The sequence below is a fragment of the Rhizobacter sp. P5_C2 genome (assembly GCF_054049715.1).
Map to the genome: position 1 here is coordinate 1 of NZ_JBFULV010000050.1, position 50,393 is coordinate 50,393.

Annotated in this window: 53 protein-coding genes, 1 tRNA gene and 1 pseudogene; 33 read left to right on the forward strand and 22 right to left on the reverse strand. The window is 67.7% G+C overall.

What is annotated here, in order from left to right; translation table 11 throughout:
• On the reverse strand, positions 1-1,497 hold a 1,497-nt coding region (gene atzF / locus ACXJLU_RS18820), incomplete at its 3' end, for an allophanate hydrolase (protein WP_457333546.1).
• Between the two features lie 169 nt (positions 1,498-1,666).
• Here atzF and ACXJLU_RS18825 point away from each other — a divergent pair.
• Both ACXJLU_RS18825 and ACXJLU_RS18830 read left to right on the forward strand, forming a co-directional pair.
• Positions 1,667-2,779: a LacI family DNA-binding transcriptional regulator gene (locus ACXJLU_RS18825; RefSeq protein ID WP_457333548.1), complete on the forward strand. Its 1,113-nt coding sequence runs from the start codon at positions 1,667-1,669 to the stop codon at positions 2,777-2,779.
• A 266-nt stretch (positions 2,780-3,045) separates the two neighbouring features.
• Positions 3,046-5,712 (forward strand): hypothetical protein, encoded by a 2,667-nt coding sequence (locus tag ACXJLU_RS18830; protein ID WP_457333550.1) that lies wholly within the window; start codon positions 3,046-3,048, stop codon positions 5,710-5,712.
• Here ACXJLU_RS18830 and ACXJLU_RS18835 read toward each other — a convergent pair whose 3' ends face one another.
• Complete coding sequence (locus ACXJLU_RS18835) at positions 5,713-6,630, reverse strand: dihydrodipicolinate synthase family protein (RefSeq protein WP_457333552.1); 918 nt, start codon at positions 6,628-6,630, stop codon at positions 5,713-5,715.
• A gap of 87 nt (positions 6,631-6,717) precedes the next feature.
• Between ACXJLU_RS18835 and ACXJLU_RS18840 the strand changes: the two genes are divergently transcribed.
• On the forward strand, positions 6,718-7,872 hold the full coding sequence (locus ACXJLU_RS18840) for a hypothetical protein (protein WP_457333554.1): 1,155 nt from the start codon (positions 6,718-6,720) through the stop codon (positions 7,870-7,872).
• Positions 7,873-7,876: 4 nt separating this feature from the next.
• Here the strand turns inward: ACXJLU_RS18840 and ACXJLU_RS18845 are convergent, their stop codons facing one another.
• Complete coding sequence (locus ACXJLU_RS18845) at positions 7,877-8,899, reverse strand: aldo/keto reductase (RefSeq protein WP_457333555.1); 1,023 nt, start codon at positions 8,897-8,899, stop codon at positions 7,877-7,879.
• Between the two features lie 128 nt (positions 8,900-9,027).
• Positions 9,028-9,651 carry a histidine phosphatase family protein gene (locus tag ACXJLU_RS18850; RefSeq protein ID WP_457333557.1) on the reverse strand — a complete coding sequence of 208 codons (624 nt, stop codon included), beginning with the start codon at positions 9,649-9,651 and terminating at the stop codon, positions 9,028-9,030.
• 141 nt (positions 9,652-9,792) lie between these two features.
• Between ACXJLU_RS18850 and ACXJLU_RS18855 the strand changes: the two genes are divergently transcribed.
• Complete coding sequence (locus ACXJLU_RS18855; RefSeq protein WP_457333559.1) at positions 9,793-10,212, forward strand: hypothetical protein; 420 nt, start codon at positions 9,793-9,795, stop codon at positions 10,210-10,212.
• Between the two features lie 84 nt (positions 10,213-10,296).
• Here the strand turns inward: ACXJLU_RS18855 and ACXJLU_RS18860 are convergent, their stop codons facing one another.
• Complete coding sequence (locus ACXJLU_RS18860) at positions 10,297-11,262, reverse strand: hypothetical protein (protein ID WP_457333561.1); 966 nt, start codon at positions 11,260-11,262, stop codon at positions 10,297-10,299.
• A gap of 300 nt (positions 11,263-11,562) precedes the next feature.
• Between ACXJLU_RS18860 and ACXJLU_RS18865 the strand changes: the two genes are divergently transcribed.
• The 4 genes from ACXJLU_RS18865 to ACXJLU_RS18880 all read left to right on the forward strand — a co-directional run bounded on the left by ACXJLU_RS18865 (position 11,563) and on the right by ACXJLU_RS18880 (position 13,486).
• On the forward strand, positions 11,563-11,868 hold the full coding sequence (locus ACXJLU_RS18865) for a hypothetical protein (protein ID WP_457333563.1): 306 nt from the start codon (positions 11,563-11,565) through the stop codon (positions 11,866-11,868).
• Between the two features lie 221 nt (positions 11,869-12,089).
• The gene (locus tag ACXJLU_RS18870; protein WP_457333565.1) at positions 12,090-12,383 is read left to right on the forward strand and encodes a hypothetical protein; all 294 of its coding nucleotides are present in this window, start codon (positions 12,090-12,092) and stop codon (positions 12,381-12,383) included.
• Complete coding sequence (locus tag ACXJLU_RS18875) at positions 12,380-12,766, forward strand: hypothetical protein (RefSeq protein ID WP_457333567.1); 387 nt, start codon at positions 12,380-12,382, stop codon at positions 12,764-12,766. The genes ACXJLU_RS18870 and ACXJLU_RS18875 overlap by 4 nt, the downstream gene beginning before the upstream one ends.
• A 162-nt stretch (positions 12,767-12,928) precedes the next feature.
• Positions 12,929-13,486, forward strand: coding sequence for a hypothetical protein (locus tag ACXJLU_RS18880; protein ID WP_457333569.1), 558 nt, complete (start codon positions 12,929-12,931; stop codon positions 13,484-13,486).
• 147 nt (positions 13,487-13,633) lie between these two features.
• On the opposite strand, the gene ACXJLU_RS18885 is transcribed toward ACXJLU_RS18880, so the two are convergent.
• The 4 genes from ACXJLU_RS18885 to ACXJLU_RS18900 are packed head-to-tail and all read right to left on the reverse strand — an operon-like array spanning position 13,634 to position 15,963.
• Entirely contained in the window at positions 13,634-13,918 is a 285-nt protein-coding gene (locus tag ACXJLU_RS18885) for a hypothetical protein (RefSeq protein ID WP_457333571.1), read from the reverse strand.
• A gap of 10 nt (positions 13,919-13,928) precedes the next feature.
• Positions 13,929-14,705 (reverse strand): Imm1 family immunity protein, encoded by a 777-nt coding sequence (locus ACXJLU_RS18890; protein ID WP_457333572.1) that lies wholly within the window; start codon positions 14,703-14,705, stop codon positions 13,929-13,931.
• Between the two features lie 41 nt (positions 14,706-14,746).
• Positions 14,747-15,217 carry a group II truncated hemoglobin gene (locus ACXJLU_RS18895; RefSeq protein ID WP_457333574.1) on the reverse strand — a complete coding sequence of 157 codons (471 nt, stop codon included), beginning with the start codon at positions 15,215-15,217 and terminating at the stop codon, positions 14,747-14,749.
• Between the two features lie 2 nt (positions 15,218-15,219).
• Positions 15,220-15,963, reverse strand: a complete 744-nt coding sequence (locus ACXJLU_RS18900; RefSeq protein ID WP_457333576.1) for an AraC family transcriptional regulator — start codon at positions 15,961-15,963, stop codon at positions 15,220-15,222.
• 195 nt (positions 15,964-16,158) lie between these two features.
• Here ACXJLU_RS18900 and ACXJLU_RS18905 point away from each other — a divergent pair, with 195 nt between their 5' ends.
• Together ACXJLU_RS18905 and ACXJLU_RS18910 are read left to right on the forward strand one after the other, a co-directional pair.
• Positions 16,159-16,563 (forward strand): DUF3224 domain-containing protein, encoded by a 405-nt coding sequence (locus tag ACXJLU_RS18905; RefSeq protein WP_457333578.1) that lies wholly within the window; start codon positions 16,159-16,161, stop codon positions 16,561-16,563.
• 76 nt (positions 16,564-16,639) lie between these two features.
• Positions 16,640-16,915, forward strand: coding sequence for a hypothetical protein (locus tag ACXJLU_RS18910; protein WP_457333580.1), 276 nt, complete (start codon positions 16,640-16,642; stop codon positions 16,913-16,915).
• Here ACXJLU_RS18910 and ACXJLU_RS18915 read toward each other — a convergent pair.
• A complete protein-coding gene (locus ACXJLU_RS18915; protein WP_457333582.1) occupies positions 16,912-17,703 on the reverse strand; it encodes an SDR family NAD(P)-dependent oxidoreductase in 792 nt (263 codons plus the stop codon). The genes ACXJLU_RS18910 and ACXJLU_RS18915 overlap by 4 nt on opposite strands.
• A gap of 164 nt (positions 17,704-17,867) precedes the next feature.
• Between ACXJLU_RS18915 and ACXJLU_RS18920 the strand changes: the two genes are divergently transcribed.
• The 7 genes from ACXJLU_RS18920 to ACXJLU_RS18950 all read left to right on the forward strand — a co-directional run bounded on the left by ACXJLU_RS18920 (position 17,868) and on the right by ACXJLU_RS18950 (position 24,234).
• Positions 17,868-18,908, forward strand: a complete 1,041-nt coding sequence (locus ACXJLU_RS18920; RefSeq protein ID WP_457333584.1) for a sigma-70 family RNA polymerase sigma factor — start codon at positions 17,868-17,870, stop codon at positions 18,906-18,908.
• A 101-nt stretch (positions 18,909-19,009) separates the two neighbouring features.
• The gene (locus tag ACXJLU_RS18925; protein WP_457333586.1) at positions 19,010-19,951 is read left to right on the forward strand and encodes a PEP-CTERM sorting domain-containing protein; all 942 of its coding nucleotides are present in this window, start codon (positions 19,010-19,012) and stop codon (positions 19,949-19,951) included.
• Between the two features lie 54 nt (positions 19,952-20,005).
• On the forward strand, positions 20,006-20,431 hold the full coding sequence (locus tag ACXJLU_RS18930; RefSeq protein WP_457333588.1) for a DUF2784 domain-containing protein: 426 nt from the start codon (positions 20,006-20,008) through the stop codon (positions 20,429-20,431).
• Between the two features lie 53 nt (positions 20,432-20,484).
• Positions 20,485-21,228 (forward strand): peptide-methionine (S)-S-oxide reductase MsrA, encoded by a 744-nt coding sequence (msrA, locus tag ACXJLU_RS18935; RefSeq protein ID WP_457333590.1) that lies wholly within the window; start codon positions 20,485-20,487, stop codon positions 21,226-21,228.
• A 238-nt stretch (positions 21,229-21,466) separates the two neighbouring features.
• Positions 21,467-22,060, forward strand: coding sequence for a Spy/CpxP family protein refolding chaperone (locus ACXJLU_RS18940; protein WP_457333591.1), 594 nt, complete (start codon positions 21,467-21,469; stop codon positions 22,058-22,060).
• Positions 22,061-22,170: 110 nt separating this feature from the next.
• Positions 22,171-22,884: a response regulator gene (locus ACXJLU_RS18945; protein WP_056810332.1), complete on the forward strand. Its 714-nt coding sequence runs from the start codon at positions 22,171-22,173 to the stop codon at positions 22,882-22,884.
• 33 nt (positions 22,885-22,917) lie between these two features.
• Positions 22,918-24,234, forward strand: coding sequence for a sensor histidine kinase (locus tag ACXJLU_RS18950; protein ID WP_457333594.1), 1,317 nt, complete (start codon positions 22,918-22,920; stop codon positions 24,232-24,234).
• A gap of 16 nt (positions 24,235-24,250) precedes the next feature.
• Here the strand turns inward: ACXJLU_RS18950 and ACXJLU_RS18955 are convergent, their stop codons facing one another.
• Genes ACXJLU_RS18955 through ACXJLU_RS18965 form a run of 3 tightly spaced genes read right to left on the reverse strand, consistent with a single transcriptional unit; the run spans position 24,251 to position 27,417 of the window.
• Positions 24,251-25,627 carry an MATE family efflux transporter gene (locus ACXJLU_RS18955; protein ID WP_457333596.1) on the reverse strand — a complete coding sequence of 459 codons (1,377 nt, stop codon included), beginning with the start codon at positions 25,625-25,627 and terminating at the stop codon, positions 24,251-24,253.
• The gene (locus ACXJLU_RS18960) at positions 25,624-26,055 is read right to left on the reverse strand and encodes a DUF3717 domain-containing protein (protein ID WP_457333598.1); all 432 of its coding nucleotides are present in this window, start codon (positions 26,053-26,055) and stop codon (positions 25,624-25,626) included. Before ACXJLU_RS18960 ends, ACXJLU_RS18955 begins: the two co-directional genes overlap by 4 nt.
• 57 nt (positions 26,056-26,112) lie before the next feature.
• Positions 26,113-27,417, reverse strand: coding sequence for a tryptophan--tRNA ligase (locus ACXJLU_RS18965; protein ID WP_457333600.1), 1,305 nt, complete (start codon positions 27,415-27,417; stop codon positions 26,113-26,115).
• Positions 27,418-27,471: 54 nt separating this feature from the next.
• On the opposite strand from ACXJLU_RS18965, the gene purN reads away from it, so the two are divergent.
• Positions 27,472-28,095 (forward strand): phosphoribosylglycinamide formyltransferase, encoded by a 624-nt coding sequence (gene purN / locus ACXJLU_RS18970; RefSeq protein WP_457333602.1) that lies wholly within the window; start codon positions 27,472-27,474, stop codon positions 28,093-28,095.
• 17 nt (positions 28,096-28,112) lie between these two features.
• Here purN and ACXJLU_RS18975 read toward each other — a convergent pair whose 3' ends face one another.
• Together ACXJLU_RS18975 and ACXJLU_RS18980 are read right to left on the reverse strand one after the other, a co-directional pair.
• On the reverse strand, positions 28,113-28,772 hold the full coding sequence (locus ACXJLU_RS18975; protein ID WP_457333604.1) for a DUF1345 domain-containing protein: 660 nt from the start codon (positions 28,770-28,772) through the stop codon (positions 28,113-28,115).
• Positions 28,769-29,011: a DUF1653 domain-containing protein gene (locus ACXJLU_RS18980; protein ID WP_457333606.1), complete on the reverse strand. Its 243-nt coding sequence runs from the start codon at positions 29,009-29,011 to the stop codon at positions 28,769-28,771. The genes ACXJLU_RS18975 and ACXJLU_RS18980 overlap by 4 nt, the downstream gene beginning before the upstream one ends.
• A gap of 21 nt (positions 29,012-29,032) precedes the next feature.
• Between ACXJLU_RS18980 and ACXJLU_RS18985 the strand changes: the two genes are divergently transcribed.
• Both ACXJLU_RS18985 and ACXJLU_RS18990 read left to right on the forward strand, forming a co-directional pair.
• Entirely contained in the window at positions 29,033-30,292 is a 1,260-nt protein-coding gene (locus ACXJLU_RS18985; RefSeq protein WP_457333607.1) for an RsmB/NOP family class I SAM-dependent RNA methyltransferase, read from the forward strand.
• Between the two features lie 189 nt (positions 30,293-30,481).
• Complete coding sequence (locus tag ACXJLU_RS18990) at positions 30,482-31,696, forward strand: DesA family fatty acid desaturase (protein ID WP_457333609.1); 1,215 nt, start codon at positions 30,482-30,484, stop codon at positions 31,694-31,696.
• A 150-nt stretch (positions 31,697-31,846) separates the two neighbouring features.
• Here ACXJLU_RS18990 and rpmG read toward each other — a convergent pair whose 3' ends face one another.
• The 3 genes from rpmG to trxB form a co-directional block, all read right to left on the reverse strand.
• A complete protein-coding gene (gene rpmG, locus ACXJLU_RS18995; RefSeq protein ID WP_073467371.1) occupies positions 31,847-32,014 on the reverse strand; it encodes a 50S ribosomal protein L33 in 168 nt (55 codons plus the stop codon).
• A 14-nt stretch (positions 32,015-32,028) separates the two neighbouring features.
• Entirely contained in the window at positions 32,029-32,280 is a 252-nt protein-coding gene (rpmB, locus tag ACXJLU_RS19000) for a 50S ribosomal protein L28 (RefSeq protein WP_073467370.1), read from the reverse strand.
• A gap of 185 nt (positions 32,281-32,465) precedes the next feature.
• A complete protein-coding gene (trxB, locus tag ACXJLU_RS19005; protein WP_457333612.1) occupies positions 32,466-33,425 on the reverse strand; it encodes a thioredoxin-disulfide reductase in 960 nt (319 codons plus the stop codon).
• 200 nt (positions 33,426-33,625) lie between these two features.
• Here trxB and ACXJLU_RS19010 point away from each other — a divergent pair, with 200 nt between their 5' ends.
• From ACXJLU_RS19010 to ACXJLU_RS19050, 9 genes are all read left to right on the forward strand, one after another.
• Positions 33,626-34,294 carry a Crp/Fnr family transcriptional regulator gene (locus ACXJLU_RS19010; RefSeq protein WP_073467368.1) on the forward strand — a complete coding sequence of 223 codons (669 nt, stop codon included), beginning with the start codon at positions 33,626-33,628 and terminating at the stop codon, positions 34,292-34,294.
• Between the two features lie 42 nt (positions 34,295-34,336).
• Entirely contained in the window at positions 34,337-36,727 is a 2,391-nt protein-coding gene (locus ACXJLU_RS19015; protein WP_457333614.1) for a DNA translocase FtsK, read from the forward strand.
• Between the two features lie 25 nt (positions 36,728-36,752).
• Positions 36,753-37,382, forward strand: coding sequence for an outer membrane lipoprotein periplasmic chaperone LolA (gene lolA / locus ACXJLU_RS19020; protein WP_457333616.1), 630 nt, complete (start codon positions 36,753-36,755; stop codon positions 37,380-37,382).
• Between the two features lie 9 nt (positions 37,383-37,391).
• Complete coding sequence (locus ACXJLU_RS19025) at positions 37,392-38,711, forward strand: replication-associated recombination protein A (RefSeq protein WP_457333617.1); 1,320 nt, start codon at positions 37,392-37,394, stop codon at positions 38,709-38,711.
• A 229-nt stretch (positions 38,712-38,940) separates the two neighbouring features.
• Positions 38,941-39,864 (forward strand): branched-chain amino acid ABC transporter permease, encoded by a 924-nt coding sequence (locus ACXJLU_RS19030; protein WP_073467364.1) that lies wholly within the window; start codon positions 38,941-38,943, stop codon positions 39,862-39,864.
• Between the two features lie 19 nt (positions 39,865-39,883).
• Positions 39,884-40,975: a branched-chain amino acid ABC transporter permease gene (locus tag ACXJLU_RS19035; protein ID WP_457333620.1), complete on the forward strand. Its 1,092-nt coding sequence runs from the start codon at positions 39,884-39,886 to the stop codon at positions 40,973-40,975.
• 16 nt (positions 40,976-40,991) lie between these two features.
• Positions 40,992-41,768 (forward strand): ABC transporter ATP-binding protein, encoded by a 777-nt coding sequence (locus ACXJLU_RS19040; RefSeq protein ID WP_073467362.1) that lies wholly within the window; start codon positions 40,992-40,994, stop codon positions 41,766-41,768.
• A 13-nt stretch (positions 41,769-41,781) separates the two neighbouring features.
• The gene (locus tag ACXJLU_RS19045) at positions 41,782-42,495 is read left to right on the forward strand and encodes an ABC transporter ATP-binding protein (protein WP_073467361.1); all 714 of its coding nucleotides are present in this window, start codon (positions 41,782-41,784) and stop codon (positions 42,493-42,495) included.
• A 121-nt stretch (positions 42,496-42,616) separates the two neighbouring features.
• Entirely contained in the window at positions 42,617-43,483 is an 867-nt protein-coding gene (locus ACXJLU_RS19050) for a CsgG/HfaB family protein (RefSeq protein ID WP_073467360.1), read from the forward strand.
• A 17-nt stretch (positions 43,484-43,500) separates the two neighbouring features.
• On the opposite strand, the gene ACXJLU_RS19055 is transcribed toward ACXJLU_RS19050, so the two are convergent.
• Both ACXJLU_RS19055 and ACXJLU_RS19060 read right to left on the reverse strand, forming a co-directional pair.
• Positions 43,501-44,484 (reverse strand): Bug family tripartite tricarboxylate transporter substrate binding protein, encoded by a 984-nt coding sequence (locus ACXJLU_RS19055; protein ID WP_457333623.1) that lies wholly within the window; start codon positions 44,482-44,484, stop codon positions 43,501-43,503.
• 9 nt (positions 44,485-44,493) lie between these two features.
• Positions 44,494-45,531 carry a CDP-6-deoxy-delta-3,4-glucoseen reductase gene (locus ACXJLU_RS19060; protein WP_457333625.1) on the reverse strand — a complete coding sequence of 346 codons (1,038 nt, stop codon included), beginning with the start codon at positions 45,529-45,531 and terminating at the stop codon, positions 44,494-44,496.
• A gap of 42 nt (positions 45,532-45,573) precedes the next feature.
• On the opposite strand from ACXJLU_RS19060, the gene ACXJLU_RS19065 reads away from it, so the two are divergent.
• On the forward strand, positions 45,574-46,476 hold the full coding sequence (locus tag ACXJLU_RS19065; protein ID WP_457333627.1) for an SDR family oxidoreductase: 903 nt from the start codon (positions 45,574-45,576) through the stop codon (positions 46,474-46,476).
• Positions 46,477-46,487: 11 nt separating this feature from the next.
• Here ACXJLU_RS19065 and ACXJLU_RS19070 read toward each other — a convergent pair whose 3' ends face one another.
• Positions 46,488-47,555 (reverse strand): S1C family serine protease, encoded by a 1,068-nt coding sequence (locus ACXJLU_RS19070; protein ID WP_457333629.1) that lies wholly within the window; start codon positions 47,553-47,555, stop codon positions 46,488-46,490.
• An 87-nt stretch (positions 47,556-47,642) separates the two neighbouring features.
• Positions 47,643-48,239, reverse strand: coding sequence for a rhomboid family intramembrane serine protease (locus tag ACXJLU_RS19075; protein ID WP_457333631.1), 597 nt, complete (start codon positions 48,237-48,239; stop codon positions 47,643-47,645).
• A gap of 90 nt (positions 48,240-48,329) precedes the next feature.
• Here ACXJLU_RS19075 and ACXJLU_RS19080 point away from each other — a divergent pair.
• The 3 genes and pseudogenes from ACXJLU_RS19080 to ACXJLU_RS19090 all read left to right on the forward strand — a co-directional run.
• Positions 48,330-48,414, forward strand: a tRNA-Leu gene (locus ACXJLU_RS19080).
• Positions 48,415-49,160: 746 nt separating this feature from the next.
• Positions 49,161-50,069, forward strand: coding sequence for a ribosome biogenesis GTPase YlqF (gene ylqF / locus ACXJLU_RS19085; protein WP_457333633.1), 909 nt, complete (start codon positions 49,161-49,163; stop codon positions 50,067-50,069).
• 125 nt (positions 50,070-50,194) lie between these two features.
• Positions 50,195-50,393: pseudogene (locus ACXJLU_RS19090) on the forward strand (hypothetical protein); the annotation flags it as partial.

Sequence of the window (50,393 nt, forward strand, 5' to 3'; positions counted from 1 at the left end):
GCTGCCAGGCTGCCAGTTCAGCGCCAGCCCGCTCATGTGCGCGCCGACGACGACCAGCCGCAGCGGCTGCGCCGGCGCGCTCGCGGCGAGCACCGGCGCTGCGCCGATCGGCTGGCGCATCACGCCGGCGGTCGGCTCGAACACGCGCGCCAGCGTGGCCGCGAGCCCGGCCAGCGCGAAATCGCTGAACGCCGGCCCGATCAGCGTCACGCCGGCCGGCAGGCCGTCAGCGCGCATCGGGCCGGGCAGCGCATGGGCGGCCATGTCGAGCAGGTTGACGAAGTTGGTGTAGTGGCCGAGGCGCCGGTTCGGCTCGAACGGATCGGCCTGCAGCGCGGCCTGCGTCGGGTGGGTCGGCGCGCTCGGCACCACCAGCACCGCCACCTGCGCCCACATCGCGGCGGCTTGCCGCTGCGCCGCGGCCAGCGTGTACTGCGCGTCGAACAGCTCGTGCGCGGCCGGCGCGCGGCCGCTGCGCACGATCGCGGTGACGGTGGGGTCGGCGCCGGGCGGGTGGCCGTCGAGGAAGGCGCCGACCGCGGCATAGCGCTCGGCCACCCACGGCCCCTGGTACAGCAGCGCGGCAACGCGCGCGAGCGGCTCGAACGGCACCGGCACCAGCTTGCAGCCGCGCTCGCGCAGGCGCTGCAGCGCGGCGTCGAAGGCATCGCGCGCCTGGGTGTCGCCGAAGAACTCCAGCGGGTCGGGCACGCCGACCACCAGGTCCTGCAGCGCATCCAGCCGCAGCTTGGGCGGCAGCGCCGTGCGGCTGAACGGGTCCTGCGGATCGGGCCCGGCGGCCTGGCTCGCGACCGCCCAGGCGTCTTCCGGCGTCAACGCGAACACCGAGATGCAGTCGAGGCTGCGGCAGGCCGGCACCACGCCGGTCGACGGCAGCCAGCCCTTGGTCGGCTTCAGCCCGCTGATGTGGCAGAAACCGGCCGGCACCCGGCCCGAACCCGCAGTGTCGGTGCCGAGCGCGAACGGCACCTGGCCGGTCGCGACCACATAGGCCGAGCCCGAACTGGAACCGCCACTCACATGCGCCGCATCGAACGGGTTCGGCACCGCGCCATAGGGCGAGCGCGTGCCGACCAGGCCGGTCGCAAACTGGTCGAGGTTGGTCTTGCCGACGGGAATGGCGCCGGCATCGACCAGCCGCTGCACCGCGGTCGCATGGCGCGCGGCGGGGCCGCTCGCGAAGCCGGGGCACGCGGCGGTGGTCGGCAGCCCGGCCACGTCGATGTTGTCCTTCACCGCGAACGGCAGGCCGAACAGCGGCAGCCGCTCCCACAGCGCCGCGCCTTCGCCGCGCGCGCGGGCATCGCAGGCATCGGCTTCGGCCAGCAACTCGGCGTCGGTCCGCGCAGCGATCCAGGCCGAGGCCGCGTGCCGTGCACGCTCATGCAGCACGCGCTCCATCAGGCGGCGCACCGTCAGGGTGCCTTCGCGCAGCGCCTGCTGCAGTTCACGCAAGGTCCGTGGCTCGAGGGGCATGGGGTCGGGCTCCTGAATCGTGAATGCGATCTTGTATGCAAGTTGCGAGCCATGGTTTTCCCTCATGTTGCGCGGGTGCCGATACGCTCCTTCGGGGGTGTTTCAAAGCGGCCCGGGATCGATGCACGAACGTACACTTTTCGATTCCCTCACAGCAGCACGGCCACGCATGAAGGCGATCTCCAAGAAGGTCCCCCGCAAGACCACCGCGAAGCTCACGCCGCCCGGCGGCGCCAAGGCAGTGCGCAAGCGCGCGCCGGCCGCGGCGGTCACCGTGACCGACACGTCGGTGACGCTGCAGATGGTGGCCGACCTGGCGGGCGTATCGTCGAGCACGGTCTCGCGCATCCTGAACGGCAGCGCGAAGGTGAGCCCCACCAAGCAGCACGCGGTCGATGCCGCGATCGCCACGCTGGGCTTCATGCCGAACCCGGTGGCGCGCGGGCTGGCCGGCGGGCGCACGCTGAGCATCGGCGTCGTCACGCAGTCGATCGACAGCCCGTACTACGGCGAAGGCCTGCGCGGCATCGAGGCGGTGCTGGGCGCGGCCGGCTACATGCCGCTGTTCGCGAGCGGCCACTGGACGGCCGCCGACGAGAAGAAGTGCGTCGACCTGCTGCTGTCGCGCCGTGTCGACGGCATGATCATGTTCACCGGCCGGCTGCCCGACGAGACGCTGATGCAGGTGGCGCGGCGCGTGCCGACGGTGGTGACCGGGCGCCAGCTGTCGGGCCCCGGCCTGTACAGCCTGAACTTCGCGAACGTCGAGGCCGCGCGCATGGCGACGCGGCACCTGATCGAGCTCGGCCACCGGCGAATCGTGCACATCCTCGGCCCGCGCGAGCATGCCGATGCCCGCGAGCGCAAGGAGGGCTACCGCCGCGCGCTGAAGGAGGCCGGCATCGCGTATGACCCGACGCTGGTGGTGCAGGGCGATTTCAACGAGGCCAGCGGGCTGAAGGCGGTGAGCCACCTGATCGAATCGCGCATCGACTTCAGCGCGATCTTCGCGGCCAACGACCAGACGGCGTATGGCGCGGCGCTCGGGCTGTACCGGCGCAACCTGCGCATCCCGGATGACGTGGCGCTGGTCGGCTTCGACGACCTGCCGGGCTCGCAATATTCGATCCCGCCGTTGACGACGATCCGCCAGCCGATCTACCAGCTCGGAGAGTTGGGCGCGATCGCGGTGCTGGCGATGCTGCGTGGGGAAGCGCCGGAGGGCGAGCTGCCGCCGCCGCTGCTGGTGACGCGCGAGTCGACGCGGCAGTTGAAGCGCTGAACGGAAGAATCCGTTCGCCCTGAGCCTGTCGAAGGGTTGGTGCCGGGGCGGGAGGGGGCTGGTAACGGTTCCACACACCTTCGACAGGGCGCGTCGACGCCATCGCGTCTGCGGATCGGATCCATCGACTTCGCGCAGAGGAAACCTGGCGAAAAACGTCGAGATTCGAACGATGGAACCGGTTTCACCTTGATCGCCGCACGGTGCGTTTCCTGCATGCCTTGTGTCACCGCGCTGGCGCGAACAATTCGACACAGGGGCAGTAGATGGAGAAGCGGTTGATCACGAAGAGCAGGCTCGCGATGCTGGCAGCCTGCGTGGCGCTGGCGGCATGCGGCGGCGCGAAGGACGATGAGGCCGCGCCGGCACCGAACAGCGGTGCCAATCCGCCGGCCCCTGCGCCCGCACCTTCTCCTGCCCCGGCTCCGGCGCCTGCGCCATCTCCCGCACCTTCCCCACCGCCCGCACCGGCACCGGCCCCATCGCCTGCGCCAGCACCCGCCCCCGCGCCATCCGCCGCCGCGCTCGCGCTGCCGATCGAAGTGCTCGGCGCCGGCGCCCCGGACGCCCCGACCATCGTCGCCACCGACCTGACGCTCGACGCCACCGCCGCTGCGCAGGCCACCCGCCTGGCAGTGCAGTGCCACCGCTGCGGCTTCTACAACTCGCCCGAGTACCAGGCCTTGTCGAAGCCGGTGACGAAGATCGCCGGCAGCCTGCGCATCGTCGGCGCCGTCAACGGCAGCGCCGCGCCGTGGATCGACATCAGCGACGCCACCGTCACACTGCCCGACGTCGAGCGCTCGCACGGCGGCGTCAACGGCGGGCTGCTGACGATCCGCTTCAGCGTGCCGCTCGATGCCACCACGCGCGGGCGGCTGGTGGCCTCCGCCGGCAACCGCATCGAGTTCCGCTTCAACGGCACCGATGGCAGCTCCAACGGCTACCGCATCCTCGACCTGCAGTTGCAGGACGACGGCGGCAAGAACCTGCTGGCGATGACCAGGCAGTGGGCCGACATCGGCGCCGAGAAGACGGCCGGCCGCACCGCATCGGCCGACTCGACCGCCGGCCAGGCGCTGTGGAGCGGCACCAACCTGCTGGTGAAGTCGCCGATCGTCAACACGAAGATCCGCGCCGCCTGCTCGTCGTGCCACGCGAGCGATGGCCGCGACCTGCAGTACTTCAACTTCTCGAACAACTCGATCGTGCAGCGCTCGCGCTTCCACGGGCTGAGCGAGACCCAGGGCCGGCAGATCGCCGCCTACCTGCGCGCGGCGCTCTACGACAAGGTGCCGCACGTCGCGCAAGCCACGCCGTGGAACCCGCCGTACCAGCCGGGCCCCGGCCTCGACAGCAAGCCGATCGCCGAGTGGGCGGCGGGCGCCGGCCTCGATGCGGTGCTGCCGGACGCGAAGTCCTTCGTCAACGTGTTCACCGGCAAGGCCGCGAACAGCACCGCCGCGGTGACGCAGGCCGAGCTCGACGCCGCGATGGACCCGACCCCGGGCAAGCTGCTGAACACGCGCGAGATGCCGGTGCCGCTGCAGTTCCCGGACTGGAGCGCGTGGCTGCCGATCGAGAGCCCGCTCGACATCTGGGCGCCCGAGGCCGGGCAGACGCAAGGCCTGTTCGAGACCAAGGGCGACGACGGTTCGAACCCGATCAAGCTCGTCAAGCGCATCAGCGATTTCCTGAAGGCCAACAAGAACCCGAACGGCCAGTACGGCGACTGGAGCCACCTGACGCCTGAGCTGCGCGAGCGTGCGCAGGCCTGGCTGGGCGACGTCGGCGGCAAGACCATCGACTTCGCCGGCGGCGGCCGCGGCTCGCGCGTTTCCGGCGACCCGGCCAACCCGTATGGCGGCGAGATCGGCGGCAAGAAGCTGCAGGCGCTGATGTCGGCACAGACCGCGAGCGCGGCCAACCTGCCGGCGGCCTTCACGAAGGAAGCCTTCATCGAGCGCGCGCTGTTCGGCGTGATCCGCTGGATGGGCGTGAAGCAGTGGGAGCTGGCCCACACCTACGGCCTCGAAGGACCGCAGGACGTGCTGCACGGCTCGCGCAATGCGAGCGGGCAGTGGGTGGGTGTCGGCGAGAAGCGCGGCTGGCCGTTCAGCTGGCCCAGCGTGTTCTACATGGCGCCGCACATCCTGTACGTGCCGGTGAACGGCCGCGAGAACTACTTCTCGTGGGAGCCGCGGCTGGTGTCGTTCTACCGCACGAACCAGTGGTACCAGCTGCAGATGACGGTGAACCCGGGCTGGCCGGGTGCGTCCGAGGGGCCGATGGACTGGCCGTACCACATGGGCTTCACGACCGCAGTGGTCGACGACCTGGTGACGGCCAAGGCGCCGGCGGCGGTGTCGGCGATGCACCTGGCGCGCTACTTCCAGGTGCGCACCAAGCTCGCGCAGCTGGCCAACACCAACCTGCCGTTCAACGTGCCGGACCCGACCGACCCGAACAACCTGTTCAAGAACAAGGGGCTGCAGAGCAAGGCCGATCTCGCGAACCACAAGCTGGGTGTCGGCGAGGTGGTCGACCGCGGGCCGGACGACTACGAGAAGACGCGCTTCCGCCAGCTCGACAGCGTGACGCCGGGGCTGCACCTGATGTTCATCAACAGCACGATCTCGGCCTACAACACGCTGTATGCGAACACCACCTACGAGCAGTGGCGGCGTTGCGATCCGAATGCGATGTTCGGCACCGAGTCGGAGGTCAAGTCGGGTTTCCGGTTCTGCCTGGATGCGAAGCGCACGCCGCTGCCGCTGAACAGCAAGGGGCAACCGCACCTGGTGGGCGGCTGGGTCGACTGGACGACCGAGCAGTACACCAGCTGGAGCGTGATCTCGGCGCGCAACCATGGCGCCGAGGCGCAGCGGCTGAAGACCTTCAGCGACTGGACCACACGGATGTGGCCCAACTGATCACTGGCTCCAGCGCAGCACCAGCGGATCCAGCCGCCGCGCCGCATCGAGCAACCCGGCACGCGTGGCCGGGTGCATCGGCGGATACGGATGCCGCGGCGCATCGCAGGCGATGACGCCGCCTTCCTTCATCAGCGCCTTCGCGCTCAGGAAGCCGCCCTGGCGGTTCTCGAAGTTGATCAGCGGCAGCCACTTCGCATAGGCCGCGACCGCGCCCTCGCGGTCGCCCGCCGCGAAGGCATCGACGATCTGCCGGATGCCGTCCGGGAAGCCGCCGCCGGTCATTGCACCGGTGGCGCCGGCATCGAGGTCGGCCAGCAGCGTGATCGCTTCCTCGCCGTCCCACGGGCCCTCGATCGCATCGCCGCCCAACGCGATCAGGTCGCGCAGCTTCGCGGCCGCCTGCGGCACCTCGATCTTGAAGTAGCGCACGTTCGCGGTCTCGCGCGCGATGCGTGCCAGCGTGGCCGCGCTCAGCGTGGTGCCGCTGACCGGCGCGTCCTGCACCATGATCGGAATCGCCAGCGCCTCGGACAGGCGCGAGAAGAACTCGACCGATTGAGCCTCCGGCACGCGCAGTGTCGCGCCGTGGTACGGCGGCATCGCCATCACCATCGCCGCGCCCTGCTGCTGCGCGCGCAGGCTGCGCTCGATGCACAACCGCGTGCTGAAGTGCGTGGTCGTCACGATCACCGGCACGCGGCCGGCCACATGCTCGAGGATGGTGCTCGTCAGCAGCTCGCGCTCGGCATCGGCGATGACGAACTGCTCGGAGAAGTTGGCGAGGATGCACAGCCCGGTCGAGCCGGCATCGATCATGAAATCGACGCAGCGCTTCTGGCTCGGCAGGTCGAGCTCGCCGCTGTCGGTGAAGGTGGTGGGCACCACCGGGAACACGCCCTGGTATCGCGCAGTCATGGCTGGATCCTCGTTGGGTAGCAGATGTCGCAGTCGAGCAGTTTCGCATTTGCCAAAGCGATCGTCGCGCTGTTCCAATCGCGCCCCATGACATTGCCGATCGTCCTCTCGCTGCTCGCGCTCACCGCCCTGGTCGCCGTCTTCTGGTTCCGGGCCGAACGGGTCAGGCGCACGCACCCGACACACGCCGCGTCACAAGAGTTGCCCGGCATGCGCACCGAGGCCGCTCCGCTGCGGCTGGATGCACCCGGCGTGCCGCCGTTCGCACTGCAGGAGCACATGGGACTCGTCGATGGCCTGCCGTTCATGGACTGGCGCGCCGCTCACGCGTGGATCGACGGCATCGCCGATGAACCCGAGCGGCAACGCGCCACCGAACAAGCACAACGGGCCTGGCTGCTGCACCTGCGCGATGCCTTCGGCGATCACTTCCGGCTGCACGAGACCGAACAGGCCTGGGTGCTGTCGTCGCTGGAGAACCGCGTCGTGCTGGCCACGGCCGCCTACGTGGCCCGCACGCGCGAACGTGTCTCGCGCGTGCTCGGACGGCTGGCGGGCCAGGCCGCGCAGCAGCGCAGCATCGTGCTGGTGATGGATCACGACGAGGACTACTACGCCTACGTCGCGTGCTACTACCCCGACCAGCCCGCGGATGGCGAGGTCTTCGCGTTCAGCGGCGGGATGTTCGTGCACGCGGGATGCCCGCACTTCCTCGTCAAGCGGGCCGACCTGACGGCGATCGAGCCGGTGATCGCCCACGAGATGACGCACAGCGCGCTCGCGCACCTGCGCCTGCCGACCTGGCTGGACGAAGGCCTGGCCGTCAACACCGAGCACCGCTTGACCGGCACGCCGCGGCTGATCTACACGCCGCACGAGCTGCAACGCATGCACGAGCGCTTCTGGGGCGAAGCGGAGGTTCAACAGTTCTGGTCAGGTCGCTCGTTCCACCGGCCCGATGACGGCAACCTGCTGTCGTACGAGCTGGCGCGCATCCTGGTGCAGCAGTTGTCGCGCGACTGGCCGTTGTTCGAACGCTTCGCGCTGGCCGTGAGCCAGGGCGATGCCGGCGCCGGGGCGGCGCGCGAGGTGCTCGGCATCGAGCTGGGCAGCTCGGTGGCCGCGCTGATGCACAAGCCCCAAGCCCTCGGGTGGTCACCCGAGCCAGCGCGCTGGGAGGGGCCGGCGCGCACCGGCTCGGCTGACGAAGACGTCGAGGCCGGTGCCGTGACGCCGGCCTGAGCCGTCACACCGGCGGCGGGTTGCGTTCGAAGCTCGCCTGGTGCCAGTACGGGTACGGTCTCGTCACCGCGCTGGCCTCGTCGAGTTGCTTCATCTCCGCAGGGCTGAGCGACCAGCCGATCGCGCCGAGGTTGTCGCGCAGCTGGGCCTCGTCGCGCGCGCCGATGATCACGTTCGCGACCGTGGGGCGCTGCAGCAGCCAGTTCAACGCGATCTGCGGCACGCTCTTGCCGGTCTCCTTCGCGACGGCGTCGATCGCGTCCATCACGCGGAACAGCTGCTCGTCGGGCACCGGCGGGCCGAACTCGGCGGTCTTGTGCAGGCGGCTCTGTGCCGGCAGCCCGGTGCCGCGGCGGATCTTGCCGGTGAGGCGGCCCCAGCCGAGCGGGCTCCAGACGACCGCGCCGACGCCCTGGTCGAGCGCCAGCGGCATCAGCTCCCATTCGTAGTCGCGGCCGATCAGCGAGTAGTACGCCTGGTGCGCGACGTAGCGCGAGATGCCCAGCCGCTCCGACGCGGCCAGCGACTTCATCAGGTGCCAGCCGGAGAAGTTCGACACGCCGAGGTAGCGGATCTTGCCGGCGCGCACCAGGTCGTCGAGCGTGCGCAGCGTCTCTTCGACCGGCGTCTGCGCATCGAAGCCGTGCAGCTGGAAGAGATCGATGTAGTCGGTGCCGAGCCGCTTCAGCGAGGCGTGCACCGCATCGAGCAGGTGGTGGCGCGACGAACCGACGTCGTTCGGCCCGGTGCCGAGGCGGAAGGTGGCCTTGGTCGAGAGGATGACCTTGTCGCGCCGGCCGGCGATGGCCTGGCCGAGCACGCTCTCGGCCGCGCCGGCGGAGTACACGTCGGCGCTGTCGAACATGTTGAGGCCGGCCTCGAGGCAGATGTCGAGCAGGCGGCGCGCGCCGTCGGCATCGGTCTTGCCCCAGGCGCCGAAGAACTCGCCGCCGCCGCCGAAGGTGCCGGTGCCGAGGCTGAGGACAGGGACCTTGAAGCCGCTCGAGCCGAGTCTGCGATGTTCCATGCGAATCTCCATCAGGGGGTGTGCCCTGATTGTTGACGATCCGGTCCATGCATGCCTTCTGAACGGCACGATGACGGCGAGCCGATCCAGGCCACCGGCTCTTCCGGCGGGACAGGCCGGTCAGCTTCTCAGGTGCCCTTCAGGTGATGCGTGTCGTTCGACGATTCGAGCACCCACTTGCTGGTGTTGACTGGCAGGTTCCAGTGGGTGATGGAGGTGTAGCCGGCCGCAGGGTAGGCGCGGCGGAACGTGGCGTCCCCATAGCCGAAGAAGTGCTGGAAGGCCACCTGGATCACACCGCCGTGGACCACGAGCACGACGGTTTGCCCCAAGTGCTTCTTGACGATGGCATGAAGCGCCGATTGCACGCGGGTGCTGAACTCGATGGCGGTTTCGCAGCCGTCGACGAAGCGATGGAACGGCCGATCGCGGTCGATCAGGCCTTGCCAGGTGGCCGCGAATTCGGATTCGTCCATGTGCCCATCGCCGCTTCGCCATTCCTCCAGGTTTTCTTGCAGCACGGCGGGCAGGCCGAGTGCTGGGGCCAACAGCGCCGCGGTTTGGCGGGCCCGGGGCAGGGTGCTGGCGTAGAAGGCGTCGGGCTTGATTTCCTTGCTCTGGCGAAGGCGGTCGGCGAGCGCTTGGGCTTGCAGTTTCCCCTGGTCTGAAAGCCCGAGGTCGACGCGTGGGCCGGCGTTGTCGACTTGGCCTTCGTTGTAGGCGGCGTGGCGGATCAGGAAGATGGAGGTCATGCGATGGCGAGGTCGGGCCTCGGGTTGATGCACCAAGGCTACTAAAGATTTGGACGAAAGCGGCTCCGCGTGATCCCGAAATGGGATATCCGGCCTTTGCTCGTAGGCTGGCGACTGAACGCGTGAGCCAGGAGATGTGCGGTGCGCAACCGGAAAGCCAGAGACGCAAGGGCGGTCGAGTCGCAGCATTCACGGGCCGTCGATCCAGACCCGTCGACGAAACCGTTGTTCGAGGCCTTCCGTTGGACAGACCCGGCGACCGATCAACTGCACATCGAAGCACGCGCGCTGAATCAGCTGATCGAGAAGGTTATCGACGTGACCGACGGCGTGCGCGCAGTGATGTGCGTGCTGGAACGGGACGGCTACAGCAGTGAGGACGACGCGCCGCCACTGCTGGATCCAGTCCGGCAAGGGGCGCTGCGACGCTTGGGGATCGCATCGCTGCTGCTGTTGAGCGATGAAGCCACGCGCCTTGGTGAGTGGGTGCAGGGCGGCCGCCTACGCGAGCCTGCCCATGCAAAAAGTCCGCAGAAGCACAAGCAACTGAAGCGGGGTTGAGAAGCGGCTCCCTCTTGCGTCGGTGCTTAATTTCGCGCGGCGCCAAGCTCGGGCGCCGTCGAACCTGTCAGACCAGGCGACCCGTCAACCCTTGGTGGGCTTCGGCGGCAACAGCTCTTGGTCCGTTGTTGTCACCCAATCGTTCATAGCACGGCTTATGGCGTGCCAGTGCTGATCGAGAGCTGGTAGCGTGCCTGGCAGGCACCAAGGCTGGTCCAGGGCATCCAGCACGTCGGCCTGCGGTGTTTCGACGATGGAGCCGAATCCCCCATCCCCCAAGATATTCCAGGAGACGAACTGGCAGACGCGCGCGATGGTGCCGAGCGCCTCGTCAACGTCGTTGTAGGTCGCAATCGGAACTGCCAACGCTCCCGGTGAAATGAACTCGGCATGCGCGATGGTCTTGTCGACCATCGTGCAGACCTTGCCGACCGTCGGATGCTCTAGCTGGGCGCGCAGAGTAGCGAAGATGGCGACATCAACACTGTCGAGCGGCTTGCGCTTTGCTGGGTAGCCGCACAGTGCATCGAATGCCGTATGCATCAGGGCCGACGTGTCGAACGCCTCGGGCCCTTGAGTGGCGGCCCATTTGGGGCCCGGCTCGGTCTTGTATTTTTCGAGATGCTTTGCAAAGACGGCCTCGTGATCGAAGGGCAACCCGTCATGGCAGACGAAGCTCTCACGGGTGAGCAACTCGGGACGCCGCTCGATGCGACGGATGACATTCCACACAGAATCGGCATCTGTGTGCTTGTCGACGAGGCGCCGGATACCAATCGTGATGAGGTTTGAGTATCCCGCCGTCATCAGCTCCCACATCGCGCCGTTGACAGGCCGGTTTGCCTCGAGTCGGCGAGACTCGTTCAGGGTGCGGAAGACTGCTGTGTACCAAGTCAGGTTCAGCATCTGGCTCAACACAGAAGTATCGGCATCACCCTGGAGGCGTTCTAAACACTCACGGCGGAACGTCCGGTAGGCCTCAAGTTTTGTGTGACGGACCACCGGCACGCTGCACAGGTCAGGGCTGTACTTGTAATCCGAAATCTTCATGGTGCGGGCCAGCTTACAGGAAGCCCGTTCCTGCCAGCTTGGTAGTTGGAGCGGTGTTAGTTCAAGGACCACTGTTGACGGATCGTGCTGAATGGGCAGTCAAGGAGCATGCCCTCGTCCGGCCGCAGGAGGGCGGTGCCGTAGCTCTTTCGCGCCGTGAATTGCACAGGACACCAAACATGACAAGCCGCAAAGGTCTCCGGTGAAAGAGATTAAACGGACGTTTTTGGCTGCCCGCAGGGGTGCGCGTCACAGCCTGCTCTCGTTCCATAGTCGGCACTCCAACAACCCGGAGTCGACATGAGCACAGGAATGATCCCTTTCCATTTTCGAGTCAAGGACGGGCGACCCGTTTACGGAGTCTCTGCGTTCGATGGAATGCGCTTGCGCATCGCGCCTGGGCTCTACAAGGTCTATCGGTTGAGTCGTCCGTGGCCAGGATCGAACGACTACAAGGCTGCGTTGCGCTTCGAAGGCGCAGCCAAGCGTGCCTTGCGCGATTCACCTACTCCTGACCTCAATGAGGTTGATCTCTTGATTGCAGACTTTCCCGAGCTCGCCAACGTACACGCGTTGCCGTCCGACAGCGTGTTCGAATTGGCGTAGCCTCGTTTCGTGGCGTGGCTGCCAAAGTGTTGGTTGCCTACTGACGCCGAGTAGGTGACGCCGTGCGGCGCCTCGGAGAATTGTCGTGGACTGCGGGCGCAACCGAAATGACGACAGGTACTTGCCGCGACGCTGCCGAAGACTACGCATGGATGTTCGCTCCCACTGTGCGGGGCTTTTGTTGTTCGCGTTCGCACGAGAGGGGCTGTAGCCTTGCGCCGATGACAAAAGATAGCTTTGCCGACCGCGACGGATCGGTCGTTGTTCGCGGAGATCTGGTTCGCATCCTGGCCGTCCCCGACCTTCAAGGCATGCGCGAACCCTACCGCCAGGAGACCCAAGTCGTGTTCGAACACATTCGTGGCACGGTGAAGCGCGTGAAATCGGTGGACGACCACGGCAACGGTGTCCTCGTCTTCTTCATTCGCGCGGGCACGCATGCCGGCTATCACGCCGTTGCCATCGAAGGCAGGCATGTGCGCAAAGCCCGATCACGCGAGGCTGGCCGCAGATGAACGGCGACATCGTCACCCTCGAGGAGCTGAACTCTCTGACGGGCGATTGCCGACTGGCGCTTCGCTACGTCAAGCATGGCGAAGATGGCCTGGACTTCCACTCCCTTGCGCTCGAGGCCAGAACGCCGACAGGGTGGGTTCCAACCGCCGTCATCACGGAGGAACAATTCCAGGGCTCTTACCCGAATCGCCGGTGGGTTTCGAGCCTGCACAGCTTCCTTCCGAGTGCCGGCACGGCAATCATCCAGGTCGCCGAGGGGGACCGGCCAATGCATCCGGCCAGAGCCACGCTATTTCATTACTCGTGGCGGCGATGGGATGTCGTTCAGAACGTTGAGCTGGCTCGACTTAAAGACTGCGCCGGGCCTTTCGATCCTCTGTAGCACCTCTTGGCATGTCAGAAACCCGGCCGTTTCCGAGCGGCAAGCGAAGGACTGCATTGGTGCCGCCGACGATTGCCCTACCATCGCCCCCTGCGCGGAGCCATCGGCCCGCAGTCAGGCGCGATCGTCGGCGACCGATGAAGCTCGAACCAGAGTGCGCTCATGACATACCACCCCAGCTTCCCCGCCGCGCTGCTGCCGGCCGCATTGGATCTGCTTCGCACACTCTGCGTTGCAGAACTTGCGCCGGCGATGCAAGGGTTCACGGTGCTCGTTCAGGGAGAAAAGTTGTCTGCTCCCTACCGCGTCTACTACGAGCCGGCCAATCTTCGATCGGCAATCGCAGGCTCAACGGGCGACACCCGAATGCTCGCGCTCTGCCTCGGCAGCAGGCACTGGGACGGATACATCCGCGAGGAATGCGTAAGGGAGCTCGATGCCGTTGGCCGGCCCTGGGTCGTGCCATTCGTCGTCCAGCTCATTGGCGAATACGTCGTCGAGATCGTCGAGGCAGCGGCAGCTACCGTCATCTCCGACGCGAGTTCTGCGCAGTTCGCCGAGTTCGTGCGCGAGAACCCAGCATTCATGGCAACCACGAGGCGGCGGGTCACGAGCTACTGGGCCTGCTACTACCGCAGCCGCTTCCCGACGCTTCAAAGCTACCCGGCCTTCATGGCTCTCGAGGCAGTCGAGCGATTCCCCTTGGCCGCCGTCGCGTAGTCCGCCGGCGTGCGCCCGACCAGCTTCCGGAAGTCCGCGATGAAATGTGCCTGGTCGAAGTAGCCGAGAGCAAGTTTGGGCTGCGCACGAAATGCCCGCTCGATCAGGCCTTCGGCGATCGGCGCTTTCCAAGACGCCGCCGCCAAGCTAGGGAACCAATGGTTCATCCGAGCATGCTTCGATTTCGTCCGGGTACATGGGCTCAAGCCAAATGGTCGTGCCTGTGGCTGGATCGGAGCATTCCACTTCATAGGCGAGTGCCGGCTTCTCGTACACATCGAGGACAGCTCCGGTGTCGCCCAAGCGCGGATGGCGGCTGTAAAAGACCTCCCGGCCTGTGAAGCGATCACCGCGGATCGCGACTACACGGACAACCATGTATGGCCGCAAGATTTTGGGCATGGGCAGGCGCTTTGAGCTGGGCGGATGCACGTCGTCCGATTCAGTTGGGTGACCAATGGATCCAGGCGGGGCGGGCGCCGTCGTTGACGTAGAAGTACGCAACGGCTTTGTAGCCTTGTTCGACGTCGATGGACCACGAGCGCGGATGCTCGTCGATCTGGCCATTGCTTAACCGGTACTGAACCTCACCTGGTGCGTCGCCATTCCCGACCGACGTGAATCCGCTGTCTCCTGCCTCCCGGACATACATCAGGAACGCATCTGCGCCGTTGCGCAACATGGACAGCGAAGGTCCGCCCTTGACGGTGATCCAGAGTTCGAATTCCTTCTGCACATCAAGCTCATGGAGCCAACATCCCAAGTGCTCGACCGACTCAATGCCGACGGCCCGCCCGTTCACCGACACCTCGAAGATGGCTGCGTCGCCTCCTTCGATCGGCTTGTCGAGCCGCGGCACTTGTTCTCGCTCAGAGATCCCGCACTCGGCGCTCCACCATCGATCATGCCCGTTGAACAGGGAGCCCGAGACACGCTCGATGTGCTGGACAAGCGCACGCGCCTCGTCCCAATCAGCGCACACCAGCCCGTATAACGTGAAGTGGATCTCCGAAGGCGGCCAGTCCCAGGCAGCCTTGCCCCAGACCTGGGTCGATTGCCCTTCGAACAGCTCTCGGAATGCAATGAGCCAGGGCTTCGGCCAGGGAAATGACTCGTCCTTCTGCGGCAAGCGTTCGACCTCGACGTCGCATCCGAAGTAGCCGCAGGCCACGTCGCTTCCGATGAAGATCGGCAGATCAATGTGAACGAAGGAAGTCACTGCGGTTCTCGCACTCGCGCTGACGGGTCGACGTGTGCCGCTCATCCACCCGCATACGGCCCCTTGACCTCGCCCCAGCCCCACATCGGCATCGGCGCATCAGGATCGACGCTCGCCCCCGGTTGCGAGTTGATGACCGCAAGGCGCGATCCCCACTCCAGGTAGCCCACGAGTGCCGAGCGGAACTCGGGATCATCGGGCATGCCGAGTTCGTCGGCGGTCGACAGCAGCAACTCCACCCAGCGCCGGCGCTTGTCCTGCGTCAGGTGCCGGTTCAGGTGCTGGCGAATCATGTGCGGGTGCCCGCCGTGTGCCGCCGAATAGGTCGCCGGGCCGCCCAGCACCTCCGCGAGGAAGGCGGCTACGTGCGCAGGGTGCTCCGCGCCCATGTGCGCAAACACCGGCGCGAGCAACTCGTCCTGTGCGACGAGCTCATAGAAGCGCGTGGTCAGCCGGTTCAGCGCATCGATGCCGCCGAGCCACTGGTACAGCGTGGGAGTCGATGTCGTCATCTTCAGGATTCCTGTCGAGTGGGTGTGCATTGGACCTTGACCGCCGTCGCGTAGTCAGCCGGCGTACGTCCGACGAGCTTGCGAAAGTCCGCGATGAAATGCGCCTGGTCGAAGTAGCCGAGATCCTGTGCCAGCGCTGCCCACGAGACCGGCTCGCCGGCTTGCACGCGAGCGACGGCCTCGTGCAGCCGGTAGCGCTGGATCACCCATTTGGGGCCGACTCCCACGTACTCGGCGAACAGCCGTTGCAGCGCGCGCAGCGTCAAGCCGTGGCGTTCGGCCAGCTCGGCGGCCGCGATGAGCTCGCGGTCGTTGACGATCGAGTCGACGATGTGCGCCGCCAGCAGCGCCTGCGGGTCGGGCGTGGGGACGCGTGGTGCGAGGAAGCGCTCGGCGGCCTCCACGGCATCGCCCATGTCTTCATGCCCGAGCACGTCGGCCAGCACCTGCGCAGCGGTGCCGAACAGCTCGGCCAGCGGCAGGTGGCGGTCGGCCAGTTCGGACACCGGCCGTTGCAGGATGCCGCGGAAAGCGCCGGGCCGGAACTTGATGCCGAAGGCCTGCGAGTCGCCCTCCAGCAAGGTCGTCCAGCGGCCGGTGTGAACGCCGTGCGCGGCCATGCGGCCGGGCTCGATGACGATGTGCACGTTCGGGTGCGGCAGCGTCTCCTGCACCTGCGGGGGCCGGCCGGCAAGGCGCCAGCGCACGCGCCAGAAGTGCTCGACGGTGTCTGCGAGCCCAGGCATCGGCGCGGCCCGCTCGTGTGTGAAGGCGCCCTCGGCCACACGGTGCAGCACACCGCGCGCCTCCTGCGTGACCGGTCGTCGCGTTTTTCCAATCGGCAGCGCGGGGGTGGGCATTCCAATGCGGGCATCGCCAAGTCCGGACGATGATGCCATGTCCCTCCACCGCGTCTTCGCCCCCACCGACAGGAGATCCCCATGAGTTCCCACCATTCCACCGGCCCCTTCGACGTGGCCCTCGCGCCGCAGCCGCTCAGCGACGTGGCCGCGCCTGCGGGCCTCGGCCGCATGTCGCTCGACAAGCGCTTCCACGGCGAGCTCGAGGCCACCAGCCAGGGAGAAATGCTGTCGTGGCGCGACGCCGCCAAGACCTCGGGCGGCTACGTCGCGCTGGAACTCGTGCGTGGCACGCTCGCCGGCCGCGAGGGCAGCTTCGTGCTGCAGCACAGCTCGACGATGGCCGCCGGCGTGCCGCAGCAGTCCATCACCGTCGTGCCTGGCTCGGGCACCGGCGCGCTGGCCGGGCTCTCGGGGCGCATGGAGGTCGTCATCGGCGAGGGCAGTGCGCACTCGTATCGGTTCGACTGGGGCTTGCCGGACTGAGCCACTTCCGCAGTTTCGGAGAAGCGCCGGCCAACCGTGAACGATACAAAGGCGGATCCCAACCCCAGGAGATCACATGTGCCAAGGTATCGAACTCACGAGTCGCCAGACAGAGCTCGCTCCCACCTGGAGCCACTGGATTCGCCAGTCCCACCGCTGGCTGTCGATCGCCTTCACGCTGACCGTCGTCGCCAACTTCATCGTGCGAGCGCGCGGCGAGCCCCCCGCGTGGGTGACCTACTCGCCGCTGCTCCCGCTCTTCCTGCTGCTCTTCAGTGGCCTCTACATGTTCGCGCTGCCGTATGCCAGGCGCTGGCGCAGCAGCAGCGGCGCACGTCGCACCACCGCCTAGTCGTCCAGGCTGCCCATCGTCAGGTTCACGGTGGTGCCCGTCATGCCGCTGGCGCGGTCAGACGCCATCAGCGTCGCCATGTCCGCCACCTCCCGGAGCGCCATCACGCGCCGCGGGTGCGTGGTGCCGGCGAGGTAGCCGTTGAACTGCTCCCAGCTCAGGCCCATCAGCGGGCCCTTGATGTCGAAGAGCTCGCGCATCGTCTTCGTCTCCGGCAGGCCATGCGGCCGCAGGTTGACGACGCGGATGCCGTGCGGCGCGAGCTCGGCCGAGAGGTCGCGCGTGAGCGCCTCCTTGGCGGCGGTGGCCGAGCCGTAGCCTCCGTTCAAGCGCGTGCCGCTGCGCGCGGGCAGCGCGGTGACGGTCATGATCACCCCCGGCTTGCTGCGGATCATGTGCCGCGCGGCCAGGCGCGCGGTGATGAAGTACGAGCGCGTGTAGGCCGCGATCGGCAGTGAGAAGCGCTCGGCGTCCAGCTCGACGAGCGGCACGCCGAATATTTTCTTGTCCGAGACGCCGATCGCGTTGAACGAGATGTCGACGCGGCCCCGTCGCTCCACCAGCGATTGCAGGTGCGCCTGCACCGCCTGCTCGTCGAGCGCGTCGACCTCGGCCGCCTCGGCGCGTCCGCCCGCGGCGACGATCTCGCGGGCCGCGGCCTCCAGCGGCGCCTTCGCCCGCCCGGTGAGCACGACGCTTGCGCCTTCGGCCGCGAAGGCCCGTGCGACCGCGCCGCCGATCGCCCCTGCGGCGCCATAGATCACGGCCACCTTGTCTTGCAGAATCATGGTCGGTTCCTTTCGGTGTTTCGATGGAGGGATGAAGTGCGACGGCCCTTGCGCATCGGCGCCGTCGTCGAGATAGACACCGGCGCACCGGCAAACCGGGCGCACGCCGAGCGCCCAGTTCGCGCCCTTCGCGGTGTCCATAGCCCCAAGGAGGGTGCGATCCGATGACAGCCGACCTGATCTCTCGTGCGCGGACCGGCGATGCCGACGCGTTCCGCGCATTGACCGAGCCGCACCGGCGCGAACTGCAGGTGCACTGCTACCGCATGCTCGGTTCGCTGCAAGACGCTGAAGACGCGTTGCAAGACACGCTGCTCAATGCCTGGCAGGGCCTGGCGGGGTTCGAGGAGCGCGCGTCGATGCGCACCTGGCTCTACCGCATCGCGACGAACCGCTGCCTCAATGCGCTGCGCTCGGCCAGCCGGCGTCCCGCGATGGAGTGGAACGTGCCGGGCGTCGAGCCGCCGGAGCCGACGCAGCTGGGCGAGGTCGCGTGGCTCGAGCCGTATCCCGATGCGATGCTCGACGCGGCCATCGCGGTGCCGGTCGGCCCCGAGGCGCGCTACGAGCAGGCGCAGTCGATCTCGCTGGCCTTCGTCGCGGCGCTGCAGGTGTTGCCGCCGCGCCAGCTCGCGGTGCTGATCCTGCGCGACGTGCTCGGTTTCCACGCGAACGAGGTGGCGAGCATGCTGGAGTCGACGGTGGAATCGGCCAACAGCGCGCTGAAGCGGGCGCGTGCCAGTTTGCAGCGGCGGTGGGTGCCGAGTGCGGAACGCGCGGGGCCTGTCGGTGAGGTGTCACGCGCCGAGGCGGCCATCGTCGCGAAGTTCGCCGATGCCTATGGGGCCGGCGACCTCGACGCGCTGGTGGCGCTGCTCACCGACGACGTCTTCATGTCGATGCCACCGATGCCGCTGGAATACCGCGGCCGCGAGATCGTCGCGCGCTTCTTTCTGCTGGTCTTCCGCGCGAATCGCCGGTTTGCGCTCGTGCCCACGCGCGCGAATGGCCAGCCGGCTTTTGGCGCTTATTTGCGCACGCCTGACGGGCCGTTCCCCGGCGTGGGATTGGTGGTGCTCACGCTCGACGGTGAACGCATCAGCGCGATGAGCCGGTTCGACGGCAGCTTGTTGCCGTGGTTCGGGTTGCCAACGTCGCTGCCGGGTCCGCAGGCAATCACGCCGTGCGCAGCACTGCCCGCGTGACGGTGCCGCGAGACCGCAACGCGGCAGGGCCCTTTCATTGCACGGCGCAGGGCGTTGCGCTTGAATAGCCGACGGGCCACGGAGGTCCGAAGGGAGCGTCGATGAACGACATGAAGCGCTGGCTCGCCACTCTCGGAACTCTCGCAACGCTGGCCGCGATGGCCGCCCACGGGCACGCGGCCACAGGCTCGGTCGAATTCACGCTCGATGGTCTTCCGTCGCTCGCAAGCGATGCCGCCGCAGCCGACGCCTCGGGTGCCGCTGGCTATTGGATCACCGACAACCGCTATTCCAGCAGGATGACCCTGATCCGCGACTGGAAAGATGCGGCGCCCACGCTCGTCGCGTCCTACCAATCGACGGACCCCGGCGCCACGGGCCTGGCCGGCGCCCCGTTCGGTGACGCCCAGGGCCGGCTTGCATGGGCGCCAGACGTGGAGATGTCCGCGGGCTCGCACTTCCACGAAGGCAGTATCGGCATGTCGTGGCAGGTCGTATCACTCAGCGACATGGGCCTCGCCAACCTGAACTGGGGGCGCTCCTTCGCCCTCAATCCCCATTCGTCGGTCACGCTCGCCGGGACCCTGAGCTACAACTACAGCGGAGGCCCGCTCGAAGCCCGCTACGAGAGCCACCTGACTCCGGTGATGGCGGGCAATGAACTGGGCGTTGCATCGCTGCGTTTCGAGGGGCGAGAGACCGACGACACGCCGGGCGACAACCACAACATGTTCGACTTCTATCTGCTCGGCACCATCCACTATGACGACCCGCGCAACGGCACGCGTGGGCACGGCGGGCAGTTCACGGCGGACGACATCGCGTACAGCGTCGATTCCTTCGGGCATCTGTCGATGACGGTCTTCAACCGATCGAGCGAGGTCCTGTTCGGCAGCTTCGACATCGACAGCAGCATCAGCAGCCTGCCGATCGCCGATGTTCCGGAGCCGTCGATCTGGATGGCAATGCTGCTGGGGGTGGGGCTGATCGGTCTGCGGCGAAGGTCGGGCAGCGAGGCAGACCTGCTCATCCGCTCTTCGTGATGAATGCGGCTCGGCACTTGAGCGGTCTGGCGGCTTGAGGGCAAACTGGGAGCGATGCCCGATCTGCCCTACCAACTGCTCGCCAACGCCGTCCTGATCCTGCACATCGCCATCGTGCTGTTCGTGGTCGGCGGGCTGGTGCTGATCGTCGTCGGCAATCTGCGCGGCTGGCGCGTGGTGAATTCGCTCTGGTTCAGGCTGCTGCACCTCGCCACGATAGGCATCGTCGTCGCAGAAGCCTGGCTCGGCATCGAGTGCCCGCTGACCACGCTCGAGATGTGGTTGCGCGCCCAAGCCAAGGTCTCGACCTATTCAGGCGGCTTCATCGAGCACTGGCTGCAGTCCGTGCTGTTCTGGGATGCGCCGCCATGGGTGTTCACTGTGGCGTACTCTGCGTTCGGGCTGGCGGTCGTCGCCGTCTGGTGGCGATTCCCGCCGAAGCCTATCGGTCGACGCGAGTCCGGCGCCACCCGCGTGTAAGGTTCGCCGGGCTCGACACGACCCAGACCGACACGACCCTTAGGAGCGTTTCGATGATCACCCCCACCCGCTCACCCCGCCGCCGTTTGCTCGCTGCTGCCGCCTTGCTGGTCGGCACCGGTGCGGTGATGACCCTCTCCGCAATGGCTGGCGGCATGGGCGGCGCGGCCCGGCTTGCCCCGCCGTTTACGCCCGCCGCCACAGCCGCGGCTGCCGCCACCGCCGCCACCGAAACCGCCGTCCTCGCCGGCGGCTGCTTCTGGGGCGTGCAGGCCGTCTTCCAGCACACCAAGGGCGTCATCAACGCTGTCTCCGGCTACGCGGGCGGCGAGGCGTCGACGGCCGTCTACGAATCCGTCGGCAGCGGCTCCACCGGCCATGCCGAGGCGGTGCAGGTCACCTACGACCCGAAGCAGGTCAGCTATGCCCAGCTGCTGCAGATCTACTTCTCGGTGGCGCACGACCCCACGCAGCTCAATCGCCAGGGGCCGGATTCCGGCACGCAATACCGCTCGGCGATCTTCCCGGCCAACGACGACCAGGCCCGCACCGCGCGCGCCTACGTCGAGCAGCTCGACAAGGCCCACGCGTTCAAGTCGCCGATCGCGACTCGCATCGAGACCGGCCGCCGCTTCTTCCCGGCCGAGGCCTACCACCAGGATTACCTTGCCCGCAACCCGCGGCAGCCGTACATCGTCTTCAACGACCTGCCCAAGCTCGATGACCTGAAGCGCCTGTTCCCGCAGGCCTGGCGCGCCGAGCCGGTGCTGGTGGCGGGCAAGTCGGCCGCCGGCTGAGCCCGATCCACCAGGGCAAAAAAAAGCCAGCGGCCTGGGAAGACCGCTGGCGAGATCAAGTTGGCAGTGGCAACTGCTGCGCGGATCATACTGTATAAAAAAACAGCCTCGCGCCGATCTCCCCAGTCAGCACGCAAACCATTCACAGATCTTTACCCCCCAGCCAATCCCGCTTCACCCCCGCCCGCGACCATTCATTCCATCGACCCACCTCCCTGGGTCTTGTTGGAGAAAGACGATGAGCGACGTGAGCACTTTCGACGCGCTGCCGCAAGAAAAGCCGCGCGGCCTCAAGCGCCTGCTGGGCGGCATGCTGCTGGCCGTGGCCGGCACGCTGGCCCTCTCGGCCTGGGCCCAGGACCCGCCCCCGGGCCCCGGCTTCGGCCACGGCCCCCGCATGCACCAGGCCGGCATGGGCGGCCCCGGCATGTTCATGGGCCGGCCCGAGCAGATCAACCGCATGGTCGACCGGATGCTCGACGGCGTCGGCGCCAGTGACGCACAGCGCTCGCAGATCAAGCAGATCGTGCAGGCCGCGGCCACCGACCTGAAGACCCAGCACGAATCCGCGAAGGGTCTGCACGACAAGGGCATCCAGCTGCTGGCCGCGCCCACCATCGACACCGCTGCCGTCGAATCGCTGCGCCAGCAGACCGAGGCCCAGCATGACCAGGCCAGCCGTCGCATCACGCAAGGCCTGATCGACGTCGCCAAGGTGCTGACGCCCGAGCAGCGCACGAAGCTGGCCCAGCGCATGAAGATGCGCGAAGACCAGATGCGCGACCGCATGCAGCGTGCGCAGCGCGACAAGCCCGCCCAGGCCCCGAAGTAATTCGCCGGGCCCATGACGGACCGCAAGTTGTGATCTCATTGCGACCTGCCACTTCCAGTGGCCCGCGGCCCGGTGCCGCGGGCCCTTCGGCCTTGGAGGCTGACCGACCCATGACATCCCGCGTGCTGTTGATCGATGACGATGCCCGCCTGTCCGCGATGGTGGGCGACTACCTGCGCGGCTCCGGCTTCGAGGTGGAAACCGCCGGTTCGCTGGCCGCCGGCCGCGAGCGCCTGGCCGGTGCCGGCTACGACGCGCTGGTGCTCGACCTGATGCTGCCCGACGGCGACGGGCTCGACCTGTGCCGCGAGTTGCGCGCCAACCCGCGCACCCGCCAGTTGCCGCTGCTGATGCTGACCGCCCGCGGCGAGCCGATGGACCGCATCGTCGGCCTCGAACTCGGCGCCGACGACTACCTGCCCAAACCCTTCGAGCCGCGCGAGCTGCTCGCGCGCGTGAAAGCCCTGCTGCGCCGCGCGACCCCGCCGACCTCGCCCGACGAGGTGCTGCGCTTCGGCCGCCTCGAGATCGATCTCGGCGAGCGCGTCGCCCGCCTCGGCGGCGTGGCCTGCGACCTCACCAGCCACCAGTTCGACCTGCTGGTCGTGCTGGCGCAAAGCTCGGGCCGCGTGCTGTCGCGCGACCAGATCATGGACCTGCTGAAGGGCCACCCGCTCGAGGCCTTCGACCGCTCGATCGACGTGCACATCTCGCGCATCCGCGCGGTGATCGAAGACGATCCGAAGAACCCGCGCCGCGTGCTGACGGTGCGCGGTGCCGGCTACGTGTTCGCGAAGAAACAGGACGCGGAGGGCGCCGACTGATGATCCCGACGATCTCCGGGCGTTGACCGCGCGATGCGCACGCTGACCCTTCGGATCTACCTCACCGTCGTGGCGGTGCTGCTGTTGTTCGCCTCCGGTTCGGCCTGGCTGTTCCAGCGCCACATGGAAGACGAGCGCATCCGCGCCGACAACGTGCTGTCCGAGCGCATGGCCGCCTGGGGCGACCTGATCCAGCGCTCGCTGCCGGGCGCCGAGTCGCCGCACGAAGACCAGGCGCAGGCGCTGCGCGAATGGTCGCAGCGGCTGCGCTTGCCGCTCGCGCTCGACGATCCGAGCGGTGATCGCATCTCGGCCTCCGATTCCTTCGTGCTGCGCCAGGGCGAAGGCCAGACCCGCAGCTTCCAGATCCACCTCGAAGACGGCCGCACGCTGTGGGTGCTGCGCCCCGGCCTGCGGCGCCCGCCGCCCGACGGCCGCGGCGAGTTCGGTCCGATGCCGCCCAACCTGCCGTTCGTGCCGCCGAGCTGGCAGCGCGGCGTCGGCACGATCGTCGTGCTGGTGCTGCTGTTCGTCGCGGTGGCCGCCGGCGCGTGGCCGGTGGTGCACCGCCTCACGCGGCGCCTGCAGGCGCTGAAGCGCGGCGTCGAGCAGTTCGGCGCGGGCGAGTTGCATCACCGGGTCGAGGTGTCGGGGCGCGACGAGGTCGCGGCCGTCGCGGCCAGCTTCAACCTGGCGGCCGAGCGCGTCGAGGCGCTGGTGCGTTCGCACCAGTCGCTGCTCGCCAACGCGAGCCACGAACTGCGCTCGCCGCTTGCGCGGCTGCGCATGGCGGTGTCGATGATGGAAGACGCGACGCCCGAGCAGCGCCAGCGCCTGCGCCGCGAGATTGATACCAATGTCGGCGAGCTCGACGCGCTGGTCGAAGAGGTGCTGCTGGCGAGCCGCCTCGATGCGCTGCAGCGTGTCGACCACCACGAGCCGGTCGAGCTGCTGGCGCTGGCCGCCGAAGAGGGTTCGCGCGTCGGCGCCGATGCCGATGGCAGCACGGCCACCGTGCACGGCGATGAGCGCCTGATCCGCCGCGCGCTGCGCAACCTGCTCGAGAACGCACGCCGCTACGGCGGCAGCGACATCACGATCGAGGTGCGCAACGGCGCCGGCCGCGCGCTGGTGCAGGTCTGCGACCGCGGGCCGGGCGTGCCCGAAACCCTGCGCGAGCGGATCTTCGAGCCGTTCTACCGGCTGCCCGGCCACGCCGAGCAGGCGGGCGGCGTCGGGCTGGGGCTGAGCCTTGTCAAGCAGATCGCCGAACGGCACGGTGGCAGCGTGCGCTGCGAGTCGCGCGACGGCGGCGGCAGCTGTTTCGAACTGAGCCTGCCGCTGGCCTGATCAAACGACCGTCTGTTCAAGCGACATTCTTCTGGCGCCACAGCCAGATCAGGAACCCGCCCAGGCCCAGTGCCGCCGACACCAGCCCCGCGGTGCACGCCGACCAGAACCCCACCGCGCCATGCAGTGCCGCCGGCATGCGGCCGGTCGTGTCGAACGCCACCGCATAGCCGCCGCCGAGCCCGATGCCCCAGATCGCGAACGCGTAGATCAGCATCGGCACCGTCGCCATCCGGTAGGCGCGCAGCACGAACGACGCGATCGTCTGCACCGAATCGGCGATGTGGAACACCGCGACCCAGGCCAGCAGCGGCATCGCGGCGGCGATGATGGTCGCGTTGCGCGTGTAGGCGCCCAGCACCGCCTCGCGCGAGAGGTACACCGCCGCGCCCAGCACCGACGACAGCGCCACGCCGATCAGCAGGCTGTGCCAGCCGATGCGCCGCGCATCGGCCGCATCGTGCGCGCCGATGCGCTGCGCCACCAGCGTGCCGCTCGCGTTGGCCAGTGCCAGCGGCAGCATGAACATCAGCGAGACCAGGTTGGCCGCGAGCTGGTGCCCGGCCACCGCGGTGGCACCGATGCGCGAGATGAAGAACGCCATGAAGGTGAAGCCGGTCACCTCGATCAGGATCGAGCCGCCCATCGGCACGCCCAGGCGCAGCAGCGCGGCGATGCTGGCCCGGTCGGGCTTCGGGAACGGGTGGCCACGCAGGCCGAACGATGCGTAGAAGCTGTCGCGCCGCAGCACCTGCCACGCGAGCGCGAGCTGCAGCCACATCACGAGGGCGGTCGCGACACCGCAGCCTGCAGCGCCGAGCGCGGGAATCTGCAGCGGGCCGAGCGTGGCGCCGAAGATCAGCACCGCGTTCAGCGGCAGCTTCAGCGCCAGCGCGCCCAGCTGCAGCAGCATCACGGTCGTCGGGCGCGACACCGCGGTGTTGAAGCCGCGGAATGCGGTGAACACCAGCGCAGGCGGCAGCGCGAACGCCAACGCGCCCAGGTAGCCGCGCACGCGCTCGGCCACCTCGGGCGAGGCCTGCGCGAGCGCGAGAAAGGGCTGCGGCATCAGCAGCAGCGCACAACCGGGCACCGACAGCAGCAGCGCCAGCCACACCGATTGCTGGAACTGCCGGCCCGCGCCGGGCAGGTCGCGTGCGCCGAACAGCTGGCCGGCGATCGGGCCGATCGCGAGCACGACGCCCATCAGCCCGACGAAGATCGTGATGTAGGTGGCGCCGCCGATCGCGAGCGCCGCGAGGTCGAGCGCGGTGTGCCGCGCCACCATCACGGTGTCGGCGGTGCTGAAGGCGAGCACCGCGAGCTGGCCGATGAACACCGGCCAGGCCAGGCGCGCGATGCGGCGCGCGCTGTCGACGAGACCTGCCGTCACGCGGCGGGGCTTTCGCCGGAAGAGGTGGATTGCGCGCGTTCGGCGTAGCGGTTGAAACGCCAGGCCGTGCCTTCCATCGTGATGCGCCGCCAGGTGACGCGCTTCTCGGCCGGCGACATCTCGGTCCACAGCTGCACCTCATCGAAAGTGCGGCCGCAGCCCTTGCAGATGTCGTCGCCCTGGCTGGTCGAGCAGATCGCGATGCAGGGGGCATCGGGCGTGGTCGCGTACCACTGCAGCCAGGCCTCGCGGGCGCTGGCCGGCATCGAGGCCTCGTCGCATTCGCTCTCGTGGTAGTAGACGAGCAGCGCATACACCTCGGCCAGCGCCAGCACCTGCGGGCACGCGGTGATCCCGTCGGGCGACGGGCTGCGATCACGCCACCAGTTGATGGCGGATTCGATGTCGGTGATGTGGATGGCGGCCATGCGGGAACCCTGCGGGGGGCAGAGCATAGCGCGCGGCGAAGCCCCCCGCAGCGCGGGTTATTCCTGCGCTGCGACGAGCGCTGCGAGCGCCTGCTCGACCACGCTGCGCTCGGCGCCCAGCTCGACCGGCGCATCGGCCAGCGCGCCCGCGCCCTCGGTCTTCAGCCGCTTGACCCAGCCGCCGGCCTCGCGGCCGTCGGTGAAGCTGCGGCTTTGCAGCAGCACGAGGTTGTCGGATGCGGTGAGCTTGAAATAGAACAGGCCGTCGGCTTCGCGGTACTGCTTGAAGACGGGCAGTTTCGAGCTTGTATTCGTTTCGGCGTTGATCACGCGAGCCGGCGCCACGGCCTTCATCGACCGCAGGCCCACCGCGCCGCGCAGCGCCTGCAGGAACGGCGTCGCGACCGCGCGTGCCTTGCGGGCGCCGACCAGCAGGGCCTCTTCGATGCGCTCCGGGTGCGCCATCAGGTCGGCGTAATGCGCGCGCATCGGGCCCACGTGGGCCTCGATCCGCTCGACCAGCCGCTGCTTGGCATCGCCCCAGCCCAGGCCGTCGCGCAGCTCGGCGCGGAAGGCCGCGCGCTGCTCGGCGGTGGCGAACGCATCGTGGATGGTCACCAGGTGCGAGTTGTCGGGATCCTTCGGCTCGCCGGGCAGCTTCGAATCGGTGACGATCAGCGCGATCGCCTCCTTCAGCGCCTTCGGGCCGCCTTCGAACAGCGGGATCGCGTTGTCGTAGCTCTTCGACATCTTGCGGCCGTCGAGCCCGGGCAGCATCGCGACGGCTTCGTCGATCTGGGCCTGCGGCAGCACGAACAACTCGCGCTCCTTGCCGAACAGGTGGTTGAAGCGCTGCGCGACATCGCGCGCCATCTCGATGTGCTGCACCTGGTCGCGCCCGACCGGCACGCGGTGGGCGTTGAACAGCAGGATGTCGGCCGCCATCAGGATCGGGTAGCTGAACAGGCCCATCGTGATGCCGTCGTCGGCGTCCTTGCCCTGCGCCTCGTTGGCATCGGTCGCGGCCTTGTAGGCGTGGGCGCGGTTCATCTGGCCCTTGGCCGTCACGCAGGTGAGCAGCCAGGTGAGCTCGGGCGTCTCGGGGATGTCGCTCTGGCGGTAGAACGTGACGCGCTCGGGGTCGAGCCCGGCGGCCAGCCAGGTGGCGGCGATCTCCAGGCGCGAACGCTCGATGCGGTCGGGCTCGTCGCACTTGATCAGCGCGTGGTAGTCGGCCAGGAAGAAGAAGCTCTCGACGCCGGGTTCGCGGCTGGCCGCGATGGCGGGCCGGATCGCGCCGACGTAGTTGCCGAGGTGGGGGGTGCCGGTCGTGGTGATGCCGGTGAGCACGCGTTGCGTCATGGTGGGGCGCATTGTAGGTGGGGGGCGCCACCCTCGCCGCTACACTGCCGGCCGATGAAACGCATCGTGATCCTGATCTCCGGCCGGGGCTCCAACATGGAAGCCATCGTGCAGGCCTGCGCTGCCGAAGGCTGGCCGGCTCAGGTCGCGGCGGTGATCAGCAGCCGGCCCGATGCGGCGGGGCTCGCGTTCGCACGCGAGCGCGGCATTGCCGCGGTGGCGGTGGACCACAAGCGCTTCGACGAGCGTGAATCGTTCGATGCCGAACTGGCCGCGGTGATCGAGGGCTTCGCGCCCGACGTGCTGGTGCTGGCCGGCTTCATGCGCATCCTCGGCGACGGCTTCGTGCAGCGCTTCGCCGGCAAGATGATCAACGTGCACCCGTCGCTGCTGCCGGCGTTTCCGGGCCTGCACACGCACCGCCGGGCCATCGAGTCGGGCTGCAAGCTGGCCGGCGCGACGGTGCACTTCGTGACGCCGGCGCTCGACCACGGGCCGATCATTGCGCAGGCCGCCGTCCCGGTGCTGCCGGGCGACACCGAGGCCAGCCTGTCGGCCCGCGTGCTGGCGCGCGAGCACGTGATGTACCCGCGCGCGGTGCGCTGGCTGGTGCAGGATCAGCTGCGGGTGGACGGCGATGTCGTCACGCACACGGCGGGCGAGTCTCAGTTGCTGTAGCGGCCGACGGCAACGCGTCAGATCAGGCTGGCCGCGATGTTGATCGCCAGCGCGAGGATCGCGGTGTTGAACGCGAACGACAGCAGCGATTGAATCAGCACCGTGCGGCGCATCGCGCTGCGCGTGACCACGACGTCGGACGTCTGCGACGCGACCGCGATCGTGAACGAGAAATACAGGAAGTCCCAGTAGTGGCGCGGCGCCTTCGGGTCGCCGGGAAACACCAGCCCGCATTCCCCCGGCGCGGTGTCGTTGGCGAAATAGGCGCTCGCATAGCTCAGCGCGAACAGCGTCGGCAGCAGCAGCCAGGCGCCGATCACGGTGACGAGCGCGAACGCGATATGCGGCAGGGCTTGCAGCGGCGTGGCGCCCTTCGCGCTCGATAGCTCGACGCCGATGGCCGCGAAGCTTGCGACGGCCGCCGCGATGACGGTGACCAGCACCGCGCCGTGCCCCTCGGCCTGCGCGACCGCGGCGTGGCGCAAGTGGTGGTGGTCAGCCCGCGACATCACCCAGAACGCCTGCACGAGGTACAGCCACATCGCGACGTTCCAGCCGAGCAGCAGGTCGGGTGGCGAATGGCTGGGCAGCGGGGCCAGCGCCGCGACCAGCGCGCCCACGCCGACCGACACCACCAGGTGCGGCCGGGCGCGCAGTTGCTCGATCAGCGTCCTCATCGCGAGGGCACCGGCTCGAAGCGCCGGCACACGACGCCGTCGATCTCGACCGTGCCGATGAACATCTCGAACGGTCGCACCCACCAGCCGGTGTCGTTGTACAGCGGGCGGTAGACCACCATCGGCTCGAGCGATTCGCTGTGCCGCGCGACGCCGATCACCTCGTACTCGCCGCCCTTGTAGTGCCGGTAAAGACCCAGGGGGAGGATGGGCAGGGGTGGCAGATCGGGTTCGGTCATGGCGGCAAGGATAATCGGGGGATGCATCCCAACGCCCTGCTCGAACACGCCACTGAACTGTTGCACCGCGTGCTTCGATTCGACACCCCCGCCGACAGCGTCGTGTCGGCCTTCTTCAAGGAGCACCGCGAACTCGGTGCCCGCGAGCGCCACACGCTGGCCGAGACCACCTACACCGTGCTGCGCAAGCGGCTGCTGTTCCAGCACCTGGCCCAATCGGGCAAGGGCGAGATGGAGCGCCGGCTGGCGCTGCTCGGCTGGCAGGGCAACGACGGCTTCCTGCGCGCCGCGATGAACGACTTCGAGCAGCACTGGCTGCCGAAGGTGCAGGCGGTCGACACCGCGGCGCTGCCCGACAAGCTGCGCCACAACCTGCCCGACTGGCTGGCCGAGCGCCTGCAAGCCGCGCTCGGCGAGGAATTCTGGCCGCTGGTCAACAGCCTGAACGAGGCCGCGCCGCTGGACCTGCGCGTCAACACCTTCAAGGCCAAGCGCGAAGACGTGCAGGCCGCGCTGGCGGCCAAGGGCATCGACGCGCAGCCGACGCCGTTCTCGCCCTGGGGCCTGCGGATCCAGGGCAAGCCGGCGGTGAACAAGCTCGATGTCTTCACCGCGGGCGACGTGGAGGTGCAGGACGAAGGCAGCCAGCTGCTGGCGCTGATCACCGATGCGAAGCGCGGCGAGATGGTGGTGGACTTCTGCGCCGGCGCGGGCGGCAAGACGCTGGCGCTGGGCGCGTCGATGCGCAACACCGGGCGGCTCTACGCCTTCGACACCTCGGGCCACCGGCTGGCGGCGCTGAAGCCGCGGCTGGCGCGCAGCGGGCTCTCGAACGTCTACCCGGTGCAGATCGCGCACGAGCGCGACGACCGCATCAAGCGGCTGGCCGGCAAGATCGACCGCGTGCTGGTCGACGCGCCGTGTTCCGGCCTGGGCACGCTGCGCCGCAACCCCGACCTGAAATGGCGCCAGTCGCCGGAATCGGTCGAGGAATTGCGGGTCAAGCAGACCGCCATCCTCGACAGCGCGGCCCGGCTGCTGAAGCCCGGCGGCCGGCTCGTCTACGCGACCTGCAGCCTGCTGTCGGACGAAAACGAGGGCATCGCCCAGGCGTTCACCGAATCGCACGTCCGGGAGTTCACGCCGCTGGACGCCGCGGCCGTGCTGGAGAAGGCCCATGCCGGCACGCCGGCCGAACTGGTCACCAACGGTTTCGTCCGTCTCTGGCCGAACCGGCACGCGACCGACGGATTCTTCGCCGCCGTCTGGGAGCGCCGCTGACGCGCGTGAGCGCAAGGTTGTGAGTAAGTGCCAACATGGCGCACTTGATTTCGATCAGCACACCGCGATCTACGGAACTGAATGGTGCAAACCCCGCTCTTTCAGCGGGTTGTTCATAAAGAGGGTCCCCTACAATGCGGGACCCGTTTCTTGTGTGACGGTGCAAAAGGCGATTTGATGACTCTATTGATGTCGGTCTGGGATGCTCTGGTGAACTGGCTGGCGAACGGCCTGGTCGAAACCACGTGGTGGCAAATTGTCATCATCGCGCTGGTTCTGACCCACATCACGATTGCATCGGTCACGATCTTTCTTCACCGCTCGCAAGCGCACCGCTCGCTCGACCTGCATGCGGCACCGTCGCATTTCTTCCGTCTGTGGCTGTGGCTGACGACCGGCATGGTGACCAAGGAGTGGGTCGCGATCCACCGCAAGCACCACGCCAAATGTGAAACCCAGGAAGACCCGCACAGCCCGGTCGCGCACGGCATCAAGACCGTGCTGCTGACCGGCAGCGAGCTCTACCGCGCCGAAGCCAAGAACCAGGAGACGCTCTCCAAGTACGGCCACAACACGCCGGACGACTGGATCGAGCGCAACCTCTACACCCGCTACAGCTGGCAGGGCGTCGGCGTGATGCTGATCATCGACCTGACGCTGTTCGGTGCGATCGGCGCGACGATCTGGGCGATCCAGATGGCGTGGATCCCGATCACCGCCGCCGGCATCATCAATGGCCTCGGCCACTGGTGGGGGTATCGCAATTTCGAGGCGGTCGACGCCAGCACCAACGTTTCGCCGTGGGGCATCATCATCGGCGGCGAGGAGTTGCACAACAACCACCACACCTACCCGACCTCGGCCAAGCTGTCGGTCAAGAAGTACGAGTTCGACATCGGCTGGGCCTACATCCGCGGGCTGGAAATGCTGGGCCTGGCCAAGGTTCGCAAGACGCCGCCGATGCTGCGCCTGGGCGACGTGAAGCCGGTGGCCGATTCGAAGACGCTCGAGGCGATCATCGCCAACCGCTACGAAGTGATGGCCAAGTACGCCGGCGGCCTGCGCGATGCATGCCGTGCCGAAGTCAAGCGCCTGAAGGCGGAAGGCGTTGCCGGCAGCGCGAAGCTGGCCAACATGCGACTGGCGCGCCGCTGGCTGCATCGCGACGAAGACAAGATCCCGGCGCACGTGAAGGCCCAGGTGGCGAGCGTCTGTGCCGACAGCCCGGCGCTGTCGAAGCTGGTGACGATGCGCGAGGAGCTGCGCCAGCTCTGGACCCGCACCAATGTGTCGGCCGAGCAGTTGGTGGTCGATCTGCAGGCCTGGTGCAAGAAGGCGGAAGAGAGCGGGATCGCCGCGCTGCAGGAGTTCGCGGTCAAGCTGCGCGCTGCACAACACGCCTGAGGCTCTCCCGCCTCTCGCCAGAAAGCCCGCTTCGAGCGGGCTTTTTTGTGGGCGGTTCCCGGATGCCAATCCGGGATCCATCGGCCAACCAGGCAACAAAAAACCCGCTGGGCTATGCGCCGAGCGGGTTTCTGGTGAAGCGGAGCTGAATTACTTCAGCTTCGTTTCCTTGTACATCACGTGCTTGCGAGCCTTCGGATCGAACTTCATGATCTCGAGCTTCTCGGGCGTCGTCTTCTTGTTCTTGTCGGTCGTGTAGAAGTGACCGGTGCCGGCTGACGATTCCAGCTTGATCTTTTCGCGTCCACCTTTTGCCATGATCAGCTCCTAAATCAGTGTTTGTCGACGGCTTGCTGCTTGTCCGCGACCTTCTTGTCAGCCAGCACCTTCTCGATGCCGTGCTTGTCAATCAGGCGCAGGCCGGCGGCTGAAACGCGCAGACGAACCCAGCGGTTCTCGCTCTCGACCCAGAAGCGGCGGTACTGCAGGTTCGGCAGAAAGCGGCGCTTGGTCCGGTTGTTGGCGTGGGAAACGTTGTTTCCCACCATCGGGCCCTTGCCCGTGACTTCACATACGCGTGCCATGACGCTCTCCACTTGAATCTCGTTTCAGGAGTGGCATCCAGAGCATGCACCGGGCCTGTCGGCCGTCGTTGCTTGTTGGATGCCCCTTCGAAAGCGTTGGCGCGCACCTCGTGGTCATTGAAATGCGCTCTGCCGCTTTCGGCAAAGACCGCGATTATAGCCAGCTTCTTCGGCTGTGTGCCAGTTCAGGCTGAAGCCTGTTCCAGGAAACGTTGTGCATCCAGCGCCGCCATGCAGCCGGTGCCGGCGCTGGTGATGGCCTGGCGGTAGACGTGGTCCTGCACGTCGCCGGCCGCGAACACGCCCGGCACGGTGGTCATCGTCGCGAAGCCGCCCAGGCCGCTGCGCGTGACGATGTAGCCGTCCTTCATCTCGACCTGGCCCTTGAAGATGTCGGTGTTGGGCTGGTGCCCGATCGCGATGAAGCAGCCCTTCAGCGTCAGGTCGTTGGTGCTGCCGTCCTGCGTGCTCTTCAGGCGCACGCCGGTCACGCCGGAGGCATCGCCCAGCACCTCGTCGAGCGTCTGCCACAGGTGCAGCTCCATCTTGCCCGCCTTGACCTTCTCGGCCACCTTGTCGATCAGGATGGCCTCGGCGCGGAACTTGTCGCGGCGGTGGATCAGGTGCACCTTGCGGGCGATGTTCGACAGGTACAGCGCTTCCTCGACCGCGGTGTTGCCGCCGCCGACCACGCAGACGTCCTGGTCGCGGTAGAAGAAGCCGTCGCAGGTGGCACAGCCGCTGACGCCGCGGCCCATGAAGGCTTCTTCCGACGGCAGGCCGATGTACTTGGCCGAGGCGCCGGTGCAGATGATCAGCGCGTCACAGGTGTAGGTGTGGGAGTCGCCCTTCAGCGTGAACGGGCGCTTCGAGAAGTCGACCTGGTTGATGTGGTCGAACACGATCTCGGTGTTGAAGCGCTCGGCGTGCTGCAGGAATCGCTGCATCAGGTCCGGTCCTTGCACGCCCATCACGTCGGCCGGCCAGTTGTCGACCTCGGTCGTCGTCATCAGCTGCCCGCCCTGCGCGATGCCGGTCACCAGCATCGGCTTCAGGTTGGCGCGGGCCGCGTAGATGGCGGCGGTGTAGCCGGCCGGGCCGGAGCCAAGAATGAGGACCTGGGCATGCTTGGGGGTGCTGTTCATGAAGAAGCTCGACGGAATCTGGTGGGCGCGCGTGGCGCGAAGGCAGCGAAATGCAGCGATTGACAGAGAAAAACGCCGCCGAGTCTGACATGGGGTTGACTCCGGCTGGTGTCAATCTGCGTAATGGTGACAATAGCGAAATTGTAGGAACTGTGAGTTTTTCACGTTTGCCGACAACCACCCCATAAGGAGGAAGTTCGATGGCCATGTTGTCCAATCTTGACCTCATTCGGCGCGTACCGCTGTTCTCGATGCTCACCAACGAGCAGGCGTCGGCGATCGCGGACAGCGTTGTCAAGCGCCGCTTCCGTCGCGGTGAAATCGTCGTGGAGCATGGCAAGAAGTCGAATGCCCTCTTCATCCTGCTGACCGGTCGCGCCCGCGTGCTCACCTCGGATTCGCGTGGCCGCGAGGTCATCCTCGCGGTGCTGCAGCCGGGCGACTACGTCGGCGAGATGAGCCTGATCGACAACGAGCCGCACTCGGCCACCGTCCGGGCCGAGGTGCAGACCGACATGCTGATCCTCGGCCGTGCCGAGTTCGCGCGCTGCCTGCCGGAGAACTCCAGCCTGTCTTACGCGATCATGCGCGGCCTCGTGTCGCGCCTGCGCAGCGCCGACCGCCAGATCGAATCGCTCGCGCTGCTCGACGTCTACGGCCGGGTCGCGCGCTCGCTGCTCGACATGTCCGAGGACGACGGCGACGTGAAGATCATCCGCAACAAGGTGTCGCGCCAGGATCTGGCGAAGATCGTCGGTGCCTCGCGCGAGATGGTCAGCCGCGTGATGAAGGACCTCGAAGACCGCGGCATCGTCGAAACGCAGGAGAACGGCTCCGTGATCATCAAGGAGCGCCTGACGAGTGGTTGACCAGCCTGAGGGCGCTGCGGCGCGATCGGCCACAATCGCCGGATGACTTTTCCGCTCGGATCGCTTCGTGCCGAAGGCGGCGCTGCCGCACCGAACCATGCCGCCCCGGCCAACGCCGGCGGCACCTACACCCGCTCCGCGGCGGGCGGCGGTGACCCCGACGTCGACCGCGCCGGCCTGCGCACCCAGCTCGCGGTGCTGATCGGCGGCGTGCTGTGGCTGCTGGCCGTGCTGGCGCTCGCGACGCACCAGGCCGCCGACAGCGCGTTCTCCACCTCCGGCAGCACGGCCGCCGCGCTGAACAAGGCCGGCACGCTGGGCGCCTGGTTCTCCGACATCGCGTTCGTCGTGTTCGGCTATTCGACCTGGTGGCTGCTGGCCATCGCCGCGCGGGCCTGGCTCTCGGCGCTGGCCCGGCTGCTGCGCCATGGCGAAGAGCCCGCCCTTCCGCGCGACAAGCGCCGGCCGCTCTGGGCCTTCTGGGTCGGCGTGCTGCTGTTGATGGTGGCGAGCACGGCGCTCGAATGGACGCGGCTCTACCAATGGGAAAGCTTCGTCGCGGGCGGCCATGCCGGCGGCGTGATCGGCTACCTGCTCGGCCCGGCCAGCATGAAACTGCTCGGCTTCGCCGGCTCCGGCGTGCTGTGGATCGCGATGCTGGTGGCCGGCAGCGCACTTGCATTTGGTTTCTCCTGGGTGCGCCTGGCCGAGCGCATCGGCACGTGGGTCGATTCGCTGCGCGAGCGCCGCGTCGAGCGCATCGAACGCGCCGAAGACCACCGCCTCGGTGAGCAGGCGCTGCGCGAGCGCGAGCACGTCGTCGAGGTCGAGCACCAGCTCGCCGAAGACCATGCGCCGATCGTCATCGAGACGCCGGTGGTCGAGGTGCCCAAGTCGGAGCGGGTCGTCAAGGAGCGTCAGAAGCCGCTCTTCACCGAGCTGACCGACACCAAGCTGCCGCAGGTCGACCTGCTCGATGCCGCGCCCGGCCGCATGGAGACGGTGACGCCCGAGACGCTGGAGATGACCTCGCGGCTGATCGAGAAGAAGCTGAAGGACTTCGGCGTCGAGGTGCGCGTGGTGGCCGCCTCGCCGGGCCCGGTGATCACCCGCTACGAGATCGAGCCGGCCACCGGCGTGAAGGGCTCGCAGGTCGTCAACCTCGCGAAGGACCTGGCGCGCTCGCTGAGCCTGGTCAGCATCCGCGTCGTCGAGACGATCCCCGGCAAGAACTACATGGCGCTGGAGCTGCCGAACGCGAAGCGGCAGACGATCCGGCTGTCGGAGATCCTCGGCTCGCAGGTCTACAACGATGCGTCGTCGCAGCTGACGATGGGCCTGGGCAAGGACATCGTCGGCGGCCCGGTGGTGGCCGACCTCGCGAAGATGCCGCATTGCCTGGTGGCCGGCACCACCGGCTCGGGCAAGTCGGTCGGCATCAACGCGATGATCCTGAGCCTGCTCTACAAGGCCGAGGCCCGCGACGTGCGGCTGATCCTGATCGATCCGAAGATGCTCGAGATGAGCGTCTACGAAGGCATCCCGCACCTGCTGGCGCCGGTCGTCACCGACATGAAGCACGCGGCCAACGCGCTCAACTGGTGCGTCGGCGAGATGGAGCGGCGCTACAAGCTGATGAGCAAGCTGGGCGTGCGCAACCTGAGCGGCTACAACAAGAAGATCGCGGATGCCGCCGAGCGCGGCGAGTCGCTCGGCAACCCGTTCAGCCTGACGCCCGAACAGCCCGAGCCGCTGGAGCGCCTGCCGTTCGTCGTGGTCGTGATCGACGAGCTGGCCGACCTGATGATGGTGGTCGGCAAGAAGATCGAGGAGCTGATCGCCCGCCTCGCGCAAAAGGCGCGCGCGGCCGGCATCCACCTGATCCTCGCCACGCAGCGGCCGAGCGTCGACGTGATCACCGGCCTGATCAAGGCCAACATCCCGACCCGGTTGTCGTTCCAGGTCAGCAGCAAGATCGACAGCCGCACCATCCTCGACCAGATGGGCGCCGAGGCGCTGCTGGGCATGGGCGACATGCTGTACATGCCCTCGGGCACCGGCCTGCCGATCCGCGTGCACGGCGCCTACGTCAGCGACGAAGAGGTGCATCGCGTCGTCAAGTACCTGAAGGAGCAGGGCGCGCCGAACTACATCGAGGGCATCCTCGAGGGCGGCACGCTCGACACCGAAGGCGGCGATGCCGCGCCGGGTGCGGCGGGCGAGGGCGGCGGCGAGGCCGACCCGATGTACGACCAGGCGGTCGGCATCGTGCTGCAGCACCGGCGCGCGTCGATCTCGCTGGTGCAGCGCCACCTGCGCATCGGCTACAACCGCGCGGCCCGGCTGCTGGAACAAATGGAGAAATCCGGGCTCGTAACTGCCATGTCCACCAACGGCAACCGCGACATCGTCGTGCCGAATCGTGATGAATGAGGCGACGAATGAGCGAACCCACCGCATGAAGACTTCCCGCTCGATGATCATTCGCCCGTTCGCGGCCCTGTTGCTCGGCGCTGCGGCTGCCGCGGCCCATGCCGACGCGGTCGACACGCTGCGCGAATTCGTGCGCGACGTGAAGAGCGGCAAGGCGGCCTTCACGCAGACCGTCACCGCGCCCGATGGCGTCAAGAAGAAGAACTCCAGCGGCACCTTCGAGTTCGCGCGCCCGAACCGCTTCCGCTTCGCCTACGCGAAGCCGGTCAACCAGCTGATCGTCGCCGACGGGCAGAAAGTCTGGATCTACGACGCCGACCTGAACCAGGCCAGCTCGCGCAAGCTGACGCAGGCGCTCGGCGCGACACCGGCCGCGCTGCTGGCCGGCGGCTCGCTCGAGAAGGATTTCGAGCTCGCGCCGCTGCCCGACAAGGACGGCCTGTCGTGGGTGCAGGCGACGCCGCGTGCCAAGGACAGCGCGTTCCAGGCGGTGCGCGTCGGCTTCAAGGCGAAGGACCTGGCCGCGATCGAGATCACCGACGGCTTCGGCCAGCGCTCGCTGCTGCAGTTCAACGGTTTCGCGGCGAACGCGGCCATCGCCCCCGACAGCTTCGTCTTCACGGTGCCGAAGGGCGCGGACCTGATCGAACAATGACCGCCGAACATGGCCGAGCAGCAACTCCCCTTCTTCGATGAAGCCGAGATCGACCGCCAGGCGCCGCTCGCCGAACGCCTTCGCCCGCGCACGCTGAACGAGGTGATCGGCCAGCAGCAGTTGCTGGGCGAAGGCAAGCCGCTGCGCGTCGCGTTCGAGTCCGGCCGGCTGCATTCGATGATCCTGTGGGGCCCGCCTGGCGTCGGCAAGACGACGCTGGCGCGGCTGATGTCGGATGCGTTCGATGCGCAGTTCATCGCGATCTCGGCGGTGCTCGGCGGCGTGAAGGACATCCGCGAGGCGGTGGAGCGCGCCAACGCGGCCCGCACCAGCGGCCGGCGCACGGTGGTCTTCGTCGACGAGGTGCACCGCTTCAACAAGGCGCAACAGGACGCCTTCCTGCCGCACGTCGAGTCGGGCCTGTTCACCTTCATCGGCGCGACCACCGAGAACCCGTCGTTCGAGGTCAACTCGGCGCTGCTGTCGCGCGCGACGGTGCACGTGCTGAAGAGCCTGGACGACACCGACATGGCGACGCTGCTCGAGCGCGCCCAGGCGCTGCTGGCAGCGCCGCCGATGAGCGATGCCGCGGCGAAGCGACTGATCGGCTATGCCGACGGCGATGCCCGGCGCCTGCTGAACGCCTACGAGAACCTGGTGCGCATGGTCGGCACGGCGGCCGAGATCGACGAGGCCCAGCTCGAAAAATCGCTCGGCGAGCAGCTGCGCCGCTACGACAAGGGCGGCGAGCAGTTCTACGACACGATCTCGGCGCTGCACAAATCCGTGCGCGGCAGCGACCCCGATGCGGCGCTCTACTGGTTCGTGCGCATGCTCGATGGCGGCGTCGACCCGCGCTACGCGGCACGCCGCCTGGTGCGCATGGCGAGCGAAGACATCGGCCTGGCCGACCCGCGCGCGCTGCGCACGACGCTCGATGCGGCCGAGACCTACGAGCGCCTCGGTTCGCCCGAGGGCGAGCTGGCGCTCGCGCAGGCGGTGGTGTTCCTCGCGATGGCCCCGAAGTCGAACGCCGTCTACGCCGCCTACAAGGCGGTGCGCAGCTTCATCCAGCAGGACGGCACCCGCCCGGTGCCGCTGCACCTGCGCAACGCACCGACAAAGCTCATGAAGGACCTCGACTACGGCCGCGAGTACCGTTACGCCCACGACGAAGAGGGCGGTTTCGCGGCCGGCGAGCGCTACTGGCCCGACGATATGGAAACACCGCGCTTCTACCAGCCCGTGCCCCGCGGACTGGAACTGCGTATCGGAGAACGCCTGCAGGAACTGCGCCGGCTGAATGAGGAGTCCAGCAGGAAACGCTGAGGATCCGGGTAAACGCCGAGACTTGTTCCGTTCCGCCCGGGTAACCGAGGCCTGTTTTCGCGGTGGGCGCCCTCTAGAATCCGCCGCCACCGCGCCATTTGGGTGCAGCGCAGCCCGCCAGATAGACACGGCGGGCTTTTTGCTACAGGAATGGTGGCTGGCTTCGCGCGGCAGCTGTTCCTTGATTCGACAAGGCTGCCGCCTTGGATTTCCGCAGGAGACTTTTCACATGGATACCTTCATCCAGCAGATCATCAACGGTCTGGTGCTGGGCAGCGTGTATGCGCTGGTCGCACTGGGCTACACGATGGTCTACGGCATCATCAACCTGATCAATTTCGCGCACGGTGAGGTGCTGATGGTGGGCGCGCTCACCAGTTGGACGGTCGTCACGGCGCTCGCCGGCACCGGCATGCCGGGCTGGCTGCTGATGCTGATCTCGCTGATCGCCGCGATCGTGGTGTGCTCGGCACTCAACTACACGATCGAGAAGATCGCCTACCGGCCGCTGCGCACGGCGCCGCGGCTGGCGCCGCTGATCACCGCGATGGGCATGTCGCTGCTGCTGCAGACGCTCGCGATGATCATCTGGAAGCCGAACTACAAGTCGTACCCGATCCTGCTGCCGAGCGAGCCCTTCTTCATCGGCGGCGCGGTGATCAACACCGTGCAGATCCTGATCCTGGTCGTCACCGCGATCACGCTCGCCGGGCTGATGTACTTGGTGAACCGCACCAAGCTGGGCCGCGCGATGCGCGCCACCGCCGAGAACCCGCGCGTCGCGAGCCTGATGGGCGTCAAGCCCGACACGGTGATCTCGGCCACCTTCATCATCGGCGCGGCGCTCGCGGCGCTGGCCGGCGTGATGTACGCCGCCAACTACGGCTCGGTGCAGCACTCGATGGGCTTCCTGCCGGGGCTGAAGGCCTTCACCGCGGCGGTGTTCGGCGGCATCGGCAACCTGGCCGGCGCGATGGTCGGCGGCGTGGCGCTCGGCGTGATCGAGTCGCTCGGCGCCGGCTACATCGGCGACCTGACCGGCGACGTGCTGGGCAGCCACTACCAGGACATCTTCGCCTTCATCGTGCTGATCCTCGTGCTGACGCTGCGCCCGAAGGGCCTGCTCGGCGAGCGTGTCGCGGATCGAGCCTGAGCACGAAAGGAACCCCACCATGAACCTCAGAGACAACAAGATCGGGACCTACGTCGCCTTCGCCATCGTGCTGGCGATCGTGCCCTTCATCGCGCAGTACTTCGGCAACGCCTGGGTGCGCATCCTCGACATCGCGCTGCTGTACGTGCTGCTCGCGCTCGGGCTGAACATCGTGGTCGGCTACGCCGGCCTGCTCGACCTGGGCTACGTCGCGTTCTACGCGGTCGGCGCCTACCTGTTCGGCCTGCTCGCATCGCCGCAGTTGGCCGAGACCTTCCCGCGCATCGCCGAGATGTTCCCGGGCGGGCTGCACACGCCGTGGTGGCTCGCGATCCCGATCGGGGCGCTGGTGGCCGGCATCTTCGGCGTGGTGCTGGGTGCACCGACGCTGAAGCTGCGCGGCGACTACCTCGCGATCGTCACGCTCGGCTTCGGCGAAATCATCCGCGTGTTCATGAACAACCTGGACGCGCCGGTCAACATCACCAACGGCCCGAAGGGTCTCGCGCAGATCGATCCGTTCAACTTCTTCGGCTACGACCTCGGCAAACGCCACAGCCTGTTCGGCATCATCGACCTGCCGCCGGTCACCAGCTACTACTTCTTCTTCCTCGCGCTGGTGATCCTCAGCGTGGTGATCTGCTACCGGCTCGAGCGCTCGCGCATCGGCCGCGCGTGGATGGCGATCCGCGAGGACGAGATCGCGGCGAAGGCGATGGGCATCAACACCCGCAACCTGAAGCTGCTGGCGTTCGGCATGGGCGCCACCTTCGGCGGCGTGTCGGGCGTGCTGTTCTCGACCTTCCAGGGCTTCATCTCGCCGGAATCGTTCAGCCTGCAGGAGTCGGTGATGATCGTCGCGATGGTGGTGCTGGGCGGCATCGGCCACATCCCGGGCGTGATCCTCGGCGCGCTGCTGCTGTCGGCGCTGCCCGAGGTGCTGCGCTACGTGGCCGGCCCGCTTCAGAACATGACCGACGGCCGGCTCGACGCCGCCATCCTGCGCCAGCTGCTGATCGCGCTGGCGATGATCGCCATCATGTTGTCGCGCCCGCGGGGCCTGTGGCCTTCGCCGGAGCACGGCAAGGCGGCTCCCGTTCCGACCAAATAACAACAAGGAGCCCCGCATGGCAGAAACTGTTCTCAAGGTCAGTGGCGTCTCCAAGCGCTTCGGCGGCCTGCAAGCCCTCTCCGATGTCGGCATCACGATCGAGGCCGGCCAGGTGTATGGCCTGATCGGCCCGAACGGCGCCGGCAAGACGACCTTCTTCAACGTGCTGACCGGGCTGTACACGCCCGATTCCGGCAGCTTCGAGCTGGGCGGCAAGCCCTACCAGCCGACCGCGGTGCACGAGGTGGCCAAGGCCGGCATCGCGCGCACCTTCCAGAACATCCGGCTGTTCGCCGAGATGACGGCGCTCGAGAACGTGATGGTGGGCCGCCACGTGCGCACCAGCTCCGGCCTGATCGGCGCGGTGTTCCGCACCAGCGGCTTCAAGGCCGAAGAAGCCGCGATCGCGAAGCGCGCGCAGGAGCTGCTCGACTACGTCGGCATCGGCAAGTACGCCGAGTTCAAGGCCCGCACGCTGAGCTACGGCGACCAGCGCCGGCTGGAGATCGCCCGCGCGCTCGCCACCGATCCGAAGCTGATCGCGCTCGACGAGCCGGCCGCCGGCATGAACGCGACCGAGAAGGTCGTGCTGCGCGAGCTGATCGACCGCATCCGCAATGACGGCCGCACGATCCTGCTGATCGAGCACGACGTGAAGCTGGTGATGGGCCTGTGCGATCGCGTCACCGTGCTCGACTACGGCAAGCAGATCGCCGAAGGCACGCCCGCGGACGTGCAACGCAACGAGAAAGTCATCGAGGCTTACCTCGGTGCCGGACACAAGACTCACTGAGGACGCCCGAACCATGGCAGCAACGTTGTTGAAAGTCAGCGGACTGAGGGTCGCCTACGGCGGCATCCAGGCCGTGAAGGGCGTGTCGTTCGAAGTGCATGAGGGCGAGCTGGTCAGCCTGATCGGTGCCAACGGCGCCGGCAAGACCACCACGCTGAAGGCCGTGACCGGCCTGCAGCCGGTGGCGGCCGGCGACATCGAGTTCCTCGGCAAGCCGATCAAGGGCCAGGGGCCGTGGGACCTGGTCAAGCAGGGCCTGGTGATGGTGCCCGAGGGCCGCGGCACCTTCACGCGGATGTCGATCACCGAGAACCTGCAGATGGGCGCCTTCGTGCGCAACGACAAGGAGATCGACGCCGACATCGAGAAGGTGTTCGCGATCTTCCCGCGCCTGAAGGAGCGCCGCAACCAGCTGGCCGGCACGATGTCGGGCGGCGAGCAGCAGATGCTGGCGATGGGCCGCGCGCTGATGGCCCGGCCCAAGGTGCTGCTGCTCGACGAGCCGTCGATGGGCCTGTCGCCGATCATGGTCGACAAGATCTTCGAGGTCGTGGCCGACATCCACGGCCGGGGCACCACGGTGCTGCTGGTCGAGCAGAACGCGAGCCGCGCGTTGCAGCTGGCCAACCGCGGCTACGTGATGGAGTCGGGCGAGGTCACGATGGACGGCGACGCCAAGGCGCTGCTGGACGACCCGAAAGTGCGCGCCGCCTACCTCGGCGAGTGAGGGGGCAATCCGGGGGCGTTTCCACCCGCTTGGGTGGTACCGCTCGCGCGGGTGCGTTCCTATACTGGCCCGCACAAAACGGCCCGGGACCAGGGCCGCGCCAACCCCTAGGAGTCTTTCGATGCAAGCCACCCTGCGCCCGTCCGGCCTGACCGGTCTGTCCCTTGTCGCCGTCGCCACCGCCGCGCTGCTCAGCGCCTGCGGTTCCACCATGCCGACGATGGGCGACAACAAGGGCACCGTGTCGGGCGCCGCCGGCGGCAGCACCGCCGAGAACAACAACAGCCAGCTCGAGAAGTGCAGCGAATCGCTGGGCACGCTGGCCGTGCAGGAAGACACCACCGCGCCCTGGTACTACCAGCTGCGCCAGCACCAGCTCGGCTCGACCATCCCGGTGCTGCGCCTGATGGTGCAGCAGAGCAACTGCTTCGTGATCGTCGAACGCGGCGGTGCGATGAACAACATGATGAAGGAGCGCTCGCTCGAACAAAGCGGCGAGGTGCGCGCCAACAGCAACTTCGGCAAGGGCCAGATGGTCGCGGCCGACTACACGATGAGCCCGGCGATCCAGTTCTCGGGCAAGACTGGTGGTGGCGGTGGCTTCCTCGGCGGCGGCGGGCTGGGCCTGCTGGGTGCGGTGGCCGGCAACGTGAGCCGCAACGAGGCCTCGACGACGCTGCTGTTGATCGACAACCGCTCGGGCGTGCAGATCTCGGCCGCTGAAGGCACCGCGAAGAACTTCGACTTCGGCATGTTCGGCGCCGCCTTCACCGGCGGGCTGGTCGGCGGTGGTGGTGGCTATGCGAACACGCCCCAGGGCAAGGTGGTCGTGACCGCGTTCGCCGACTCGTTCAACCAGATGGTGAAGTCGCTGCGCAACTACAAGGCGCAGACCGTCAAGGGCGGCCTGGGCACCGGCGGTCGCCTGGGAGTCGATGGCGGCACGACGCCGGCATCGCAGCCGCAGGCGCCGGCCAAAAAGAAGTAAATCGAGACGCGATGGCTTCAGTCGACCTTCGCGCCTGAAGCCTTCACCACCTGCTCGTACTTCGCGCGTTCGCGCTTGACGAACGCGCCGAACTGCTCCGGCGTGCTCGGGATCGGCTCGGCCATCAGCGTCGCGAAGCGGGCCTTGATGTCGGGCGTCGCGAGCGCGTCGGTGAACGCCTTGTTCATCTTGCGCGTCAGGTCGGCCGGCAAGCCCGCCGGGCCGAACAGGCCGAACCAGGTGTTGACGTCGAAGCGCGCGAGACTGCCGCCGGCTTCGGCGATCGTCGGCACATCGGGCATCGCGCTCGAACGCGCCGAGGTCGTGACGGCCAGCGCGCGCAGCTTGCCGGCCTTGATGTTGGCCGACGCGGTCGCCAGGTTGTCGAAGTTCAGGTCGACCTGGCCCGACAGCAGCGCCAGCTGCGCCGGGTTGCCGCCCGAATACGGGATGTGGACCATGAAGACGCCGGCCTGCGCCTTGAACATCTCGCCGGCCAGGTGACCCGCACTGCCGTTGCCGCCGGAGCCGTAGTTCAGCTTGCCGGGGTTCTTCTTCGCGTAGGCGACCAGGTCGGCCACGCTGCGGATGCCGAGTTTCGTCGCGGTCTCCGGGTTCATCACCAGCACGTTCGGCACCTGGGCCACGCCGGTGATCGGCGTGAAGTCGCGGATCGGGTCGTAGGGGATGCGCGCGTACAGCCACGGGTTGATGGCATGCGTCGCGACCGCGCCCATCACGATGGTCAGGCCGTCGGGCGCCGACTTGGCGACTGCATCGGCGCCGATGTTGCCGCCGGCACCGGCCTTGTTGTCGACGATCACGACGCCGAGGCTGTCCTTGACCTTGTCGGCCAGCGCGCGTGCGATCACGTCCAGTGGGCCGCCGGGCGAATAGGGCACGACCAGCCGGATCGGCTTGTTGTTCTGGGCCGAAGCCACGGAAGAAAAGGTGAGCAGGGCGGCGGCGCCGACCAGGGAGAGGAGGTGTCTGCGTTGCATCGAGGGGTCTCAGGCAGGGTGCTTGTCGGCTTCCGACGTGAATGAATCGGCGTAGAACTCTTCGGCGGGCAGGCCGCAGCGGGCGACCAAGTCGCGCTGGGCCGATTCCACCATCACCGGCGCGCCACAGGCATACACCTGGTGGCCCGACAGGTCGGGCAGGTCGGCCATCAGCACCTGGTGGACGAAGCCGGTGCGGCCGCTCCAGCCGTCGTCGGGCTTCGGCTCGGACAGCACCGGCACGTAGCGCAGCCACGGCAGCTCATCGGCGGCCCGCAGCATCCAGTCGTGCAGGTACAGGTCGGCGCGGCTGCGGCAGCCCCAGTAGACGACGGCGGGGCGGTCGCTGCCTTTGAAACGAAGGTGCTCGACGATCGCCTTGATCGGCGCGAAGCCGGTGCCGCTGGCCAGCAGCACCATCGGCTTGTCCGAATCCTCGCGCAGGAAGAAGCTGCCGAACGGGCCTTCGAGGCGCAGGATCTCTTTCTCCTTCATCGCACCGAACACGTGGTCGGTGAACTTGCCGCCGGGCATGTGGCGGATGTGCAGCTCGATGCCGGGTTGCTGCTCCTGCGTGTGCGGCGCGTTGGCCATGCTGTAGCTGCGGCGGCTGCCGTCGCGCAGCACGAACTCGACGTACTGGCCGGCGTGGTAGCGCAGGCGGTCGTTCGCCGGCAGCTGCAGGTGCAGCAGCGCCACGTCGGCGGCCGGCCGTTCGATGCGGTTGACGCGGCACGGCATCTTGCGCACCGGGAACTCGCCGGCACCGGCGACGGTGCGGGCTTCGAGCACCACGTCGGTCTGCGGCGCGGCGCAGCAGGTCAGCACGAAGCCGGCTTCTTCTTCCGCGTCGCTCAGCGCCTTGGCCTGGTGGGCACCGTGGATCACGCGGCCTTCGAGCAGCTTGCACTTGCAGGAGCCGCAGGCGCCGTCCTTGCAGCCATAGGGCAGGCCGATGCCCTGGCGGATCGCCGCCGCGAGGATCGGCTCGTCGCGATCGACCTGGAAACTCGTGCCGCTGGGCCGCACGATCGCGGTGAAAGTCATGGGGTAACCTCGAAACCAGCCTTCGATTCTGCCCGCGATCCAATGCCCTTCCGTCCCGACCTGCCGACGCGCTTCAAGCGCCCCACCGTGTTGATCGTCGGCTGCGGCGATGTCGGGCAGCGCGTCGCCCGCCTGCTGCAGGGGCGCTGGCGTGTGCTGGCCCTCACGTCGTCGCAGGCGCGCGTGCCGGCGCTGCGCGCGCTCGGCGTGTGCCCGCTGGTGGGCAACCTCGACGATGCGGTAACGCTCGGCCGACTGGCCGGGCTGGCCGACGCGGTGTTGCACCTGGCGCCGCCGCCGGGCGAGGGCGCCGACGATCCGCGCACCGCGGCGCTGCTGCAGGCGCTGGCCCGCTCGACGCGCGTGCGGCGCATCGTCTACGGCAGCACCAGCGGCGTGTACGGCGATGCCGGCGGCGTGCGCTTCGACGAGACTCGCGCCACCGCACCGGCCAGCGATCGCGCGCGGCGGCGCGTGGATGCCGAGACGCGGCTGCGCTGGCATGGGCGGCGCTTCGGCGTGGCGGTGACGATCCTGCGCATCCCCGGCATCTACGCGGGCGATCGACCCGGCGGGCACCCGCGCGAGCGCCTCGCGCGCGGCACGCCGGTGCTGCGGGTGGAAGACGACGTGTACACCAACCACATCCATGCCGACGACCTGGCGCGCGCCTGCATCGCGGCGCTGCACCGCGGGCTGCCGCAGCGCGTCGTGCATGCCAGCGACGACACCGAGCTGAAGATGGGCGACTACTTCGACCTCGCGGCCGACCTGTGCGGCATGCCGCGGCCGCTGCGCATCACGCGCGACGAAGCGTGGCAGCAGTTGCCGGCGATGCAGATGTCGTTCTTGTCGGAGTCGCGCAGGCTCGACAACCGGCGGCTGCGTGAAGAACTGCGGTTGAAGCTGCGCTACCCGACGGTGCGCGACGGCCTGCTCGCTTGACCTGATCGCCTTCAGACCCCGAGCGACTGCGTCAGCGTTTTCATGCGGTCTGTGGCCTGCGCCTTCAACGTCTGTGTCTCGTCACCACGCCGCACCTCGAGCGTGACCTCGCGCTCCGGCGTGTTCCCGCGCCACAGCGTCTTGTAGAAGCGCTCCAGCCCGCCGACCGCGACACCGTCGATGCGCAGGATCAGGTCGCCTGCTTGCAGCCCCGCGGCCTCGGCCGGGCTGCCGCGGTTTACCTTGACGACGCGCACTTTGCCGTCGGATTCGACGCAGTTCAGGCCGAGCCACGGCCGGTGGCTCAGCGCGGTGCTGCCGCTCTCGCGCATCTCCTTCAGGATCGGCTTCAGCAGGTCGACCGGCACGAACATGTTGCCGGGCAGGCGGGGTGCGTCGTCGCCGGCGGCGTCGGCGACGATCAGCGAGCCGATGCCCAGCAGCTCGCCATTCGCGTTGAACAGCGCCGCGCCGCTGTGGTCGGCCCGCGGCGGCGAGGTGAACAAGGCGCCGTCGATGTGGTATTCCCAGTAGCCGGAGAACGCGCGCCGCGACACGACCCGCGCGATGCTCAGCTCGCCCTGGCCGATCGGCGTGCTGCCGCTCACGATCATCACCGGTTCGTCGGACGCGAGCTGGCTGGTGTCGCCGAGCGGCGCGGGCGGCAGGCGCAGCGGCGTGAGCGGTTGCAGCAAGCCGAAGCCGGTGGCCTGGTCGTAGGCGACGACCCGCGCCGGCACGACGCGCGACGAATCCAGCTGCAGGTCGACCTGGTCGGCCTCGAGGATCAGGTAGCCGATGGTGAGCACCAGGCCATCGGCGCCGATCACGACGCCCGAGCCGAGGCGCAGCTTGCCGAGGGTGTCGGCCGAGGTCGCGTGGCCGAGCACCTGCACCTGCACGCCGACCACCGCGGCTGCGGCGCGGGCGAGCAGTTCGCCTTGCTCGTTCAGCGTGGCGTCGTCATCGGAGGGCGCCGCCACCGCGAGCGCGGCACTGCAGGCCGCCCATGCCCCGAGCAGGCAGCCGGCTGCCCACCTGCGCGCCGTGCTGCGCATCACATGAAGCCGATCGCTCATGGGGCCCTCCGGGACGAGAAACTCGTCCGGTGAGCATGAGCGCTTCGGCCCGCCCCTGGGTGAGGCGGGGCTTTCCGCGGCGTGAAATCAGCGCCGCCGGCCGAACGGCGGCTGGCCGCGCCAGTAGCGGATCATCAGCCAGCCGCCGAAGATGCCGCCGAGGTGGGCGAAGTGCGCCACGCCGGCCATCGTGCCGGTGACGCCGAACAGCAGTTCGAGGCCGCCGTAGATCGCGACGAAGGTCTTGGCCTTCATCGGGATCGGCGGGATCAGCGGCACGATGGTGCGGTTGGGGAACATCATCGCGAAGCCGAGCAGCAGCCCGAACAGGCCGCCGGAGGCGCCGACGGTCGGAAAGTTGGCGCCCATCAGTGCGCAGACGATGAGCTGGAAGCCGGCTGCCGCGACGACGCTGGCCATGTAGAACTGCAGGAAGCGCTTCGCGCCCCACAGGCGTTCGAGTTCAGCGCCGAACATCCACAGGCCGAGCATGTTGAACAGCAGGTGGTTGAAGCCGCCGTGCAGGAAGCCATAGGTCACGATCTGCCAGGGCAGGAAGCCGGCGCCGATCGGCCACAGGGCCAGGAAGCGGTCGACGACGAAGCCGAGGATGTACTGCTGCAGGCAGAACATGCCCACGTTGATCAGCAGCAGGGCCTGGGTGACGGGTGGCAACGACGGCATGCAGATTCCGCGACAAGGGAAGGGGCGCCAAGCGTACCCGGTTTGGGCCTTTCCCTGAAAGGCTGTGGCAAACTCTCACCCCCTGCACCGGCCTCGGTGGCGAAATTGGTAGACGCGCGGGACTCAAAATCCCGTTCCGCAAGGAGTGTCGGTTCGATTCCGACCCGAGGCACCAGAACCCCTTTCTGGTCTGCGCCGCAGTGCGCCAAAACCTCAGATGATCCGCGCCGATCCTAATGATGCGGGTGGCGGCAGCTGAATCAAACCGGATCAAAAAGCAGCCTCAGCTCGATTGCGCGCGACTTCAACGTGATCCGGGCCATGTACCGGATTGCACTCGATGAGTGGGGTTGGCTCAAGGTCAACGTGCTCACCCGCGTCAAGAGTGCAAGTGGTCGAACTGAGACACGGCACAGCCTCACATGAGAGGTCACGAACAAGAGAAGCTGTGCTGCCGGCTAGCCTGCTGACATCCCGGGCACAAGGGCACCGCCCGCCCGTCAAGCCACTGGTGCAGGCGACCGGCGAGTTCCTCGGCCCTGCGCCGCTGCGCACCACCGGACGGCAGCCTGCCGAGCGAGAAGACGGCTCGATCTTCAGCGGCCACCGTGTACGCGCCGCACCGAAGCCGCGCCAGCTGACAGCCGCCCGACCAGTCCATTGGCAGCTCGACGATGGATCAAGATCTGCTGCCGTGTCAGGACCGGTGGGAGGTTGCGGCCAGTTGCTTCCGTTCGTGAATGTCGGCTTGCCGATGCTGCCCTCGTCATTGCCTGACGAAGTTCGGATTGGAGTGCCGACGACGGTAGCATCGATATCGACCTTCAGGCAGGGGCAAAGAAAACCCCGAGATACGATCGGTGACGATCGCCCTGCGCCCTCCCGATGCGGCCATCCGCGAGAACAGAAAGCAGCACTTCCATGACCATCCAGTGGTTCCCAGGCCACATGCACACGACCCGCAAGGCCATCGCCGATCGCCTGCCGGAGATCGACGTGGTGATCGAGTTGCTCGACGCACGGCTACCGGGCTCGAGCACCAATCCCTTGCTGGCCGAACTGACGGCAGGCAAGCCTGCGCTGAAGGTATTGAACAAGCAGGACCTCGCAGATCCGGAGATCTCCGAGCTTTGGCTGGCGCATTACCAGGCGCTGCCCGACACCCGTTCGCTGGGGCTGGACGCCAGCGCCACCGCGCCGGCGCGTGCGCTGATCGCGGCGTGCCGGGCGCTTGCCCCGCATCGCGGCGGCATGGTCAAGCCGGTGCGGGTGTTGATTTGCGGTATTCCCAACGTGGGCAAGTCGACGCTGGTCAACACACTCAACGGCCAGCGCACAGCCAAGACGGGCGACGAGCCGGGCATCACCAAGCTGGAGCAGAAGATCCTGCTGGCCAACGACTTTTTCCTGTTTGACACACCGGGCATGCTGTGGCCGCGAATCCTCACCGCGCAGGGTGGGTACAACCTGGCGGCGAGCGGCGGCATCGGCCGCAATGCTTATGACGAGGAAGAGGTAGCGATGGCGCTGCTGGCTCGCGTGCGCCATCGCTACGCGGACCGATTGGTGGCGCGCTACAAGCTTGCCGGCTTCTCGGCGATGACCGACGAGGCATTGCTGGCCGAGGTGGGCCGCAAGCGCGGCGGCCTGCTGCCCGGTGGCCGCGTGAACATGCAGAAAGCCGCTGAGGTGGCGTTGAACGACTTCCGAAGCGGCGCCTGGGGCCGCGTCACGCTCGAGACGCCGGACGAGTTCGTGCACTGGCGGGCAGCCGGCATCCTGGCCGAGGAGACGCGAAAAGCGAAGAAGGAAGCACGCGGGAAGGCGTGACGTCATGTCGTCTTCCATGGGGAGCCGGAGACCGATGACGGCCAGGAGCGGGTTTTCGGCAACGACCGTTTTCGAACGGCTCAACGTCAAGTTAGAGTGACCGCCTTTGACCAAGGACGCACTGAATGCTGCCTCTGTTCGACACGAAGTGGGCCGCGCTGCGCGGTGGCTATCGAGTGCCATACGATCCATCGGCTGCTCTTTCAAAGCTTGGGCAGGGTCACGACACTTGGGACGAACTCTGGAGTGAACTTCATCATCAGGGTGATGTGGGAGAGGCTTCGTATGCGGTCGTACCGCACCTTGTCGAGATCGCTGCCAAGT

What these genes read in the sequence shown, in the direction of transcription:
- ACXJLU_RS19045 (WP_073467361.1), top strand. Translation starts at nt 41,782, where the DNA reads ATGGCAGCAACGTTGTTGAAAGTCAGCGGACTGAGGGTCGCCTACGGC.
- ACXJLU_RS19065 (WP_457333627.1), top strand. Translation starts at nt 45,574, where the DNA reads ATGCCCTTCCGTCCCGACCTGCCGACGCGCTTCAAGCGCCCCACCGTG.
- ACXJLU_RS18870 (WP_457333565.1), top strand. Translation starts at nt 12,090, where the DNA reads ATGACAAAAGATAGCTTTGCCGACCGCGACGGATCGGTCGTTGTTCGC.
- ACXJLU_RS19040 (WP_073467362.1), top strand. Translation starts at nt 40,992, where the DNA reads ATGGCAGAAACTGTTCTCAAGGTCAGTGGCGTCTCCAAGCGCTTCGGC.
- ACXJLU_RS19015 (WP_457333614.1), top strand. Translation starts at nt 34,337, where the DNA reads ATGACTTTTCCGCTCGGATCGCTTCGTGCCGAAGGCGGCGCTGCCGCA.
- msrA (WP_457333590.1), top strand. Translation starts at nt 20,485, where the DNA reads ATGATCACCCCCACCCGCTCACCCCGCCGCCGTTTGCTCGCTGCTGCC.
- ACXJLU_RS18975 (WP_457333604.1), bottom strand. Translation starts at nt 28,772, where the DNA reads ATGAGGACGCTGATCGAGCAACTGCGCGCCCGGCCGCACCTGGTGGTG.
- ACXJLU_RS19050 (WP_073467360.1), top strand. Translation starts at nt 42,617, where the DNA reads ATGCAAGCCACCCTGCGCCCGTCCGGCCTGACCGGTCTGTCCCTTGTC.
- ACXJLU_RS19035 (WP_457333620.1), top strand. Translation starts at nt 39,884, where the DNA reads ATGAACCTCAGAGACAACAAGATCGGGACCTACGTCGCCTTCGCCATC.
- ACXJLU_RS18915 (WP_457333582.1), bottom strand. Translation starts at nt 17,703, where the DNA reads ATGATTCTGCAAGACAAGGTGGCCGTGATCTATGGCGCCGCAGGGGCG.
- ACXJLU_RS18880 (WP_457333569.1), top strand. Translation starts at nt 12,929, where the DNA reads ATGACATACCACCCCAGCTTCCCCGCCGCGCTGCTGCCGGCCGCATTG.
- ACXJLU_RS19010 (WP_073467368.1), top strand. Translation starts at nt 33,626, where the DNA reads ATGGCCATGTTGTCCAATCTTGACCTCATTCGGCGCGTACCGCTGTTC.
- ACXJLU_RS18910 (WP_457333580.1), top strand. Translation starts at nt 16,640, where the DNA reads ATGTGCCAAGGTATCGAACTCACGAGTCGCCAGACAGAGCTCGCTCCC.
- ACXJLU_RS19025 (WP_457333617.1), top strand. Translation starts at nt 37,392, where the DNA reads ATGGCCGAGCAGCAACTCCCCTTCTTCGATGAAGCCGAGATCGACCGC.
- ACXJLU_RS19075 (WP_457333631.1), bottom strand. Translation starts at nt 48,239, where the DNA reads ATGCCGTCGTTGCCACCCGTCACCCAGGCCCTGCTGCTGATCAACGTG.
- ylqF (WP_457333633.1), top strand. Translation starts at nt 49,161, where the DNA reads ATGACCATCCAGTGGTTCCCAGGCCACATGCACACGACCCGCAAGGCC.
- ACXJLU_RS18905 (WP_457333578.1), top strand. Translation starts at nt 16,159, where the DNA reads ATGAGTTCCCACCATTCCACCGGCCCCTTCGACGTGGCCCTCGCGCCG.
- ACXJLU_RS19030 (WP_073467364.1), top strand. Translation starts at nt 38,941, where the DNA reads ATGGATACCTTCATCCAGCAGATCATCAACGGTCTGGTGCTGGGCAGC.
- rpmB (WP_073467370.1), bottom strand. Translation starts at nt 32,280, where the DNA reads ATGGCACGCGTATGTGAAGTCACGGGCAAGGGCCCGATGGTGGGAAAC.
- ACXJLU_RS18925 (WP_457333586.1), top strand. Translation starts at nt 19,010, where the DNA reads ATGAACGACATGAAGCGCTGGCTCGCCACTCTCGGAACTCTCGCAACG.
- purN (WP_457333602.1), top strand. Translation starts at nt 27,472, where the DNA reads ATGAAACGCATCGTGATCCTGATCTCCGGCCGGGGCTCCAACATGGAA.
- ACXJLU_RS18830 (WP_457333550.1), top strand. Translation starts at nt 3,046, where the DNA reads ATGGAGAAGCGGTTGATCACGAAGAGCAGGCTCGCGATGCTGGCAGCC.
- ACXJLU_RS18875 (WP_457333567.1), top strand. Translation starts at nt 12,380, where the DNA reads ATGAACGGCGACATCGTCACCCTCGAGGAGCTGAACTCTCTGACGGGC.
- lolA (WP_457333616.1), top strand. Translation starts at nt 36,753, where the DNA reads ATGAAGACTTCCCGCTCGATGATCATTCGCCCGTTCGCGGCCCTGTTG.
- ACXJLU_RS18920 (WP_457333584.1), top strand. Translation starts at nt 17,868, where the DNA reads ATGACAGCCGACCTGATCTCTCGTGCGCGGACCGGCGATGCCGACGCG.
- ACXJLU_RS19055 (WP_457333623.1), bottom strand. Translation starts at nt 44,484, where the DNA reads ATGCAACGCAGACACCTCCTCTCCCTGGTCGGCGCCGCCGCCCTGCTC.
- ACXJLU_RS18930 (WP_457333588.1), top strand. Translation starts at nt 20,006, where the DNA reads ATGCCCGATCTGCCCTACCAACTGCTCGCCAACGCCGTCCTGATCCTG.
- ACXJLU_RS18980 (WP_457333606.1), bottom strand. Translation starts at nt 29,011, where the DNA reads ATGACCGAACCCGATCTGCCACCCCTGCCCATCCTCCCCCTGGGTCTT.
- ACXJLU_RS19070 (WP_457333629.1), bottom strand. Translation starts at nt 47,555, where the DNA reads ATGAGCGATCGGCTTCATGTGATGCGCAGCACGGCGCGCAGGTGGGCA.
- ACXJLU_RS18985 (WP_457333607.1), top strand. Translation starts at nt 29,033, where the DNA reads ATGCATCCCAACGCCCTGCTCGAACACGCCACTGAACTGTTGCACCGC.
- ACXJLU_RS18835 (WP_457333552.1), bottom strand. Translation starts at nt 6,630, where the DNA reads ATGACTGCGCGATACCAGGGCGTGTTCCCGGTGGTGCCCACCACCTTC.
- ACXJLU_RS18950 (WP_457333594.1), top strand. Translation starts at nt 22,918, where the DNA reads ATGCGCACGCTGACCCTTCGGATCTACCTCACCGTCGTGGCGGTGCTG.
- ACXJLU_RS18900 (WP_457333576.1), bottom strand. Translation starts at nt 15,963, where the DNA reads ATGCCTGGGCTCGCAGACACCGTCGAGCACTTCTGGCGCGTGCGCTGG.
- ACXJLU_RS18940 (WP_457333591.1), top strand. Translation starts at nt 21,467, where the DNA reads ATGAGCGACGTGAGCACTTTCGACGCGCTGCCGCAAGAAAAGCCGCGC.
- ACXJLU_RS18850 (WP_457333557.1), bottom strand. Translation starts at nt 9,651, where the DNA reads ATGACCTCCATCTTCCTGATCCGCCACGCCGCCTACAACGAAGGCCAA.
- ACXJLU_RS19060 (WP_457333625.1), bottom strand. Translation starts at nt 45,531, where the DNA reads ATGACTTTCACCGCGATCGTGCGGCCCAGCGGCACGAGTTTCCAGGTC.
- ACXJLU_RS18895 (WP_457333574.1), bottom strand. Translation starts at nt 15,217, where the DNA reads ATGACGACATCGACTCCCACGCTGTACCAGTGGCTCGGCGGCATCGAT.
- ACXJLU_RS18860 (WP_457333561.1), bottom strand. Translation starts at nt 11,262, where the DNA reads ATGAAGATTTCGGATTACAAGTACAGCCCTGACCTGTGCAGCGTGCCG.
- ACXJLU_RS18965 (WP_457333600.1), bottom strand. Translation starts at nt 27,417, where the DNA reads ATGACGCAACGCGTGCTCACCGGCATCACCACGACCGGCACCCCCCAC.
- ACXJLU_RS18840 (WP_457333554.1), top strand. Translation starts at nt 6,718, where the DNA reads ATGACATTGCCGATCGTCCTCTCGCTGCTCGCGCTCACCGCCCTGGTC.
- ACXJLU_RS18945 (WP_056810332.1), top strand. Translation starts at nt 22,171, where the DNA reads ATGACATCCCGCGTGCTGTTGATCGATGACGATGCCCGCCTGTCCGCG.
- ACXJLU_RS18960 (WP_457333598.1), bottom strand. Translation starts at nt 26,055, where the DNA reads ATGGCCGCCATCCACATCACCGACATCGAATCCGCCATCAACTGGTGG.
- ACXJLU_RS18845 (WP_457333555.1), bottom strand. Translation starts at nt 8,899, where the DNA reads ATGGAACATCGCAGACTCGGCTCGAGCGGCTTCAAGGTCCCTGTCCTC.
- ACXJLU_RS18825 (WP_457333548.1), top strand. Translation starts at nt 1,667, where the DNA reads ATGAAGGCGATCTCCAAGAAGGTCCCCCGCAAGACCACCGCGAAGCTC.
- rpmG (WP_073467371.1), bottom strand. Translation starts at nt 32,014, where the DNA reads ATGGCAAAAGGTGGACGCGAAAAGATCAAGCTGGAATCGTCAGCCGGC.
- trxB (WP_457333612.1), bottom strand. Translation starts at nt 33,425, where the DNA reads ATGAACAGCACCCCCAAGCATGCCCAGGTCCTCATTCTTGGCTCCGGC.
- ACXJLU_RS18990 (WP_457333609.1), top strand. Translation starts at nt 30,482, where the DNA reads ATGTCGGTCTGGGATGCTCTGGTGAACTGGCTGGCGAACGGCCTGGTC.
- ACXJLU_RS18865 (WP_457333563.1), top strand. Translation starts at nt 11,563, where the DNA reads ATGAGCACAGGAATGATCCCTTTCCATTTTCGAGTCAAGGACGGGCGA.